54 protein-coding genes and 2 tRNA genes are annotated in these 56,172 nt (G+C 63.1%); 34 read left to right on the top strand and 22 right to left on the bottom strand.

What is annotated here, in order from left to right; translation table 11 throughout:
• The coding region (locus tag ACFDTG_RS05395; RefSeq protein ID WP_375289990.1) for an amidase family protein at window positions 1-269 on the top strand (269 nt) is incomplete at its 5' end.
• A gap of 57 nt (window positions 270-326) precedes the next feature.
• Here the strand turns inward: ACFDTG_RS05395 and tig are convergent.
• Both tig and ACFDTG_RS05385 read right to left on the bottom strand, forming a co-directional pair.
• Entirely contained in the window at window positions 327-1,934 is a 1,608-nt protein-coding gene (gene tig / locus ACFDTG_RS05390) for a trigger factor (protein WP_375289989.1), read from the bottom strand.
• 78 nt (window positions 1,935-2,012) lie between these two features.
• A tRNA-Leu gene (locus ACFDTG_RS05385) sits at window positions 2,013-2,097 on the bottom strand.
• Between the two features lie 154 nt (window positions 2,098-2,251).
• Here ACFDTG_RS05385 and ACFDTG_RS05380 point away from each other — a divergent pair.
• From ACFDTG_RS05380 to ACFDTG_RS05360, 5 genes are read left to right on the top strand one after another with little or no spacing between them, the layout of a single operon-like run.
• On the top strand, window positions 2,252-2,446 hold the full coding sequence (locus ACFDTG_RS05380; protein WP_375289988.1) for a hypothetical protein: 195 nt from the start codon (window positions 2,252-2,254) through the stop codon (window positions 2,444-2,446).
• A gap of 11 nt (window positions 2,447-2,457) precedes the next feature.
• Complete coding sequence (locus tag ACFDTG_RS05375) at window positions 2,458-2,616, top strand: hypothetical protein (RefSeq protein ID WP_375289987.1); 159 nt, start codon at window positions 2,458-2,460, stop codon at window positions 2,614-2,616.
• A 60-nt stretch (window positions 2,617-2,676) separates the two neighbouring features.
• Window positions 2,677-2,994, top strand: a complete 318-nt coding sequence (locus tag ACFDTG_RS05370; protein ID WP_375289986.1) for a DUF3297 family protein — start codon at window positions 2,677-2,679, stop codon at window positions 2,992-2,994.
• A gap of 13 nt (window positions 2,995-3,007) precedes the next feature.
• Window positions 3,008-4,387: a ribosome biogenesis GTPase Der gene (gene der, locus ACFDTG_RS05365; protein WP_375289985.1), complete on the top strand. Its 1,380-nt coding sequence runs from the start codon at window positions 3,008-3,010 to the stop codon at window positions 4,385-4,387.
• The gene (locus ACFDTG_RS05360; protein WP_375289984.1) at window positions 4,384-4,869 is read left to right on the top strand and encodes a DUF2721 domain-containing protein; all 486 of its coding nucleotides are present in this window, start codon (window positions 4,384-4,386) and stop codon (window positions 4,867-4,869) included. Before der ends, ACFDTG_RS05360 begins: the two co-directional genes overlap by 4 nt.
• 43 nt (window positions 4,870-4,912) lie before the next feature.
• Here the strand turns inward: ACFDTG_RS05360 and ACFDTG_RS05355 are convergent, their stop codons facing one another.
• From ACFDTG_RS05355 to ACFDTG_RS05340, 4 genes are all read right to left on the bottom strand, one after another.
• Window positions 4,913-5,893: a GGDEF domain-containing protein gene (locus ACFDTG_RS05355; protein WP_375289983.1), complete on the bottom strand. Its 981-nt coding sequence runs from the start codon at window positions 5,891-5,893 to the stop codon at window positions 4,913-4,915.
• Between the two features lie 212 nt (window positions 5,894-6,105).
• Window positions 6,106-6,600: a bacterioferritin gene (gene bfr, locus ACFDTG_RS05350; protein WP_375289982.1), complete on the bottom strand. Its 495-nt coding sequence runs from the start codon at window positions 6,598-6,600 to the stop codon at window positions 6,106-6,108.
• Window positions 6,601-6,716: 116 nt separating this feature from the next.
• On the bottom strand, window positions 6,717-6,908 hold the full coding sequence (locus ACFDTG_RS05345; protein ID WP_375289981.1) for a bacterioferritin-associated ferredoxin: 192 nt from the start codon (window positions 6,906-6,908) through the stop codon (window positions 6,717-6,719).
• A 31-nt stretch (window positions 6,909-6,939) separates the two neighbouring features.
• Window positions 6,940-8,247, bottom strand: coding sequence for a DUF418 domain-containing protein (locus ACFDTG_RS05340; RefSeq protein ID WP_375289980.1), 1,308 nt, complete (start codon window positions 8,245-8,247; stop codon window positions 6,940-6,942).
• Between the two features lie 167 nt (window positions 8,248-8,414).
• Here ACFDTG_RS05340 and ACFDTG_RS05335 point away from each other — a divergent pair, with 167 nt between their 5' ends.
• The 3 genes from ACFDTG_RS05335 to ACFDTG_RS05325 are packed head-to-tail and all read left to right on the top strand — an operon-like array spanning window position 8,415 to window position 11,007.
• On the top strand, window positions 8,415-9,131 hold the full coding sequence (locus ACFDTG_RS05335; protein ID WP_375289995.1) for an AAA family ATPase: 717 nt from the start codon (window positions 8,415-8,417) through the stop codon (window positions 9,129-9,131).
• Window positions 9,132-9,149: 18 nt separating this feature from the next.
• Entirely contained in the window at window positions 9,150-9,644 is a 495-nt protein-coding gene (locus tag ACFDTG_RS05330) for a hypothetical protein (RefSeq protein ID WP_375289979.1), read from the top strand.
• A 34-nt stretch (window positions 9,645-9,678) separates the two neighbouring features.
• Window positions 9,679-11,007, top strand: coding sequence for an SPOR domain-containing protein (locus ACFDTG_RS05325; RefSeq protein ID WP_375289978.1), 1,329 nt, complete (start codon window positions 9,679-9,681; stop codon window positions 11,005-11,007).
• A 72-nt stretch (window positions 11,008-11,079) separates the two neighbouring features.
• Here the strand turns inward: ACFDTG_RS05325 and ACFDTG_RS05320 are convergent, their stop codons facing one another.
• Together ACFDTG_RS05320 and ACFDTG_RS05315 are read right to left on the bottom strand one after the other, a co-directional pair.
• Window positions 11,080-12,312: a dihydroorotase family protein gene (locus ACFDTG_RS05320; protein WP_375289994.1), complete on the bottom strand. Its 1,233-nt coding sequence runs from the start codon at window positions 12,310-12,312 to the stop codon at window positions 11,080-11,082.
• Window positions 12,309-13,334: an aspartate carbamoyltransferase catalytic subunit gene (locus ACFDTG_RS05315; protein ID WP_375289977.1), complete on the bottom strand. Its 1,026-nt coding sequence runs from the start codon at window positions 13,332-13,334 to the stop codon at window positions 12,309-12,311. Before ACFDTG_RS05315 ends, ACFDTG_RS05320 begins: the two co-directional genes overlap by 4 nt.
• Before the next feature lie 100 nt (window positions 13,335-13,434).
• On the opposite strand from ACFDTG_RS05315, the gene sppA reads away from it, so the two are divergent.
• Window positions 13,435-15,315 carry a signal peptide peptidase SppA gene (gene sppA / locus ACFDTG_RS05310; protein WP_375289976.1) on the top strand — a complete coding sequence of 627 codons (1,881 nt, stop codon included), beginning with the start codon at window positions 13,435-13,437 and terminating at the stop codon, window positions 15,313-15,315.
• 71 nt (window positions 15,316-15,386) lie between these two features.
• Window positions 15,387-15,461: transfer RNA gene (locus ACFDTG_RS05305), tRNA-Val, on the top strand.
• 84 nt (window positions 15,462-15,545) lie between these two features.
• On the opposite strand, the gene ACFDTG_RS05300 is transcribed toward ACFDTG_RS05305, so the two are convergent.
• Window positions 15,546-15,755, bottom strand: a complete 210-nt coding sequence (locus ACFDTG_RS05300; protein WP_375289975.1) for a hypothetical protein — start codon at window positions 15,753-15,755, stop codon at window positions 15,546-15,548.
• A 50-nt stretch (window positions 15,756-15,805) separates the two neighbouring features.
• Window positions 15,806-16,417, bottom strand: a complete 612-nt coding sequence (locus ACFDTG_RS05295; RefSeq protein ID WP_375289974.1) for a TetR/AcrR family transcriptional regulator — start codon at window positions 16,415-16,417, stop codon at window positions 15,806-15,808.
• Between the two features lie 120 nt (window positions 16,418-16,537).
• On the opposite strand from ACFDTG_RS05295, the gene ACFDTG_RS05290 reads away from it, so the two are divergent.
• From ACFDTG_RS05290 to ACFDTG_RS05275, 4 genes are all read left to right on the top strand, one after another.
• The gene (locus ACFDTG_RS05290) at window positions 16,538-18,922 is read left to right on the top strand and encodes a TonB-dependent receptor (protein ID WP_375289973.1); all 2,385 of its coding nucleotides are present in this window, start codon (window positions 16,538-16,540) and stop codon (window positions 18,920-18,922) included.
• A gap of 75 nt (window positions 18,923-18,997) precedes the next feature.
• Window positions 18,998-20,275 (top strand): serine--tRNA ligase, encoded by a 1,278-nt coding sequence (serS, locus tag ACFDTG_RS05285; RefSeq protein ID WP_375289972.1) that lies wholly within the window; start codon window positions 18,998-19,000, stop codon window positions 20,273-20,275.
• On the top strand, window positions 20,272-21,036 hold the full coding sequence (surE, locus tag ACFDTG_RS05280; RefSeq protein WP_375289971.1) for a 5'/3'-nucleotidase SurE: 765 nt from the start codon (window positions 20,272-20,274) through the stop codon (window positions 21,034-21,036). Before serS ends, surE begins: the two co-directional genes overlap by 4 nt.
• 15 nt (window positions 21,037-21,051) lie before the next feature.
• Complete coding sequence (locus ACFDTG_RS05275; RefSeq protein ID WP_375289970.1) at window positions 21,052-22,143, top strand: potassium channel family protein; 1,092 nt, start codon at window positions 21,052-21,054, stop codon at window positions 22,141-22,143.
• A 43-nt stretch (window positions 22,144-22,186) separates the two neighbouring features.
• Here the strand turns inward: ACFDTG_RS05275 and ACFDTG_RS05270 are convergent, their stop codons facing one another.
• Window positions 22,187-22,513: a DUF1761 domain-containing protein gene (locus ACFDTG_RS05270; RefSeq protein ID WP_375289969.1), complete on the bottom strand. Its 327-nt coding sequence runs from the start codon at window positions 22,511-22,513 to the stop codon at window positions 22,187-22,189.
• A 91-nt stretch (window positions 22,514-22,604) separates the two neighbouring features.
• Here ACFDTG_RS05270 and rimO point away from each other — a divergent pair, with 91 nt between their 5' ends.
• On the top strand, window positions 22,605-24,023 hold the full coding sequence (gene rimO / locus ACFDTG_RS05265) for a 30S ribosomal protein S12 methylthiotransferase RimO (protein ID WP_375289968.1): 1,419 nt from the start codon (window positions 22,605-22,607) through the stop codon (window positions 24,021-24,023).
• Between the two features lie 221 nt (window positions 24,024-24,244).
• The gene (locus tag ACFDTG_RS05260; RefSeq protein WP_375289967.1) at window positions 24,245-26,578 is read left to right on the top strand and encodes an EAL domain-containing protein; all 2,334 of its coding nucleotides are present in this window, start codon (window positions 24,245-24,247) and stop codon (window positions 26,576-26,578) included.
• Window positions 26,579-26,620: 42 nt separating this feature from the next.
• Here ACFDTG_RS05260 and ACFDTG_RS05255 read toward each other — a convergent pair whose 3' ends face one another.
• On the bottom strand, window positions 26,621-26,845 hold the full coding sequence (locus ACFDTG_RS05255; RefSeq protein ID WP_375289966.1) for a hypothetical protein: 225 nt from the start codon (window positions 26,843-26,845) through the stop codon (window positions 26,621-26,623).
• Here ACFDTG_RS05255 and ACFDTG_RS05250 point away from each other — a divergent pair.
• The 5 genes from ACFDTG_RS05250 (at window position 26,844) to eda (ending at window position 32,574) form a co-directional block, all read left to right on the top strand.
• Complete coding sequence (locus ACFDTG_RS05250) at window positions 26,844-27,644, top strand: transglutaminase family protein (protein ID WP_375289965.1); 801 nt, start codon at window positions 26,844-26,846, stop codon at window positions 27,642-27,644. The genes ACFDTG_RS05255 and ACFDTG_RS05250 overlap by 2 nt on opposite strands.
• Before the next feature lie 92 nt (window positions 27,645-27,736).
• A complete protein-coding gene (gene zwf / locus ACFDTG_RS05245; protein WP_375289964.1) occupies window positions 27,737-29,179 on the top strand; it encodes a glucose-6-phosphate dehydrogenase in 1,443 nt (480 codons plus the stop codon).
• A complete protein-coding gene (gene edd / locus ACFDTG_RS05240; protein WP_375289963.1) occupies window positions 29,169-30,986 on the top strand; it encodes a phosphogluconate dehydratase in 1,818 nt (605 codons plus the stop codon). The genes zwf and edd overlap by 11 nt, the downstream gene beginning before the upstream one ends.
• Window positions 30,986-31,963 (top strand): glucokinase, encoded by a 978-nt coding sequence (gene glk, locus ACFDTG_RS05235; protein WP_375289993.1) that lies wholly within the window; start codon window positions 30,986-30,988, stop codon window positions 31,961-31,963. Before edd ends, glk begins: the two co-directional genes overlap by 1 nt.
• Window positions 31,960-32,574, top strand: coding sequence for a bifunctional 4-hydroxy-2-oxoglutarate aldolase/2-dehydro-3-deoxy-phosphogluconate aldolase (gene eda, locus ACFDTG_RS05230; protein ID WP_375289962.1), 615 nt, complete (start codon window positions 31,960-31,962; stop codon window positions 32,572-32,574). Before glk ends, eda begins: the two co-directional genes overlap by 4 nt.
• Here eda and tilS read toward each other — a convergent pair.
• The 5 genes from tilS to ACFDTG_RS05205 form a co-directional block, all read right to left on the bottom strand.
• Window positions 32,571-33,575: a tRNA lysidine(34) synthetase TilS gene (tilS, locus tag ACFDTG_RS05225; RefSeq protein ID WP_375289961.1), complete on the bottom strand. Its 1,005-nt coding sequence runs from the start codon at window positions 33,573-33,575 to the stop codon at window positions 32,571-32,573. The genes eda and tilS overlap by 4 nt on opposite strands.
• The gene (locus tag ACFDTG_RS05220; RefSeq protein ID WP_375289960.1) at window positions 33,544-34,485 is read right to left on the bottom strand and encodes a tol-pal system YbgF family protein; all 942 of its coding nucleotides are present in this window, start codon (window positions 34,483-34,485) and stop codon (window positions 33,544-33,546) included. Before ACFDTG_RS05220 ends, tilS begins: the two co-directional genes overlap by 32 nt.
• A gap of 78 nt (window positions 34,486-34,563) precedes the next feature.
• Window positions 34,564-35,382: a helix-turn-helix domain-containing protein gene (locus tag ACFDTG_RS05215; RefSeq protein ID WP_375289959.1), complete on the bottom strand. Its 819-nt coding sequence runs from the start codon at window positions 35,380-35,382 to the stop codon at window positions 34,564-34,566.
• Between the two features lie 121 nt (window positions 35,383-35,503).
• Window positions 35,504-37,765: a phosphoenolpyruvate--protein phosphotransferase gene (ptsP, locus tag ACFDTG_RS05210; protein ID WP_375289958.1), complete on the bottom strand. Its 2,262-nt coding sequence runs from the start codon at window positions 37,763-37,765 to the stop codon at window positions 35,504-35,506.
• A gap of 55 nt (window positions 37,766-37,820) precedes the next feature.
• Entirely contained in the window at window positions 37,821-37,976 is a 156-nt protein-coding gene (locus tag ACFDTG_RS05205; protein WP_375289957.1) for a YdcH family protein, read from the bottom strand.
• 190 nt (window positions 37,977-38,166) lie between these two features.
• Here ACFDTG_RS05205 and ACFDTG_RS05200 point away from each other — a divergent pair, with 190 nt between their 5' ends.
• Both ACFDTG_RS05200 and ACFDTG_RS05195 read left to right on the top strand, forming a co-directional pair.
• On the top strand, window positions 38,167-38,364 hold the full coding sequence (locus ACFDTG_RS05200; protein ID WP_375289992.1) for a YdcH family protein: 198 nt from the start codon (window positions 38,167-38,169) through the stop codon (window positions 38,362-38,364).
• 99 nt (window positions 38,365-38,463) lie between these two features.
• Window positions 38,464-38,916 (top strand): DUF1465 family protein, encoded by a 453-nt coding sequence (locus ACFDTG_RS05195; RefSeq protein WP_375289956.1) that lies wholly within the window; start codon window positions 38,464-38,466, stop codon window positions 38,914-38,916.
• A 27-nt stretch (window positions 38,917-38,943) separates the two neighbouring features.
• Here ACFDTG_RS05195 and glpK read toward each other — a convergent pair whose 3' ends face one another.
• Window positions 38,944-40,407: a glycerol kinase GlpK gene (gene glpK / locus ACFDTG_RS05190; protein WP_375289955.1), complete on the bottom strand. Its 1,464-nt coding sequence runs from the start codon at window positions 40,405-40,407 to the stop codon at window positions 38,944-38,946.
• A gap of 73 nt (window positions 40,408-40,480) precedes the next feature.
• Between glpK and ACFDTG_RS05185 the strand changes: the two genes are divergently transcribed.
• From ACFDTG_RS05185 to ACFDTG_RS05175, 3 genes are all read left to right on the top strand, one after another.
• Entirely contained in the window at window positions 40,481-41,356 is an 876-nt protein-coding gene (locus ACFDTG_RS05185) for an MBL fold metallo-hydrolase (RefSeq protein ID WP_375289991.1), read from the top strand.
• On the top strand, window positions 41,341-42,033 hold the full coding sequence (locus ACFDTG_RS05180; RefSeq protein ID WP_375289954.1) for a DUF4230 domain-containing protein: 693 nt from the start codon (window positions 41,341-41,343) through the stop codon (window positions 42,031-42,033). Before ACFDTG_RS05185 ends, ACFDTG_RS05180 begins: the two co-directional genes overlap by 16 nt.
• 94 nt (window positions 42,034-42,127) lie before the next feature.
• Window positions 42,128-42,910 carry a hypothetical protein gene (locus ACFDTG_RS05175; RefSeq protein WP_375289953.1) on the top strand — a complete coding sequence of 261 codons (783 nt, stop codon included), beginning with the start codon at window positions 42,128-42,130 and terminating at the stop codon, window positions 42,908-42,910.
• A gap of 34 nt (window positions 42,911-42,944) precedes the next feature.
• Here the strand turns inward: ACFDTG_RS05175 and ACFDTG_RS05170 are convergent, their stop codons facing one another.
• Window positions 42,945-44,933: a BCCT family transporter gene (locus ACFDTG_RS05170; RefSeq protein ID WP_375289952.1), complete on the bottom strand. Its 1,989-nt coding sequence runs from the start codon at window positions 44,931-44,933 to the stop codon at window positions 42,945-42,947.
• Window positions 44,934-45,028: 95 nt separating this feature from the next.
• On the opposite strand from ACFDTG_RS05170, the gene nadA reads away from it, so the two are divergent.
• The 3 genes from nadA to ACFDTG_RS05155 are packed head-to-tail and all read left to right on the top strand — an operon-like array spanning window position 45,029 to window position 49,504.
• On the top strand, window positions 45,029-46,015 hold the full coding sequence (gene nadA / locus ACFDTG_RS05165; protein WP_375289951.1) for a quinolinate synthase NadA: 987 nt from the start codon (window positions 45,029-45,031) through the stop codon (window positions 46,013-46,015).
• A gap of 22 nt (window positions 46,016-46,037) precedes the next feature.
• Window positions 46,038-48,161 carry a prolyl oligopeptidase family protein gene (locus ACFDTG_RS05160; protein WP_375289950.1) on the top strand — a complete coding sequence of 708 codons (2,124 nt, stop codon included), beginning with the start codon at window positions 46,038-46,040 and terminating at the stop codon, window positions 48,159-48,161.
• Window positions 48,162-48,184: 23 nt separating this feature from the next.
• Window positions 48,185-49,504 (top strand): DUF2254 domain-containing protein, encoded by a 1,320-nt coding sequence (locus tag ACFDTG_RS05155; RefSeq protein WP_375289949.1) that lies wholly within the window; start codon window positions 48,185-48,187, stop codon window positions 49,502-49,504.
• On the opposite strand, the gene ACFDTG_RS05150 is transcribed toward ACFDTG_RS05155, so the two are convergent.
• Window positions 49,485-50,381: a DMT family transporter gene (locus ACFDTG_RS05150; protein WP_375289948.1), complete on the bottom strand. Its 897-nt coding sequence runs from the start codon at window positions 50,379-50,381 to the stop codon at window positions 49,485-49,487. The two genes, ACFDTG_RS05155 and ACFDTG_RS05150, sit on opposite strands and share 20 nt — an antisense overlap.
• Window positions 50,382-50,435: 54 nt before the next feature.
• Here ACFDTG_RS05150 and ACFDTG_RS05145 point away from each other — a divergent pair, with 54 nt between their 5' ends.
• Complete coding sequence (locus tag ACFDTG_RS05145) at window positions 50,436-51,548, top strand: alkene reductase (RefSeq protein ID WP_375289947.1); 1,113 nt, start codon at window positions 50,436-50,438, stop codon at window positions 51,546-51,548.
• 71 nt (window positions 51,549-51,619) lie between these two features.
• Here the strand turns inward: ACFDTG_RS05145 and ACFDTG_RS05140 are convergent, their stop codons facing one another.
• Window positions 51,620-52,270: a PEPxxWA-CTERM sorting domain-containing protein gene (locus ACFDTG_RS05140; protein ID WP_375289946.1), complete on the bottom strand. Its 651-nt coding sequence runs from the start codon at window positions 52,268-52,270 to the stop codon at window positions 51,620-51,622.
• Between the two features lie 325 nt (window positions 52,271-52,595).
• Between ACFDTG_RS05140 and ACFDTG_RS05135 the strand changes: the two genes are divergently transcribed.
• Window positions 52,596-53,765: an isovaleryl-CoA dehydrogenase gene (locus tag ACFDTG_RS05135; RefSeq protein ID WP_375289945.1), complete on the top strand. Its 1,170-nt coding sequence runs from the start codon at window positions 52,596-52,598 to the stop codon at window positions 53,763-53,765.
• The gene (locus tag ACFDTG_RS05130) at window positions 53,762-54,067 is read left to right on the top strand and encodes an alkylphosphonate utilization protein (RefSeq protein WP_375289944.1); all 306 of its coding nucleotides are present in this window, start codon (window positions 53,762-53,764) and stop codon (window positions 54,065-54,067) included. Before ACFDTG_RS05135 ends, ACFDTG_RS05130 begins: the two co-directional genes overlap by 4 nt.
• Window positions 54,068-54,071: 4 nt before the next feature.
• Here the strand turns inward: ACFDTG_RS05130 and ACFDTG_RS05125 are convergent, their stop codons facing one another.
• Window positions 54,072-55,112, bottom strand: coding sequence for a hypothetical protein (locus tag ACFDTG_RS05125; RefSeq protein ID WP_375289943.1), 1,041 nt, complete (start codon window positions 55,110-55,112; stop codon window positions 54,072-54,074).
• A gap of 65 nt (window positions 55,113-55,177) precedes the next feature.
• Between ACFDTG_RS05125 and ACFDTG_RS05120 the strand changes: the two genes are divergently transcribed.
• On the top strand, window positions 55,178-56,172 hold a 995-nt coding region (locus ACFDTG_RS05120; protein WP_375289942.1), incomplete at its 3' end, for an acyl-CoA carboxylase subunit beta.

The raw sequence follows: 56,172 nt of genomic DNA, 5'->3' as shown, positions 1-56,172 counted from the left end.
CGCCGACCACGGGACCCGCCTGGACCAGCGACCTGATGCATGGTGATAATTACAGTGGTTCGATCGGGGGCGGTTCGCTCGCCGCGATTGCCGGCTATCCGCATCTCACCGTGCCGATGGGCGCGGTAGAGGGTCTGCCCGTGGGCCTCAGCATCATGGGGCCGAAGTGGTCGGACGCCAGGGTACTGGAGGCAGGCGCCGCTTACGAGCGTGCCCGCACTGCCGAACTGCACCAGCCCACCTTCGCGCGCTGGGCGCCGGCCGAATAATACCGCGAAGCCTCAGGCCGGGACGCGCACTCGAGGCGCGCGCCCGGCCCGATATTATTACTTCTTTTCGGTCGCGGCCTTCTTGGCAGCGGGCTTCTTAGCCGGTTCTTTCTTCGCTGCTTCCTTCTTCGCCGGAGCCTTGTTCGGGGCCGGCTTGGCCTCCGCATCGTCGGTCTTCTTGGCGGCGGCTTTCTTGGCCGGAGCCTTTTTCGCGGCAGGCTTCTTGGCCGGTTCGCCCTCGTCCTGCGCTGCGTCCTTAGCGGCAGCCTTCTTGGCCGGAGCCTTCTTCGCCGCTGGCTTCTTGGCGGCAGGCTTATTGGCCGGCGCGCTTTCGCCTTCCTCGGCCTCGATCGAAGCTTCCAGTTCCTCGCGCGTCACTTCGCGATCGGTGATCTCGGCCTTGTCGAAGAGGAAATCGACGACCTTGTCTTCGTAGAGCGGCGCGCGCAGCTGGGCGGCGGCCATCGGCTCCTGCTGAATGAACTGCATGAACCGCTCACGGTCTTCCTGGCGGTACTGCTGCGCAGCCTGCTGGATGAGCATGTTCATTTCCTGGCCGGTGACCTGGACCTTGTTGGCCTGGCCGATCTCGGACAGCAGCAGGCCCAGGCGCACACGGCGGACGGCGATGCGGCGGTAATCGTCCTTCTCCGCCTCGATTTCCTTGCGCGATTCCTCGGGATCGTCGGACTGCGCCACTTCCTGCTCGAGCTGCGCCCAGATCTGCTCGAACTCGGCCTCCACCATCTGTTCGGGGACGTCGAAATCGTGACCTGCGGCAAGGTGGTCGAGAAGCGAACGCTTCATCTGCGTGCGCGTCAGTCCGGCCGTTTCCTGTTCGAGCTGGCCGCGCACCAGCGCGCGCAGCTTGTCCAGGTCCTCGAAGCCCAGGTTCTTGGCGAAATCCTCATCCAGCTTGGTTTCGGTTTCGGTCTTCACCGCTTCGACCTTCACGTCGAACGTGGCTTCCTTGCCGGCCAGATGATCCGCCTGATAATCCTCGGGGAAGTTGACGGTGATGGTCTTCTCATCGCCCGCCTTCACGCCGATCAGCTGATCCTCGAAGCCGGGGATGAACGTGCCCGAACCCAGCACCAGCGCGGCGCCTTCGGCCTTGCCGCCTTCGAATTCCTCACCGTCGAGCTTGCCGACGAAATCGATGATCAGCTGGTCGCCTTCGGCTGCCTTCTTGGTCTTGGCGGCGTCCTTGTAGCTCTTGTTCTGGCCGGCGATGCGCTCGAGCGCCTCGTCCACCTGCTCGTCCGATACGGGCACGGTCAGGCGTTCGAGCTTGATCCCGTCGGTGCTCGGCACCTCGATCTGGGGGAGCACTTCCAGCTCCACGGTCAGTTCGGCATCCTTGCCCTGCTCGTAACCCTCGGCCATTTCGACCTTGGGCTGCATCGCGGGGCGCAGTTCCTTTTCCTTCATCAGGCTATCGACCGATTCGCGGATCGCATCGTTCACCACCTGCGCGTGCATCTGTTCGCCATGCATCTTGCGCACCAGGTTCGCGGGCACCTTGCCCGGTCGGAAGCCGGGCATGCGTACCTGCGGAGCGATCTTCTTGACCTCCGCATCGACCTTCGCCTCGATCTCCTTGGCGGGAATGGTGATGGCGTAGGCGCGCTTCAGGCCCTGATTGGTGGTTTCTTTGGTTTGCATGGAAGGATGAACTCTCGATCGATCGTGATGGCAACGTGCGTTTCGGGCCGCGTCGCGAACCAAACGGTGATGCCGGACTGGTGCGGGCGAAGGGACTCGAACCCCCACATCTTACGATACTGGTACCTAAAACCAGCGCGTCTACCAATTCCGCCACGCCCGCTTGCCGAAACGACAGCCGCGCCGCGTCCCCCTTACCGATTGGCACGGGGCCGCAGCGCGATGGCGGCGGGGTCTCTACTAATGTCCGATGAAAAGGGCAAGCGGGCGGAACATGCCAATTACACGCGGGTTGAACGATCGAAGGATATATCAGCATGACCGACTATGACCACGCCGATGCCCCACCGGATACGCCGCCCGTTATCGATCCGAGCGTAAAGCCCAAATCCGCCGCCGAAATGGAAGCGGAAGGGGAGCGCGAAGGACCGGTGTTGACCGATTCAGACGACGGCGATGATGGCAAGCAACCCGACATTTCATCGTCCGAAACCGCCCTTCCCCCCGACTGATTGGACTTCCCATGGCCGACAACGACACACCCGATAGAGCCCCCGCAGAGATTCCGCCCAGCCCCGCACCGACCGAAGCGCCGGCGCAGGAGCCCCCCGGTTTTGCCCCGCCCTCCCCTTCGACCGATGTGCCCGACGTGGGCCCCAGCGAAATGCCGCCGCCGGATTAAGGCGGCGGTCGCGATGCTGGCCGATTGCGGAAACGTGCGCCTGTGCGTAGGGGGCGCGTCATGACTGAGACCAACGACGCGCCCGATACGGCACCCAGCACCGATGCGACCGCCCAGACACCGCCTGATCGCCTGTCCGTGAACCCGCGCAGTTCGCATTTCGATGCGGACCTTCTCCGCAGGGGCGTGGGGATCAAGTTCAAGGGCCGTGAACGGTCCGATATCGAGGAATATTCGATTTCCGAAGGCTGGGTTCGCGTCCAGGCTGGCAAGACCATGGATCGTAAGGGTCAGCCCCTGACGCTCAAGCTGTCCGGCCCCGTCGAAGCCTGGTTCCAGGACCTGGGCGACGATGCGCCCGTCGCGCGCAAGGAATGATCGGAGCGCACCCGTGAAGCCGGTCGTCATCATAATCGGTCGGCCAAATGTCGGCAAATCCACACTCTTTAACCGGCTGGTCGGCAAGAAGCTGGCGCTGGTGGATGATCAACCCGGCGTGACACGCGATCGGCGCATGGGCGATGCGATCGTGGCCGGCCTCGAATTCACCGCAGTCGATACCGCCGGTTGGGAGGATGAAGATCCCGACAGTCTGCCGGGCCGGATGCGCAAACAAACGGAAGTGAGCCTGGAAGGCGCGGATGCGGCTCTGTTCGTGTTCGATTCGCGGGCCGGACTGACTCCGCTGGACGAAGAGATCGCTCGCTGGCTCCGCGCCCAGGATGTGCCCGTTGTGCTGGTTGCCAACAAGGCGGAGGGCAAGGCAGGCGACGCCGGTATCTTCGAAAGCTTCGGCTTGGGCTTCGGTGAGCCCGTGGGTCTCAGCGCGGAGCATGGCGAGGGGGTCGCCGATTTGTTCGATGCCCTATGGCCGATCATCGGCGCCAAGGCCGAGGCTGCGGAACTCGCAGACGAATTGGGGGAGGACGAGGAGGCACCGGCGGGCCCCCTCAAGCTCGCGATCGTCGGTCGCCCCAATGCGGGCAAATCCACGCTGATCAACCGGCTGCTGGGGGAGGACCGGCTTCTGACTGGTCCGGAGGCAGGGATCACGCGCGATTCAATCGCGATCGACTGGCAATGGACGGACCCCAGGTCGGGCGAGGCGCGCGACATCCGGCTGATCGATACGGCCGGGATGCGCAAGAAGGCGCAGGTTGTCGAAAAGCTGGAGCGACTGAGTGTCGCCGATGCCCGCAGGGCGGTCGATTTCGCCGAAGTCGTCGTGCTTCTGCTCGATGCGACGCGCGGTCTCGAACATCAGGACCTCAAGATCGCCAGCCATGTGCTGGAAGAAGGCCGCGCTCTGATGATCGCGATCAACAAATGGGATGTCGCCGAAGATGCGAGCCGTTTGTTCAACGGTATCAAGGCGGCGCTCGATGAAGGGCTGAGCCAGGTCCGCGGCCTTCCCGTGTTCGCCGTTTCCGCCAAGACGGGAAAGGGGCTCGACACCATGATCGGCGCGGCGTTCGAAATCCGCGAAGCATGGTCCAAGCGCGTCCCCACCGCAGCGCTCAATCGCTGGTTCGACGATGCGCTGGAGGCCAATCCACCGCCCGCGCCCGGCGGCAAGCGGATCAAGCTGCGCTATATCACGCAGGCCGGTACCCGCCCGCCGCGCTTCGTGGTCTTCGGCACCCGGCTGGATGCCTTGCCGGGAAGCTATGAGCGCTATCTTATCAACGGCATTCGCAAGGAGCTCGGGTTCGATGCGGTGCCTGTTCGGGTTACCTTGAAGAGCCCCAAAAACCCCTACGCGAAGAAATGACTGCCGATCTGATCGCCTCCGCTGTTCCCCAGGCCGCGGCCATCGAATTGCTCCAGCGCACGAGCAGCACGCCGCGCGTGATGGAGATGCTGCAATTCAGCCTGGCCCCGGCGTTCCTGCTGGTCGGCATCGGATCGGTGATGAACGTCATGATGAACCGGCTGATCTGGGTCGCCAATCGCATCGAACGCCTGGAGGCACGGAGCGAGGAACGGGGAGACGACCCATGTAGCGACGAATTGAACTGGCTGAACCGCCGTCGCCGCCTGGCGCAGCGCGCGGTGATGTTTTCGACAGCGGCGGCGTCGCTGATCAGTGTATTGATCGCGGCCCTGTTCGTATCGGCCTACATACACCTCAAGATCGGGACGTTGATCGCCGGGCTGTGGGTTGCGACCATGGGGTTGCTGATAGTGGGCCTTGCGTTTTTCTTCGGCGAAACCCGCATTGCTGCCAAGGGGCCTCGCACGCGACAGCGATAACGACGTCCTCGACAGCGGAGGGAAGCGGGTCGGCCACAAACAGTCACGCGGCGCGGGTGGCGGTGTCTCCGAGCATTTCGATCCGGTCGCGGCCATTGCGCTTGGCTTTGTAGAGGGCTTCGTCAGCGCGTCTGATGGCGCTGGAGGTCGATCCGTTGAGGCGGGCGATGCCGGCCGAAAAGGTCGGTGCTTCCGCGACCCGGTCGCCGCGAAGCACGTTCGGGGCCGTCTCGCGCAATTCATCGCGCGCGAGTTCGAGGGCGCGATGCATGGCCCCGCTGTCGATCTCCGGTGCGACGATCAGGAATTCCTCCCCGCCCCACCGCGCCACGGTATGGGGGGCAAGGTGGGTTCTGAGGACATCCGCGACCAGTCGTATGATCTGATCGCCGGTGTCATGGCCGTAGCGATCGTTGAAAGCCTTGAAATGGTCGATATCGACCATTGCCACGCTGCCGTTCGCCCGCGCATCGTCCAGAGCGCCCAGTACCGCGTCGATACCTCTGCGGTTGGGGAGATTCGACAATTCGTCGGTCCCGGCCTCGCTCTTTGCTTCCTCGACCTGCTTGCTCAATTCCTCGATGCGCGATGTGGCGGCGCTCAGTTCCGCCTCCGCGCGTTCGGCGCGTAGCGTCAACCGGCCGACCAGACCGATGATGTCGGCGCTCGTCGGATCGCCGATATCCTTCATCTCACCCGCGAGATAATCTCTGAATTCGCCGGTCGTCCGTGTGGTCCGCCTGGTCTGCTCGAGCGTCTCGTCGAGAATGCGGTCCATCGCCGCGACGGGGGATGCGGAACGGGAAGCCGTTTGCTCCTCCAAACCTGCCATGCGCATCAACGCGGCGATATCGTCGGTCCCGATCCGCATGCCGGATGCCTGGATATCCCGGACCAGGCTCGACAGCACGGGCTCGGTGCCCGTCGCGTACAGCCACGCAAAGCGATAGCATACCGGATCCGCCGGGAGCTTGTTGGCCTTCAGAAAAGCCAAGGCGCGTTTGCCGCTGTCCTTGTTCCACATGTACGCTCTTCTTTCCCCAAACCGCATGCCCGTTCCACCGAACGGGGTCACTCCTGCTCGCGCACCTCACGCTCGCAGCCCCTTCGGTAGGCACAGAAGGTTCACATCTGGATAACGTTAATGCGGAATTCGTCGCTTTTCAGGCACCGCCTCCTTCATGCTCTACCGTGGAAGTAAGCGATTGCATATTCAGACTTCTTAACCGGTAGCCTTCAGGCGCCCTGGTCCTGCTCCCCGGCCGGGCGGCTGTTGAGCTGGACGTAGTTCTCCAGCCCCATGCGCGAAATCATGTCCATCTGGGTCTCGAGGAAATCGACATGCTCTTCTTCGTTATGCAGGATTTCCTCGAAGATCCGCCCCGATGTGAAGTCGCGCACCTCCTGGCAATAGTCGGCGGCCTCACGCAACAGAGGGATGGCTTCCATCTCGAGCGCGAGATCGGCCTTGAGGATCTCCTCGACCGTTTCGCCCACCTTCAGCTTGTGGATGGCCTGAAAATTGGGAAGCGCGTTGAGAAACAGGATACGCTCAGCCAGGCGATCGGCATGCTCCATCTCCTCGATGGATTCCTTGCGCTCGTAATCCGCCAGACGACCCACACCCCAGTCGGCCAGCACGCGGTAGTGCAGCCAGTACTGGTTTATGGCGGTCAGTTCATTGGTAAGCGCCTTGTTCAGGAACTCGACGACCTTGGCGTCACCCTTCATGATCTGTCTCCTTGCTCACCGTCCGTGTTGCCCGCCGAAGCGCAAAACGACAAGGCCCAAGAACAAAAAAACCGCAGAAATCTGCGGTTTTGCAAATGCCAATCAATGTCGCGCAATCAGGCGGCTGCGCGATTGCTGTACCCCATTTCGCGTTCTTCGAAGATCATGTCTTCCGCCTCGTCCAGGCAGCTGCCGCAGTTGGGCCGCTTTCCCAGAAGTGCATAACAAGCCTCGGCATCACCGCCACAGCGGCGCGCCGCGTTCCTCAGTTCGCTCTCGCGGATGGCATTGCAAATGCAGACGTACACGGTGCGACTTCTCCCGTTGACGCGAATCACGTTACTGCGAGTCGTTTTCATTAGCAAGCCCATCGCGTCGGAGCGGGAAGATTCTGCCGTAGGTCAGGCACCGCCACAGCCATTCGAAGGGACCGAACCGGTACCGGTCGAGCCAGGGTTTCGACCATAGCAGCATGACGATCCATGCGATGACGGTGACCACGTAGAGTTCGGCTCGGGTCAGATAGCCGAAGAGGCCGCCCGCCCAGCCGTGGAAAAGAAGCATCATCGCGATGGAGGTGCCGAGATAATTGGTGAAGGCAGCCCGACCGGCGGCACAAATCCGCTGACCCAGCCAGTTCCGGGACCCGGTCGCCGCAACCGTCAGGAGCGCCGCCAGGCCCACGATTGCGAAGAGACGCGGGAGCTGCCCGATCCCAAGAAAGGCGGCCAGCGTGCTGTAATAGCTCAAATCTTGCGCCTTCGCCCAAAGCGCCACCGGAACGCTCAACACAGTGCCGATGATCACACCGGCCCATCCCCAACGCATCAGCGTGGCCCGGTTGATGCCGCCGTCGAAGAGCCCCAAGCGGTAGAGCCCCATGCCGATAAGCATCAGCGGCAGGGTTTCGAACAGATACAAGGAGACGAACGAAAAGGGTTCGGCCGCGTGGCGCGCAAAACCATGAGCGACTATCGCCCCGTAAGCGCCCTCGCGGACCAGCACGACCTCCTGCTCGCCATCGGCCAGCGCATCTTCCCGCCCGGCGATCATCTGCTCGCGCTGTTCGGCCATCACCGGCCTGTCGCCAAAGGAGGTTTCCAACGTTAGATACGGAACGCTCATCATCGCCGCGAGCGCGATGGCGCCAAGGATGAAGCCGGCAACTCCCACGCCTAGTTGTCTTTTCGCCGGCCAACGCAGCAGGGGCAGTGCGACCAGACCGGTGATCGCATAGCCGAACAGGATATCGCCCCGCCAAATCAGGTAGAAGTGCGCAAGGCCGAAAACCGCCAGCCAGAAGAGCCGCCGCACCTGGAGCCGCAGTGTCGCACCCCGCGCCCATGCCCGCTCCATGAACAGATAGAGGCCCGCGCCGAACAGGAGAGAGAAGAGTCCGCGAAACTTGCCGTCGACGAGAAGGAATTGCGCCACCCACATCCACTGGTCGGCCTCGCCATGCGGTGAAGCGAAGGCGTCGGGGTACATGTAAGCGGTCATCGGCTGGCCGAAAGCGACGATATTTGCGGCGAGGATGCCCGTCACCGCCACGCCGCGAATGAAATCGAGGCTCGCGACCCGCGTGCCGGATGCGCCGACCGGTCCGGGCTGGTCCGGCGGCACGCGATCTCCTGGTTCCACAGACATATTGCGCTCCCCGGAGGCAGCATAACAGCGCGATCGGACGGCGAAAGCCCGGATCGGTGCGGTTCGGTATTAACTTAAAATTAGGTCTGGTCTGCGAGATGCCAATCAGACGTCCAACGCGGACGATGGATCGCAAACTTCGGATCGTTTCTCTCAGGGGGACAAGCGTGCGGGTACTCGCATTGGCATCGCAAAAAGGCGGATCGGGCAAGACCACCCTGTCCGGCCACCTCGCCGTACAGGCACAGCGCGCGGGCGCAGGCCCGGTCGTCCTCATCGATATCGACCCACAGGGTTCGCTGGCCGACTGGTGGAACGAGCGTGAAGCGGACTTGCCCGCCTTCGCGCAAACGACCGTCGCGCGCCTCGCCACCGATCTCCAATCCCTGCGCCAGCAGGGCTTCAAGCTCGCCGTCATCGATACGCCGCCCGCGATCACGATGGCGATCCAGTCGGTCATCAGCGTCGCCGAACTGATCGTCGTCCCGACCCGGCCAAGCCCGCACGATCTGCGCGCCGTGGGTGCCACGGTCGATCTGTGCGAACGGGCAGGCAAGCCGCTGGTTTTCGTCGTCAACGCGGCGACGCCCAAGGCCAAGATAACCTCGGAAGCGGCGGTCGCGCTCAGCCAGCACGGCACCGTGGCCCCGATCACCCTGCATCACCGCACGGATTTCGCCGCCTCGATGATCGATGGGCGCACGGTGATGGAAGTCGATCCCGAAGGCCGCAGCGCCGCCGAGGTGACCGCTCTGTGGAGGTACATCAGCGACCGCCTCGAGAGAAACTTCCGCCGCACGGTCTTTGCCGCGCCGAACATCCAGTCCGCCATGCCTGGCGCTTATCGGCCCGCGGGTGGCTTCGGCCGCCGGGTCGCACAGTAAGCCTGGCGGATCGCCGCGATGAGCGACAACGGTTTCGCCTCGCTTTCTTCCAGCCTCCTCGCCCGCAAGGGTGGGGCGAAGCCCGCCATGCGCCCGCAGAACACCGCAGGCATCACGGACGGCAAGGCAGCCGCAGCCAATCTCGAAGATCTCGGCTGGGATGATATGGGCGACGAGGAACCGCGCACTAATGCCCGGGTCCTGCAAATGACCCCCGCCGCGCCGGACAACACCTCCGTGCCATCGAGCCCCGTCAGGGCCACGATTGCGCACATTGCGGCCAAGCTCGAAGCGCCAGCGCTCGCCAGAACGCAAGCGGCGTCGCAGCGCAAGCGCGACAACCGGCGCGCCGCCTTCACCCTGCGCCTCGACCAGGAACGTCATCTCAAGCTGCGCCTCGCCTGCACGGTCCGCGGTTGCAGTGCGCAACAACTCGTCACCGATGCGCTGGACCAGCTGCTGGCTCAGATGCCCGAAATCGAAACGCTCGCCGCGCATGTCCTGCGCGACTGATCTTGAAGAAACACCAGGCCCTAGGAGGGGGACCATGACGATTGCTACCAACAACAAAGGCCGCGTCATCGCTCTCGCGCTGACCACGGCGCTGGCAACCACCACGCTTGCTGGCTGCATCGGCAAGGTCGCTCCGAGCTCCGCGAGCTCCCTGGCCAAGGCCGAAAACGCCATATCGAAGGGCAAGGGCAACAAGGCGGTTGCCTATGCCGAGGCGGCCGTTCTTGCCGATCCACGCAATGCCGAAACGCGCTCCCTGCTCGCGAAAGCCTACATCGAGGCTGGCAGGTTCGGTTCGGCGGCGACTGCGTTCGACGAAGCCATGCAGCTCGGCGATGTTTCGGGCCGCACCATCCTGATGCAAGCGCTGACCCTGTCGGCCGGCGAGCGTTTCAGCGAAGCTCAGACCCTGTTGGACCGTTACGAGCGCAATCTGGACCCAGCCGATTTTGGCCTCGCCATCACGGTGGCGGGCAGGCCGCAGCAGGGCATCCAGGTGCTTTCGAACGTCCTGCGCAGCGGCGTGAACACCATGCAGGTTCGCCAAAACCTGGCCTATGCCTTCGCTCTCAACGGCGACTGGCGTTCGGCCCGGCTGGTGGCACAGCAGGATCTGGCGGCCGATGCGCTGGCCAAGCGGATGGGCCAGTGGGCCGTGCTCGCCCAGCCGCAGATGAACGCTCAGCGGGTCGCCGCGCTGCTTGAGACCACTGTGTCGGCGGATGTCGGCCAGCCGGCCCAATTGGCGCTTGAAAACTTTCCCACCCCTACACAGCTCGCGCTGGCCGCCGTGGACACGGTCGAGAAAGCCCCTGTGCCTCTGGTGGAGGACGATGGCGTGGAGCTTGCCGCCATAGCACCATCCGAACCGGTCGCCGCCATCACGACCTTCGATGTCGAGAAGCCGGCGCCCGTCGCTGTCTCTCGCGTGGCTGCGGCTCCGCGCATCGTCCTTCCCAAGCCGACGCCCGTCAGGGTTTCGGCTGAAGTTCCGGCCAAGCCCGTGGTCGCCCCGCAACCCAAGGCGGCCACGCCAAGCAAGGCGTTCGCCGCCGCGTTCATAGCGAAACCGGGTGACTATATGATTCAGCTCGGCTCCTTCGCGTCGGCAGCGATTGCCGATGATGCGTGGGCGAGGTTGCAGAAGCGCCACCCCGAACTGAAGAGCGCGGACAAATCCGTCACCAAGGCCAAGGTCGATGGGAAGATCTATTACCGCGTTGCCGCTTCCGGCTTCGCCAGGTCTTCGGCGGTCGAAGTTTGCGGCATCGTCAAGAAGCGTGGTGGCGGCTGCTTCGCCTACGCCGGCACGCGAACGCTTCCCGGCGCCATCGCCGATGCGACGCGCGTCGCAACCCGTTGAACGAACGGCACGGATTCCTTCCTCGTGTCGTTCGTAACTGAGCCCCTCCTGCCGATGCAGGGGGGGCTTCCTTTAGCTATCGACCCGTACCCCGCCCTTCCACAACGCCGTCACCCGCCCCTGCATGGGTTGGCCGTCGAATGGGGTATTCCCTGCCGCCGCTTCCATCTTGCGCGAATCCACGATCCATGGACGGTCGGGATCGACGATGGCGATATCCGCCTCCCATCCTTCCTCGAGGGCACCGGCCTTCACCTTTAAAAGCCTCGCCGGGTTCGCCGCCAGTAGCTCGAACACGCGCGGCATCGCGATCACGCTATCGCGGACAAGGCTCAGCGTCGTCGCCAAAAGCACCTCGGCGCCGGCCATTCCCGGCTCGGCATCGGCGAACGGCAAACGCTTGTCCTCGGGTCCGCGCGGATCGTGACCTGAAGAGATCATGTCGATGGTCCCGTCCGCGATCGCTTCCAGCACGGCGCGGCGATCGTCCTCACACCGCAATGGGGGCGAGAGGCGCGCGAAGCTGCGAAAATCCCCGATCGCAAGATCAGACAGGTGGATATGCGCCGGAGTAATTCCTGCCGTGACGCGTTCCCCCTGAGCCTTGACGGCACGCACCAAATCAAGGCCCGCGCGTGTGCTCACTTGGCGAAAATGGATATGCGCCCCTGCCATCCGCGCTATGGCCAGATCGCGCATAATGGCGAGCGATTCCGCCTGCGCAGGTGCGGCCTGCAGCCCCATTCGCGTGGCCATTTCGCCTGCCGTTGCCACGCTTGTCCCGGCAATTCCCGAATCCTCGGCGTGAGCCACCAGCGGAAGGTCCAGCATCGCAGCATATTGCGCCAGCCGGAGCATCACCCCGGAATTGCCAATCCAGCGCCTGCCGGTCGCAACACCCAGGGCTCCCGCCTCTCTCATGAGGGCCAGTTCCGCAAGGTTCTCCCCGTCGAGATTGCGCGTGGCCGCGGCCAGGGGATGGACCCAGAAATCCGGCTTGCCACTCTTAGCGATGTAAGAGACGCGACTCGGCAAATCGAGCAGGGGGCGCTGATCGGGCATCAGCGCCGCCCGCGTGATTCCGCCGAAATGGAAGGCCGGTTTGTCGACAGCGAAGACGCCGTAATCGACGAGGCCCGGTGCGATCAGCTTGCCGCGGGCATCCACGATCTCATCACCATCTTCGGGTTCTAATTCGCCGATTGCCACGATCACTGCATCGGCAAATCGAACGGCGGCTTCACGCACTTCTCCTGCGAGCACCGCCTTGCCGCCGACGATGGTTGTGGGCCGCATCTGCTTCATGACCAGCCTTTCACGCCCCGCCGCGCCCGCGTCAGCACTTCGAGACATGCCATGCGGATGGCGACCCCCATCTCCACCTGCCGCGTGATGATGGATCGGTCGATCATATCGGCGACATCGCTGTCGATCTCCACGCCCCGGTTCATCGGGCCGGGATGCATCACCAGCGCATCGCCCGATGCGTAGCCGAGCCGCCTTTTCGTTAAGCCGTAAAGATGATGATACTCACGCGGAGAGGGGATGAACTGCCCGCTCATCCGCTCGGTCTGCAAGCGCAGCATCATAACGACGTCGGCGCCCTTGAGAGCAGCATCGAAATCGTGATGAACCTCTGCACCCATCGCCTCGATACCTGTGGGCATGAGAGCCGGCGGGGCACACAGGCGAACAGTCGCCCCCAACGCCTGCAGGCACAAGAGATTGGACCGTGCGACCCGGCTGTGCAGGATATCGCCGCAAATCGTAATGGTGAGGCCGGTGAAGTCGTCTGCCGATTGCCCGCGCGCGACCAGAGCCTCGCGCAACGCCAGAGCGTCAAGCAGGGCTTGCGTCGGATGCTCGTGCTGCCCGTCGCCTGCATTCAGAACGGGGCAATCGACCTGATCCGCGATCAATTGGGTGGCACCGCTCGATCCGTGACGGATCACGATGGCGTCGGCGCGCATGGCGTTGAGCGTGATGGCGGTATCGATCAGCGTCTCGCCCTTCTTAACGCTCGATTGGGCGGCATGCATGTTCACGACATCGGCGCCGAGCCGCTTGCCGGCAATCTCGAAGCTCAGCAGGGTGCGGGTGGAATTTTCGAAAAAGGCGTTGATGACCGTCAGGCCCGTAAGGAGATCGCCGTGCTTGGCGGACTGCCGATTGAATTCGACCCACTGCTGCGCCTCGGCCAACAAAAACAGGATCTCATGGCGTTGCAGCCGCCCGATTCCGGTCAGATCGCGATGGGGGAAGGCCTGCCGCCCCACCGGGAAACGGGACGAGGCCGGATTGTCGGACCGGGTTGTCATTGAGGCCATGCCCCTATCGGACGCGGGGGTGGCGCTCAAGCTTTATCGGTTTGCAGCGACCGCGCCGTCCTCTAGGCAGAAAGGCGCAAGACGCGTCGGGAAGTAAAGAATGAAATTCGCAGGTCGGATTTGGCGGCTTTTGGTTGGCATCAAGGACGGGTTGGTTCTCGTCTTCATGCTTGGTTTTTTTGGGCTTCTGTTCGCCGTCCTCACCGCCCGGCCCAGCCCCGCCCAGGTGCGCGGCGGTGCGCTGGTTCTCAATCTCGATGGTTACGTGGTCGAGGAACGCCAGCGGATCGATCCCTTCCAGGCCTTCCTAACCCAACAGGCGCCCATCGCCGAATATCAGGCGCGCGACTTGATCCGCGCGATCGACGCTGCTGCATCGGACGATCGGATCACGGCGGTGGTCCTCGATCTCGATAGCTTCCTTGGCGGGGGGCAGGTGCATCTTACCGCCATCGGCGACGCGCTGGACCGGGTGCGCGCGGCGAAAAAACCCGTGCTGGCCTTCGCGACGGCATATGCCAACGACAGCGTGTTGCTGGCGTCCCATGCCAGCGAAATATGGCTCGATCCGATGGGCGGCGCCATGGTCGCCGGTCCGGGGGGCACGCGGCTTTATTACAAATCGCTGCTCGATCGCCTGAACGTCGACGCCAAGGTTTACCGGGTCGGAACCTATAAGAGCGCGGTGGAGCCGTATCTGGCCGATCAAATGTCCGATGCGGCCAGGGAGAATTACGAGGCACTTTATGGCGCCCTATGGGGGGAGTGGCAGGCCGATGTCGAGAAAGCGCGGCCGCAAGCGCGCATCACAGCCATCGCCAACAGACCGGCCGAATGGGTGGCTAGCGCAGGCGGGGACATTGCCCGCGCGGCGCTTGCGGGCGGCCTCGTCGATAAGCTGGGGAGCAGGGACGATTTCGACGCCAGGGTCGCGAAGATTGTCGGTGCCGATGAATGGAGCAATCGACCGGACACCCCGGTGACGACCGATCTCGACTCCTGGCTCGAGCATATCGGTGAGCCTTCCGGTGGCGCCGAAATCGGCGTCATCACCATTGCCGGTGAAATCGTCGATGGAGATGCCGGGCCAGGCACGGCCGGAGGCCAGCGCATCGCTGACCTTCTGGACGATGCTTTGGGCCAAAACCTTCACGGCTTGGTCGTGCGCGTCGATTCGCCTGGCGGTTCGGTATTGGCCAGCGAGCAGATCCGCCGCGCGATCCTTCGTCATAAGGCTGCCGGCACACCCGTGGCTGTTTCCATGGCGAACGTCGCAGCAAGTGGTGGCTATTGGGTTTCAACGCCCGCGGATCGCATCTTCGCCGAACCGGACACCGTCACCGGTTCGATCGGTATCTTTGCTGTCATCCCGGTTTTCGATCGCGCAGCAAAATCGATAGGCATCAACACAGATGGTGTGCGCACCACCCCCCTTTCCGGGCAGCCGGACATTTTGGGAGGCTTCACGCCGGAAACGGACCAGGTGATTCAGGCTGGAGTGGAAAACGGCTATCGCAAGTTTCTGAGCAGGGTGGCCAGTTCTCGGAACATGACCGTTGCGCAGGTCGACCGGATTGCACAGGGTCGCGTCTGGGACGGCGGTGCCGCGAGGCAGATCGGCCTGGTCGATCAGTACGGCGATATTGACGAGGCGTTGGCCTGGACGGCCCAGAAGGCGGGTCTTGAGCAAGGTTCATGGCACCCGCTCTACCTCGGCTCGTCGGAAACGACATACGAGACAATCCTGCGCCAATTGCTGGTGGACGACAGCCAGGTCGAAGCACGGCGAGATGTCGCTGGGCTGGTATCAGCCCGCCAACGAGCACTTGGCGCGCAACTGGGCGCTGACCTAGAGCGGCTGATGGGCTCCGCCGGCATGCAGGCCTATTGTCTCGAATGCCCCGCGACCGGCGCGAAAACGGCGACGATTCAACAAACTTGGTGGAAAGGCCTGGCGATCCTACTGGGGGCTGCAAACTGATCAGCCCCTTGCGTCGGATTAAATCCGCTCGTAAAGGCGCGCCCCTGTCCGGTTCCCACTAGAGTCGGTGCGGGCGCGTAGCTCAGCGGTAGAGCACACCCTTCACACGGGTGGGGTCACAGGTTCAATCCCTGTCGCGCCCACCAGCTTTTGCTGGTCAGGCACAACAATCATTTCAGCGTTTATCGGTTTGCTTTGCCCAAGGACTGTGGAGCCGCAGGTCGGCACCCTCAGCCTGTTGCCGAGGGCTTATCGGCGTCTTCGGACAACTTCTTTGCCAGGAAACCGCCTGCACCGATCGCGAGCATTGCGGGTAGGCTTATGCGCCGGAGAACAAGCGGCGCCAGCACGCCAAGCGCGGCACCCGTGCCGCCGCCGATGTTGCGCGAACGCTCCGCCACCTTGCCGCCGACGAATGCACCGATAATCTTGCCAAGCATGAATAATCTCCTTTCCGTTTCAATTCACGGGAAGGCGCCCCGGTTCCATCCTATCGCGACAGCCCCCTGCGCAAAAGATCGTTTGCCCTTTGCGATACCTCCGCCGTACCGGGATCGCTGGCGCTCCCCCAGATCGCATAACGCAGCCCGAGAAACACGTTCATCCCCATGATGGCCCAGGCCTCGGCCTCCCCAAGCCCTTCCCGGTATGAGCCCTCCCCGATGCCAGCCTCGAGTCTTTCGCGAATGCGTTTAGCCGTCGTCTGATAGTGCTCGCGATAGCTGTCAGGATCGACGAATTCCGCCTCATCGATGATGCGGTAAATCTCCTTGTGTTTACCCGCGAAGGTCAGGAATGCCTCCAGCGCGGCGTATTCCACGTTCAGGGGCGCCATTTCGGGCTTAATCGCTTCGCCGGCGGCAATTCGCACTGCCTCGCTCATATCCGCGACGAGCGCCCGGAAGATCGCGTCCTTGCTATCGAAATATGTGTAGAAGGTTCCCAGGGCCACGCCGGCGCGCCGCGTGATCGCGCTGATCGATCCTTCGTAAAAGCCGTTGTCGGCAAATTCCGCCGCCGCCGCGTCGAGCAGCTTGCGGCGCGTCCGCTCCCCCCGAGCGGTGCGTGGATGTTTCGCGTTAGCTTGCGCGCGGTGCGCCATGCCTGCCTCCCTTTCCCACAGTCGTAAATAGCTCGTCCGTTTCGCACAACCTTAAACTTGAAAGCTGGTTCAACTTTCACTAAACGGGTTCTCGAGAGGATTACTGGGAGGAGATTACCGATGCTTCTGCGTCATAAAACGTTCGCCGCCGTGCTGTCCGCAGGCGGTGCATGGCTTGCCTACGCTGCGCCCGTCGCTGCACAGGAGCAGGAGCCTGCCGCAACCTCGGCCCCGGGCGTGGCTGATGGCGCCATCGTCGTGACCGCGCGGCGGCGCGAAGAAACGCTTACGGACGTTCCTATCGCCGTGACAGCCTTCACGGGTGAGCAACTCGAGAGATCGGGAGCGCTCGACATTACCGACATCGCGCAAACCACGCCGAACGTGACGCTGGAAGTTTCGCGCGGGACGAACAACACCTTGTCCGCCTTTATTCGCGGGGTGGGTCAACAGGACCCCGTGGCGGGATTTGAAGCGGGTGTGGGCATCTATCTCGACGACGTCTATCTCAACCGACCGCAGGCGGCGGTCCTGGATATCTACGATGTCGAGCGGATCGAGGTTCTACGCGGCCCGCAAGGCACGCTGTATGGCCGCAATACCATCGGTGGCGCCATCAAATACGTGACGCGCCGGCTCGGCGACGTGCCCATGCTGAAGGCGCGCGCCACCTATGGAACCTACAATCAGGCTGAAGGCGTCCTTTCGGCGAGCACTCCGCTCGGCGATTCGGGATTTCGTCTCGGCGGTGCAGTGGCCCGGCTTTCTCGAGGAGGGTTTGGAACCAACCTGACCACCGGTGAAGACAATTACAACAAGGACGTCTGGGCCGGTCGCGGCACCATCGAATTCGAACCCTCGCCCGACGCTTTCTTCCGCCTGAGTGCTGACTACACGCGGGACAAGAGCAACAGCCGAGGGGGCCACCGCCTGATTCCAGGCCTGGTCAATCCGAACCTCTATCCTGTCCTTGACGACGTTTACGACAGCCGCGGTGGCCTGGTATCTCCCACCCAGGATGTCGAAGCATACGGCGGGTCCCTCCTTGCGGAGGTCCACCCTTCCGATTGGCTGACGTTCCGTTCGATTACCGGCTATCGCAAGGACGATAGCGCGACACCGATCGATTTCGACGCCTTGCCTGTCGTCGACCTCGATGTGCCGGCATTCTACAACAACGAACAATTCAGCCAGGAAATTCAGGCGCTGGTCGATACCGGCTCACTCAACGGCCTGATCGGAATCTATTATCTCGACGCATCGGCGCGGACGGTATTCGACGTGCGCCTTCCCGGCACGGTCACGGCACTGACCTTCGGTGACGTCAACACCGATACGGTCGCCATCTTCGGCGATTTTACCTACGACATCACCACCCAGCTCAGCCTTTCGGTTGGCGGTCGCTACACCTGGGACACCCGCGATTCGACGGTTCAGCGCAACATCTTCCTTGGCGCTTCTCCCTTCTTCGGCGGCACCACACCCCCGCTTGTGCGCCAGACCGATTTCCGAGGCAGCGCGGACTTCGAAAAGTTCACGCCGCGCGTTTCCCTGGCCTTCAAGCCGACGCCGGACCACACACTTTACGCCAGCTACTCGCAAGGCTTCAAAGGCGGCGGTTTCGATCCCCGCGGTGTCGGCACCGCGGCCCCGGATTTCAACGGAAACGGTATTGGCGGAGCCGGCGGAGACTACGACGACATTTATCGGTTTCTCTCCTTCGATCCCGAGACCGTCGACAGCTACGAGATCGGCTACAAGGCGTCTCTTCTGGATCGCAGCCTCAATCTGGCACTCGCGGCCTTCCGCGCCGATTATTCCGACATCCAGATTCCCGGTTCGGTCGGCGCTACTGTCGGAGGTATCCAGACTTTCATCGGGATCACGACCAACGCCGCCAAGGCGCGCTTCAACGGCGTGGAGGGCGAATTCAACTGGACCGTCGCGCGCGATCTGACGGGTGCCAACGATCGTCTGACGTTGGCCGGAACAGTCGGCTACATCGATGCCAAGTTCCTCAATTACATCGATGCGCGCGGTATCGACGTGGCGGATAACCGCGAAATCCAGAATACTCCCGAATGGACGGCAAGCGGAACTATCGGTTATTCGATACCTGTCGGCGACGGCGCGATCGATATCAGCGGCACGGCGGCTTATCGCAGCTCCAGCCAGCAATTCGAATTGCCGACACCGCTCCTCGATCAGCCCGGCTTCACACTGTTCGATGCGAACGTCGTGTGGACCATCAACGACATGTTCTCGCTCGGGGTGCACGGTCGCAATCTGTTCGACAAACAATACATCGTTGCAGGCTACAACTTCCTGAACCAGGATCCCGACAGCGGCGCATTTGAAGGACGGTGTGGACCAGGAGGTACATCGCCCGGCCGTGTTCCCTGCAATCAGCCGGGATTCGACCCGACCCTGGGCGCGGAGGGGACGCTGACCGCATATTACGGCAACCCGCGCCAAGTCTTCGTCACGGCGACGTTCAAGTATTGATTACTCGCAGGGGCGGCGCTTCGGACCGCCCCTTCCCTCTGGCCATCGCGCGCCCCTGCAGGCATAGGCGGCGCCATGCACGATATTGCCTTCATCCGCTCGCACCCGGCCGAATTCGACGTCGGCCTGGCGCGTCGCGGGGCAGAACCCGCTGCCGACCGCATCCTGGCCCTCGACGCCCGCCGCCGCGAGGCACAAACCGCACTCCAGACCGCGCAGAACCGCCGCAACGAAGCATCCAAGCTGATTGGCCAGGCCATGGGCAAGGGCGATCGGGAGACCGCGGAGGCGCTCAAGGCCGAGGTCGCCCAGATCAAGCAGGACATGCCGCAGCACGAGGAGGCCGACCGCGCCGCCGGTGCCGAGCTCGAAGACCTGCTCGCGCGCCTGCCGAACATCCCCGCCGACGACGTGCCCGACGGCGAAAACGAGGATGACAATGTCGAGGTCTCACGCTGGGGCACCCCGCGCGATTTCGATTTCGGCCCCAAAGAGCACGCGGACCTCGGCCCGGCCCTGGGCATGGATTTTGAGACCGGCGCCGCATTGTCAGGCGCACGCTTTACCTTCCTGCGCGGCGGCATGGCCCGCCTGCATCGCGCACTCGGCCAGTTCATGCTCGATCAGCAGACGGGAGAGAACGGCTACACCGAATGCAACCCGCCGGTGCTGGTCAATGATGGCGCCATGTACGGCACTGACAAGCTACCCAAGTTCGCGGAAGATAGCTTTCGGACGACCGATGGGCGCTGGCTGATCCCGACGTCGGAAGTCAGCCTCACCGCTTCGGTGGCTGGCCAGATCCTCGGCGATCTGGCGGAGCCCCTCCGCCTTACCGCACATACGCTCTGCTTCCGTTCGGAAGCTGGGGCGGCCGGCCGGGACACGCGAGGTTTCATTCGCCAGCATCAGTTCGAGAAGGTCGAACTCGTCAGCATCTGCGCGCCCGAGGACAGCGATCCCGAGCATCAGCGGATGGTCGGCTGCGCCGAGGGCATCCTGAAAGCGCTGGAATTGCCTTATCGCAAGCTGCTTCTCTGCACTGGCGACATGGGTTTCGGGGCGCGCAAGACCTATGACCTGGAGGTCTGGTTGCCCGGACAGGGCGCCTATCGCGAGATATCCAGCTGTTCCAACACGGGCGACTTCCAGGCGCGCCGGATGAATACGCGCTATCGCCCAGAGGGCGAAAAGAAAACCCGCTTCGTCCATACTCTCAACGGTTCCGGCCTCGCGGTTGGGCGCACGCTGGTGGCCGTGATCGAAAACTATCAGATGGCCGATGGCAGCGTGGCGATACCGCCTGCGCTTTCCCCGTACATGGGCGGCATCGACAAACTGGAACCAGCATGAAAATCCTTTTGACGAACGACGATGGCATCCACGCTCCGGGGCTCGCGGTGCTCGAGGCGATCGCGCGCGAATTTTCCGACGACATCTGGATCTGCGCCCCCGACGAGGAACAGTCTGGAATGGGCCACGCGCTCACGCTAACCCGCCCGGTCCGGCTGCGCCGCCATGGCGATCGGCGCTTCAGCGTGACCGGGACGCCGACCGATTCGGTGACGATGGGCATGCGCAAGGTTATGGATGGCAAACCGGACCTGATCCTATCCGGCGTAAACCGGGGCGCCAATCTGGGGGACGACGTGACGTACTCCGGCACGGTTTCTGCGGCCATAGAAGGGGCGCTGGCGGGTGTACGTTCGATAGCCCTCAGTCAGGTCACGAGCCGCGAAGGAGAGGCGGGCGCTGACACCTTCGATGCGGCGCGCAGTTGGGGGGCAGAAGTCCTTGCGCCCCTGCTCGAAGCGCCGCTGCCGACGCGCACACTCATCAACGTCAATTTCCCTGCCGGATCCGCGGGCGAAGTGCGTGGGATCCGCGCCGTCCGCCAGGGTTTCCATGATTACGCCAGAGGCACCGTGGTCGAAGGGCGCGATCCGCGCGGGTTCAAATATTACTGGTTCGGGCTGGAAGCGATCGAGCATACCCTCGATCATGGGACAGATCTGGAGGCGATTTCCGAAAACTTCATCTCGGTGACACCCCTTCAGCTCGACCTTACCCACCATGCCTCGCTCGGCGACCTTGCCGAACGTTACGAAGGCTGAGTAGAACCTGCGAAGATGGCGAGCGACGGCGAAACCTTTGCCACAGGGCGCGCGGATCGCGGGCCCCGCGTGCGCGAATTTCAGCCGCTGCGCCGAGCGGTAAAACTGCCGGTCTGGGGCGATTTGGGCATTCGCCTGGCGCTTGTCTTCGCGCTCATCATGGTGGTGGTGCTGATCCACTGGTTCGACAAGGCCGGGCTTGTCGACCATCACGATGGCGATATCAGCTTTCTCGATGTCGTCTATTTCACGATGATCTCGGTGACGACGACCGGCTTCGGGGACATCGCGCCGGTGACCGACCGCTCCCGGCTGGTCGAGGCCCTGATCGTCACCCCGATCCGGTTCGCCGTGGTGTTCATTTTCGTGGGCACCGCATACCAGTTCATCATTCGCAGAAGCTGGGAGAAATGGCGCATGGCGCGCATCCAGGAAAAGCTGAAAGACCATATCGTTGTGTTGGGCTACGGGGTCTCCGGGTCGCAGGCCGTCGCCGAACTCATCGAGCGCGGGACCGAGCCCCATTGCATCGTGGTCATCGATCCCATGGAGGAACGGCTCGAGCTTGCGGAGAAGATGGGGTGCAATGTCCTCGCTGGGGACGCCACCCGCGACGATACGCTGGAAGCGGTAAAAATATCCAAGGCTTCCAATGTGTTGGTGTCGGCCGGACGGGATGACACCTCGATCCTGCTGGTGCTGACCGTACGGCACCTCGCGCCCCATGTTCCAATAAGCGTGGTGGTTCGTGCGGCGGACAACGAGTTCCTGGCGACGCAGGCGGGGGCAAACAACGTTATCAATCCGGTTCGGTTTACCGGACTATTGCTGGCTGGATCGGCACGCGGCGCGCATATTTCGGACTATCTTGCCGATCTTGCCTCGGTTTCCGGCCGCGTTCAGCTGGTCGAGCGCCTTGTTACCCGCGAGGAGTACGGTCGCACGCTGGACGATCTCGCTACCGGCGGACGCGGGTTACGCGTTTACAGGGACGGCAAGGAACTGGGCTTCTGGGAGCAGGCCTGCAAAAAGCTGGAGCCGGGCGACATCGTGGTGGAGATCATCCCCACCAATGGGGACAGGTCCGGAAAAACTGTCCAGAAATGAGGTGATCGCCCGCTTGCTCGTCACCACGAATGCAGGGGCCACATCACGCCATCAACCAGAATACGGCACCGATCGACAAGAAGGCGGCACAAAAATAGCCCCAGTCAAAAAGCGCTGCCCGTAGCGGCGTGTCGCGCCGCGCCGCGGTGACCACGAGGGCCGGGCCTATAAAGGTCAGCGCCAGCCCCCCGCTCATCATGAAGTACAGCCACGGCTTCGCGGAGAGCGTGGCCGACCCCACCCGCGCGAACATATGCCCCACCATCGCCACGCTCGCGAACAGCAACACAGCGGCGAGAAAATGGACGGCGAGCGGCGGCCGCGGAGTCGCGCGGCGGCCATAGAAGGCAACGCCGAGCGACGCAGCCACAAGCCAGCCGATGACGACGGCGCTCCAGTTTACAGGTCCCACGCGCGGCTTCTAGCGCTGCGGCGCGTTCAGGTGTAGGGGGCGCGCCGAAATGTCCCACACCACCACCTCGATCCCCGACCAGAAGAAAGTCGGCATGGTCTCGCTCGGCTGCCCCAAGGCGCTGGTCGATTCAGAACGTATCCTCACCCGCCTGCGCGCCGACGGCTATGCGATGAGCCCCGACTACGCCGGCGCCGACGTGGTGCTGGTCAACACCTGCGGCTTTCTCGACAGCGCCAAGGAGGAAAGCCTGGAAGCGATCGGCGAGGCGATGGCCGAGAATGGCCGTGTCATCGTGACCGGCTGCATGGGCGAAGAAGCGGAGACGATCCGCGCGCGCTTCCCGCAGGTTCTGGCCGTGACGGGTGCGCATCAGTACGAAGCCGTGGTGGAGGCGGTTCACGAGGCCGCCCCACCGGCGCAGGGGCCGTTTGTCGACCTGATCCCTCAGCCCGGTGCGCTCAAGCACCGAAGCGGTAGCGCGGGCGAATACGTCAAACTGACGCCGCGCCATTACAGCTATCTGAAGATTTCCGAAGGCTGCAATCATTCCTGCGCCTTCTGCATCATCCCTCAGCTGCGCGGAAAGCTGGCCAGCCGCAGGATCGACGCGGTCCTGCGAGAGGCGGAAAAGCTGGTGGCCGCGGGCACGAAAGAATTGTTGGTCATCAGCCAGGATACCAGTGCCTATGGCGTGGACACCCGGCACGAGCCGCGTATGTGGCAAGGCCACGAGGTCCGCGCCCACATGACCGATCTGGCGCGCGAGCTGGGCCAGCTCGACATCGGTGGAGGCGTGCCGCCCTGGGTCCGCCTGCATTATGTCTACCCCTATCCGCATGTCGATCAGGTCATCCCGCTGATGGCGGAAGGTTTGCTGACCCCCTATCTCGACATACCGTTCCAGCACGCCAGCCGATCGGTGCTGCGCGCGATGAAGCGTCCGGCCAACGAGGCCAAGGTGCTCGAACGGCTGAAGCGCTGGCGCGACATCTGTCCCGACATCGCCATCCGCTCCAGCTTCGTGGTAGGCTTCCCGGGCGAGACCGAGGACGACTTCCGCTATCTGCTCGATTGGCTGGAAGAAGCCCGGCTGGACCGGGTCGGGGGGTTTCGTTTCGAGCCGGTGGAGGGCGCGCAGGCCAACGATCTGCCCGATCCGGTGCCCGAGGCGGTCAAGGAAGAGCGCTACGCCCGGCTGATGGAAGTCACGGAACGTATCTCCGCCGAAAAGCTGGCGGCCAAGGTTGGCAGCACAATCCCCGTGATCATCGACGAGGTGGGCGAGCCGGATGCCGATGGTGACAGGGGCGCGACCGGCAGGAGCCAGGCCGATGCGCCAGAGATCGATGGCCAGGTGTTGCTCAGAAACATCACTTCGTCGCTCCAGCCGGGCGACATCGTAACCGTTTTCATCGAGGACGCCGACGCGCACGATCTTTTCGGAGTCCAGCCCGAGCACCGCTGAATCGGCCCGGTGCCGCCCGCAGATTGCGAGCAGGCATTTGTCCACAATGGATATTTCTTTTCCACTGCTATCTGGGTGGAAGCATTAGGCGCAATTACGAAGGCCGTGTTAACCGGGGGATCTGGCGGAAATCTGCCGAATCTTGCTTCGCTAACAAGCAGCATTAGGAAAAAATTAATCCTCCCCCTATAGTTCGCCTGTTGATGAACAGGGCGGGCACCTTGACACTCGATGGACCGATTACCCGGGCGGTAACCGGAACCGTCGGTTCGAACGCGGCACGCCTGCGTCATGTCGGCTGGGCGACTCTTATTGCACTCGTACTAGCAGCTTCCCAATTCCTGCATCCAATCGACATGGCGATATGGACCCTGCAGTCGCGGACTGCGCAGAAGGCGGTTAGCGGCGATATTGTATTCTTGGAGGTCGATCCCAGCGTTACGGATGCTGATCTGCCGTCCAAACGACGCGAACTCACCAATGTGTTGGAGAGTCTCCGCCAGAACGGTGCGGAGAAAACCTACATCGACCTAATCTTTGATGGTCAACCTACGTCCCCAGCCGATTGGGAACTCGTACGAGCGGCTGCACAGCTGGGCAGAAATCTCGCGTTCGTTAACCGAATTGATGTGGCACTGGGTGGCAGTCACAAAGAAGTTCGAACTTCTTCGTGGCTGACTGGCCAAAATGATATCGTGTTGGCACCCAACAGTTCGAAATGGCCGAATACCATTTTTGATATGCCGACTGCGTTTAAAACGGCAACCGGCACTACTTCGACATTGGCCGCCGATTTGGCAGGAACGCCCACAACGGCACAATTTGTTCCGATCGACTACGCATTCTTGCGGTCCACCGTTCCAGCGGTTCAAACGGATGATTTTCTCGCTTTGGACCCCGAAGATCAACGCCTGATGGTAGAGGGGAAACGCGTAATAATTTCTGCGCTTCGGGGCGCGACTACCGATGACCTTTCCGTGCCCACACAGCATGCCGCACCCCCGAGCTATGTTTCGATCTATGCGGCGGAAACAATCAAAAGGGGCGGCCTTTTTCTTGCCCCCGCCCTCCCGATCACGGCGCTCGTGGCCCTCACGCTGGGTCTGGTTGGCTTGCTTCCGTCTGCTCGCGGTCGCTTGGCGGGATATGGAATTGTCACGGGATCGCTACTTGCGGCAATGTTCGCATCGAGCGCTTTGGAATTGCGGGTCGAGGCGTCCTATCCGATCCTCCTCATCGCCGTCTTCGTGATCGTGCGGTCTCGTGCGAGGTGGGCGGCTCGCGCTGCGGAACTCGACCCTGATACGGGATTGCCGACTCTGCGCGCATTATCGAGACAACTGCGGAGCAAATCGGGCCTTCGGGGCCATGTCGTCGTTGCTAAGCTGCATAGCTACGAAAACATTCTCAAGACTTTAAACACTGCGCAGCGCGCGACCTATATCCAGAAGCTGTGTGAGCGACTCAGGATCGGTGACAGCAAGCTGACTGTCTATGTCGATGGGCAACATCTTGCTTGGCTTATCAAGGAAGACGAAGAAGCGAAGCTCGTCGATCATCTGGAGGGTCTGCGGGCGATCTTCGCCGCGCCGGTGCCGGTCGACCAAAACAGTATCGACGTAGGGATTACGTTCGGCGCCGCCAGGATCAAGCCCGGCAGCCCGGAACGTTGCCTTGCTGCTGCACTGGCGGCTTCGGAAGAAACCACCGAGGCGTTCGATCCGGTCAAGGTCGCAAGTGACGCCGCGTCCGACGATTCGCTTTGGGATCTCTCGCTTCGCGCACGCATCGACGCGGCCATGGAAGCTGGTGAAGTCTTCTGCGTCTATCAGCCAAAAATGAACCTCGGCACGCGAACCCCCATCGGGGTGGAGGCGCTGGTCCGCTGGGACGACCCCGAACGTGGATCGATTCCCCCGCTCCATTTCGTGATGCAGTGCGAAAAGGCGGGCCGCATCGAATATCTTACCAGGTACGTACTCCAGTCTGCTTGTTCGGCAGCCAATCTGCTGCATTTCCGTGGACATCGCATCACCATGTCGGTGAATATTTCTGCGACCCTGCTTTCGGACATGCGCATCGTTGGGATCGTCCGGAACGTGTTGCAGGCAACGGGACTGGATCCCAACTTCCTGATGCTGGAAATCACTGAGACCTCAAGAATTCGCGATTTGCAGGTGGCGCGCAAGGTGATGAAAGCGTTGAAGTCGCTGGGGACCAGCCTTTCCATGGACGATTTCGGCGTGGGGGCCGCGAATTTCGAAGCGTTGCAGGCGCTTCCCTTCGACGAGATCAAGATCGACCGGCAATTCGTCTCCCGCGCTTTGACCAGCCCGAAGTCGCGCGCGATCACCGCCAGCATTGTGAGCCTGGGTGCAGATGCTCGAATCAGTGTGGTTGCCGAGGGCGCAGAAACCGAAGCGGACTTGCAGATGCTGCGCGAAATTGGCTGCCGCCATGTCCAAGGCTATGCTTTTGCACGGCCCATGCCGCTGACCAACCTTCTGACATTCATGGAAAAGGCCGAATCGGGCACCTCTTCCGCGATAATTTAGGCTTGACTACCGCAAATGGTTAAGGAAGTATTACTCCTGGCATTAGACAGGAGGGTCGGCCATGGCTTTTTGGGTTTGGTTGTTCAACGGCTGAAAAATCAGCAATTTTGACAACATATCAAAACAAGCGGGGGCTGTGGGAAACTGCAGCCCTCTTTGTTTTTCGCGTTCGTTAGAAAAAGCAGTGGTTTGCACCGTATTGGGGTCTCGTCGGCTACGTTTTGCGCTTCCGGAAACAATGCGCGCGTGCGCCCGTTTGCCGGGCATGACCATCGACATCGAAACACGTTTCCGCTTCCGCGCGGACAATCCCACCGACGTCCTGCTTCAATTCGAAGCCGCAAGGGTTCCCGAACAGACGCTCGATAACCTCTCCACCACGATGTCCGACAGTCCGCATATCGCCCGCGTGGCTGCGCAGGACACTATCGGGGAGCGGTTGTGGGTGCGAGTCGAGGGCGAATTCGACGTACATCACACCGCTTCGGCAACAATCAACCGGATGCTTACCGAACTCGAACCGCTAGACCGGCTGGACCTGCACGATCTGCCGGGCGAAGCGGTCCCTTATCTCTTCGACAGCCGCTATTGTGCGGGGGACCGGTTTCAGAGCTTCGTCTCAAGCGAATTCGGGAATGCTTCGGGCGGGGCCAAGGTCATCGCCATGCGCGACTGGATCGCCGACCATTTCGCCTACACCCCCGGATCGAGCACACCCACTACCACGGCGCTAGACAGCTTCGTCGAACGGCAGGGCATATGCCGCGATTACGCGCATGTCATGATTACCTTCGCGCGAGCGGCCGGCATCCCCGCCCGCTTCGTGAGCTGCTATGCGCCCGACGTGACTCCGCAGGACTTCCACGCCGTGGCGGAAGTCTTCCTCGCCGACCCCTCCACTCCGGGGGGCGGCGCCTGGTATCTGGTCGATGCCACCGAAATGGCCGACCCCGCCGAGGTGGTAAAGATCGGCGTCGGGCGCGATGCGGCAGACGTCAGCTTCCTCACCAGTTTTGGGCCGACCGAATTCCTCGACAAGACCGTGAGCGTGACACGCAGCGGCTGATGTATAGCTATGCGTCGACAAACAGGGACTGGAACCTGCGCTATAGCGCTGTTACGCGACATTTCCTTGTTTGACCGGAGTGCTGTGCGTCCATGAATTTTACCGCCGATCGCCTGATCCTGTTCGGTGCCACCGGGGATCTGGCGCAGCGCATGCTCCTGCCCTCGCTCTGCGCGCTGGATAATGATGGCCTGCTGCCGCAGGACCTGCGGATCGTCGGGACCGCACGCTCCGAGCTCGACGACAACGGTTATCGGCAATTCGCGCGCAAGGCGCTGGAAACCTATATGCCCACGGACCGGCGCGGGAAGATGGCCGAATTCCTGAACCGGCTGACCTACCAGCCCCTCGATGCGACGACGCTGGAGGGTTATCGCGAACTTGCCGCCAAGGCGGACGGCGGGAAGACGGGTACGGCGATTTTCCTTTCGACCGCGCCAAGCCTGTTCGAACCCACCATAACCGGGCTGCGGCACGCGGGGCTTACCGAAGGCAATGCGCGCATCGGGCTTGAAAAGCCCCTCGGCACCAATCTGGCGACAAGCTGCGAGATCAACGATGCCGTGGCCAGCGCCTTTCCCGAAAGCCGCATATTCCGGATCGATCACTATCTGGGCAAGGAAACGGTCCAGAATTTGCTCGCGCTCCGTTTCGCAAACATTCTCTTCGAACCGATCTGGAACGCGAACTACATCGAACACGTGCAGATCACGGTCGCCGAAACGGTCGGGTTGGAATCGCGGGTAGGCTATTACGACGGGTCCGGCGCGCTGCGGGACATGGTGCAAAACCACATGCTTCAGCTGTTGGCGCTCGTCTGCATGGAGCCGCCCACCAGCTTCGACGCGACCGCGGTGCGCGACGAAAAGGTCAAGGTCCTGCGCGCTCTCCGCAAGACGGAGGTAACCGAAACGGTTACCGGCCAGTACCGCGCCGGTGCGATCGACGGCAAGGCCGTGCCCGGTTACGACGAGGAACTGGGCAAGGATAGCGACACCGAAACTTTCGTGGCCCTGCGCGCGCATGTCGACAACTGGCGCTGGAAAAGCGTGCCCTTCTACCTGCGCACCGGCAAGCGCCTGCCCAAGCGGATAACCGAGATCGTGGTGCAATTCCGCGACGTGCCTTATTCCATCTTCGCTAACCGCGGCGCGCATACCAAGCCCAACCGGCTGGTGATCGGCATCCAGCCCCGTGAGAATATCCAGCTTTCGCTGATGGCCAAGATGCCGGGGCTCGACCGGGAGGGCATTCGCCTGCGCCGCGTGCCGCTCGACATCGCGATGCCCGACGCCTTTACAGGCACGCATCGCCGCATCGCCTACGAGCGGCTGCTGCTGGATCTGATCGAAGGGGACCAGACTTTGTTCGTGCGGCGTGACGAGGTGGAGGCGCAGTGGGAATGGATCGATGCGATCCGTGCCGGCTGGGCCGAAGCAAGCCGCGCGCCGCGCACCTACACCGCGGGCAGCTGGGGCCCGACGGCCGCCATCGCGCTCGCCGAACGAGATGGGGTAAGCTGGCATGACGATTAAGCCGCTCAACGATGTTATCCACCGCGTCACCCGAAGGGTGATCGAAAACTCGCGCGATGGGCGCGCGCGCTATCTGGAGCTGATGGAGCGAGAGTTGGAACGCACGCCCGCGCGCCGCGATGTCGCCTGTTCCAATCTCGCCCATGCCTATGCGGGTGCGGAGGAGGACCAGCAGGCGCTTAAGACCTATGTCGGGCCCAATCTAGCCATCGTGACTGCATACAACGATATGCTGTCCGCGCATCAGCCCTATGGCCGATACCCCGAACGCATGAAGATCTGGGCGCGCGAGGTTGGCGCCACCGCACAGGTCGCCGGCGGCACCCCGGCAATGTGCGACGGCGTTACGCAGGGACAGGACGGCATGGAGCTGTCGCTGTTCAGCCGCGACACCATCGCGCTCGCCACCGCGGTCGCGCTCAGCCACCAGATGTATGACGGGATGGCGCTCCTGGGCATATGCGACAAGATCGTGCCGGGCCTCGTCATCGGTGCCCTGCGCTTCGGCCATCTGCCCGCGATCTTCGTGCCCTCCGGTCCGATGCCCAGCGGGATTCCCAACAAGCAGAAGCAGGCCGTCCGCCAACTTTACGCCGAAGGAAAGGCGGACCGCGCGCAGCTGCTCGAAAGCGAGATCGCCAGCTATCATTCGCCCGGCACCTGCACATTCTACGGCACCGCCAACTCAAACCAGATGATGATGGAGATGATGGGGCTGCACGTGCCCGGCGCGGCCTTCGTCCCACCCGGCGTTTCGCTTCGGCAGGAGGTGACGCGCGCCGCCGTTCATCGCCTTGCCGCGATGCGCCCCGGTGGCGACGATTATCGCCCCATGGCGCGCGTGGTGGATGAAAAGGCCATCGTGAACGCGGCCATCGGCCTTCTCGCCACGGGTGGATCCACCAATCACGCGATCCACATTCCGGCGATGGCGCGCGCGGCGGGCATCGCATTTGACTGGAACGATCTGGCCGAACTGTCCTCCGCCGTCCCGCTGGTCGCGCGCGTCTACCCCAACGGATCGGGCGACGTGAACCAGTTCCACGCGGCGGGCGGCATGGGCTATGTCATCGGCACGCTTCTGGACGAGGGGCTGGCGCATGGCGACATCCTCACCGTGTGGGCCGAGGGGTTCGAAACCTATTCCCGCGAACCCAAGATGACCGGAGACGAACTGACCTGGCATGATCCGGGGGAAAGTGGGGATGCGGAGATGCTGCGCCCCGCCGCCAAACCGTTTCAGGCCGATGGCGGCATGCGTCTCCTCACCGGCAATCTCGGCCGCGCCTGCTTCAAGAGTTCGGCGGTGAATCCGGAACGCTATACGGTCGAAGCGCCGGCGCGCGTGTTCCAGACCCAGCACGATGTCGCGCAGGCCTTTGCCAAGGGCGAACTGGATCGCGACGTGGTGGTGGTGGTCCGCTTCCAAGGGCCCCGCGCCAACGGCATGCCGGAATTGCACAAGCTTACCCCGCCGCTGGGCGTATTGCAGGATCGCGGATATCGCGTGGCGCTGGTAACTGACGGGCGCATGTCCGGAGCCAGCGGCAAGGTACCCGCCGCCATTCACTGCACGCCTGAGGCGCTGGGGGGCGGGCCGCTGGCCCGACTGCGCGATGGCGACATGGTGAAGGTGTGCGCGGTGACGGGAGAGCTTTCGACAACCGCCGATCTGGCAAGCCGCGACGTGACGCCCGATCCCAGAGCGGACATGGGCGTCGGCCGCGAGTTGTTTGCCATGTTCCGCCATCTGGCCGACAGCGCGGAACGCGGCGGATCGGCGATGCTGAGCGAGGCCGGACTGTGATTGACATCGTATCTGTCGATATCGGCGGCACCCATGCCCGCTTTGCCATCGCCTCCGTATCCGAGGACGGGTCCATCACGCTGGGCGATCCGGAGACTCTTCACACCAAGGACCACGCCAGCTTCCAGACAGCGTGGGAGGACTTCCGTGAGCGCCAGGGTGGCAGCCTGCCACCGCGCGCGAGCCTGTCGGTGGCCGGGCCTGTCGGAGGAGAGGTGATCCGTTTCACCAACAATCCCTGGATCATCCGGCCCGCCTTGATGGAATCGAAGCTGGGCGTCGGAAACTGGACCATCGTCAACGATTTCGCCGCCGTGGCCCATGCGGTTGCGCGCGCGCCAGACGATCAGTTCGTCCATATTGCCGGCCCCGATCAGCCGCTGGCGGAGGAAGGAACCATCAGCGTGCTGGGCCCCGGTACCGGACTCGGCGTCGCGCATTTGTGGCGCAAGGGCGCCGAATACCGCGTGACCGCCACCGAAGGCGGGCACATCGATTTCGCCCCGCTCGACAGCATAGAGGATGCGATCCTCGCGCGGCTGCGCAAGCTGCACAATCGCGTATCGATAGAGCGCGTGGTATCCGGCCCCGCGATCGGCCCGATCCGCCAGACGCTGGCGGCAATGGAAGGGCGCGCGGTAGCGGAAGAAGACGATGTCACTTTGTGGACGCGCGCGATGGAAGATGGCGATAGTCTGGCCGCCGCCGCGCTAGACCGGTTCTGCCTGTCATTGGGTAGCGTGGCGGGCGACATCGCGCTGGCGCAGGGCGGATTCGGCGGCGTCGTGATCGCGGGCGGCCTGGGTTACCGGCTGCGCGATCACCTGCCCCGGTCCGGCTTTGCCGAACGGTTCCGCGCCAAGGGGCGCTTCGGGGCGCTGATGGCCGGGATTCCGGTGAAGCTTATCGTCCACCCCCAGCCCGGCCTGTTCGGCGCGGCCGCAGCCTTTGTGGCGGAACACGGAGTAACCGAATGACCACTATCGCCGACATCATGACCAGCGCCCCGGTGATCCCGGTGATCGTCGTCGACGATTTGTCACAGGCGGAACCGCTGGCCAGGGCGCTGGTGGCGGGCGGGCTGCGGGTGCTTGAAGTGACGCTACGTACACCGGTGGCGCTCGACGCCATCCGCGCGATGAAGGCCGTGGACGGCGCAATCGTGGGCGCCGGCACCGTCGCCAACGAAGCGGATCTGGATGCGGCGCTGAATGCGGGTAGCGAATTCATTGTCTCGCCAGGCCTCACCGAACCGCTGGGTAAGGCCGCGCTGCGCGAAGGCGTTCCCTTCCTTCCCGGCATCGCCAATGCGGGCGACATCATGCGCGGGATGGATCTGGGCCTCACGCATTTCAAGTTCTTCCCGGCGATGGCGGCGGGCGGTCTGCCTGCGCTCAAGGCGCTGGCGGCACCCTTCGGGCAATGCCGCTTCTGCCCCACGGGCGGGATAAGCCCCGACAACGCAGCGGAATGGCTCGCTTTCGATCCCGTCCTCTGCGTGGGCGGAAGCTGGGTCGCGCCCAAAGGACCTGTCGATGCGGCGAAGGTAGAGGCGCTGGCGCGCGACGCTGCGAAGCTCAGGGTCTAGCCGGAGCGAGGCGGCTCCGGCGCGAACAGCCATTCGTCGCCGTCCGGGCGGGCAAGGATACCGCCCAGAGAGGCGTTGGACCCGGCGCGCAGGCGGGCCACCAGATTGGCGGCTTCGCTGCGGCTGGCCTTGCCACCTAGCTTCTCGACGATGCGAAGCGTGATTTCGACCGCCTCGAAATCCGACAAGCCCAGGCGGTATCGGGCGCCCCCGCCCTCATGCGTGACCCGCTCGCGATACGCACGGGCGATCTGCTCGCCGATATAGTGCTCCGCCTCGCCGAGATGCGCGGCGCTGCGCGCCAGCCCCTCGGGATCGATCCAGTCGGCCCCGGCTAGGGCATGGCGGATCCGCACCCGATCGAATCGGGCATCGTGGTTCGATGGATCACGGACGGGCACGATGCCCACCCCGGCGACGACCGACTCCAATTCCCCTCGGCGCCAACCCAGCAGGGGGCGCAGCAGGGGGTGAGGGGTTTGCGGCACCTCGCCTCGCGCCCTCACCCCTGCGAGACCCGCGATCCCGCTACCCCGGTTCATCCGCATCAGCAGCGTTTCGGCCTGATCGTCGAGATGATGCGCGGTGGCGAGCGCCGCCAGCCCGCGCTCCTCCAGCCAGAATGCCAGTGCCGCATAGCGCGCGCGACGGGCCTCGCTCTGGAGGTTACCGGGCGCGACCTCAACAGCCAAGATGCGGTGCGGCACCCCGATCCGGGCGCAGATGTCGGAGACGAATGCAGCCTCGTCTGCGCTTTCCGGACGCAGGCCGTGATCGACGCTGGCCGCTTCCACCCGGCCTGGCAGCGCCTCTGTGGCCAGCACCAGCAGGGCAAGGCTATCGGGCCCGCCCGAAACCGCGATGCCGAGCCGCGCTCCGCCGCCGTCTCCCTCGGGCCACAGGCCGGAGAGGTCGGCGGCGAAGCGCGCGATCAGTTCAGGCGGGGGCGCCGTATCAATCGGCAGTCTCTCAGCCGCATTTCGCCTTGCCACGATCGGCATCGAACTGGCTCTTCAGTCGCCCGGTAGCGAGCGCGGGGTATGTCTCGGCAAACTCGGCCAGCGCGATACAGGCGCGTTTTGTATCCTTCAGCGCCACCATGCTTTCGGCCAGGAACAGTAGGCTGTCGCCCGCGCGTGCACCGTTCTTGTCTTCCTGGTAATTCTTGAGGAACCAGGCCGCGGCCTCGCGCGCCTTGCCATCGTCGAGATAGGCACGGCCGAGCAAGTTTCGGCCATAGCTGATCATCGAATGGCTCGGATATTTCTCGACATAGCTGGTGAGCTGCTGCGCCGCTTCTGGGTAGAGCTTGGCCTCCCACAGGCGGAAGCCGTAGGTATATTCGTCCTCGCCAGCATTGCCGGTGTCGGGCTTGGTCACCGCCTGGACGGCAGCCAGACGTTCGGGGCTGGGCCCCGCTGTAGCCTTCGCCGGGGTGGGTTTGGCTGGAGATGAGGACGCAGACGCGGCGGGGAGTTCGCCGCGGGGGGGCGCCGTCGCGCTGCCCGAGGGTGTCGTGCTCGCCGGTGCCGCGGTGCGAGCGGCTTCAAGTCCTTCCACCCGGTCCTGAAGCAGGCGCAGCGTGTTGGCATTTTCCTCATTCGCGGCGGTGAGACGCTGCAATTGCCCTTCCAGCGCATCAAGCCGGGCGAGAACGTCGGTCAGGGCGGTGGTGCTGGGCACGCCGATGGCGGGAGAGGTGGACTGGGCTGGGCTGCTGATTTCGGGTTCGAAATACTTGCCGTCCGCACCGGGGAATACCCTGCGCTGAAGCGCGCGCACTTCTGCCTCCACCTTCCTGAGCCGCACTTCCGCATCGCTTTGCGCAGCGGCCGGAAGCGGCGCCAGCAGGCCGGCGGCGATGGCCCCCGTCAGCGCCATCCGGCGTATTGTCAGCCCTTGGGTCAGCACTCGATTACTCCTCAGCGAATTCATTGCCGGCGAGTGACCTAGCCACGCCAAGCTGTCGAGAGCGTGAAGGCGGTTTTCCTACGCGGCGGGTGTGGCGGACGTGATTGGTGCCGTGCCCCGCGACAGCAGAGCCTCGGGCGTAATCGACACGTCCTTGATGATCGTGTCTTCTTCAGAAAGCTTGGGAACTTGCCGTCCGCCCACCGTGATCGCCAATGCATAGGGGCGCCCGGTCCAGACCTGCGGGTTTTGGGCGTCGGATGGCACAGTGTAGCTTTCCCCCTTCGCCATCTGCGCTTCGTAAAGCCGTTCGCCCGCGCCGTCGTAGAACTTGACCCAGGTGCCATCCATCAGGCTGGTGAAGACGACCGGCCCGCTGGGAGCGTCGGTGGCGGCGTGCGCGGGGCCGCGCGGCTGAGTGTTCGCTGCCACGGCCTGCGGCGTCTCTTCGGTAAGTGGCGGCGGGCCCAGGCCGGGCGAGAAATAGGTGCGATAGAAGGTGAAAGCCCCTGCCACGAGCAGGATTACCGCTACCACCGAGAACCAGGCAAGCCCGCGCGAAGGCACGCGGGCGGGATCGCCGGGTTCGAAACGGTCGGGCCGGGCCGGTCGGCCCGGTTCTTCCTCGGCCAGATCGGCGCGTACCTGATCAAGCACCGCGCGTTCGTCCAGCCCGACCTCCCGGGCATAGGTTCGGCTGAATCCGATCGCATAGGTGCGGCTGGGCAATTCCCCGAATTGGCCCGCCTCGATCGCTTCCAGATGACGCAGCGGAATGCGCGTCTTGGCGGCGATCGCCTCCAGCTCCAGCCCCCTCTCTTCGCGCGCGCTACGCAGCATCGCCCCGGCGCGGCGCCCCGCGTCGGGATGCGTTTCGGTTTCCGAACCCTCGTTCATTGGACCCCTTGGTTATTCGTGTACTGCGCCAGTCAGTCGAAAGCCGACCGCCAAGTCAACATATCATATAGTAAAAATCGGGCATACGCGAGACCGGGCGCACCGGCCATGCGACGAGAGTTCACTCGATCTCGATGCCGCGCTCGTCCGCCCAGTCGCCAAGCGCCGTGCGGAAGTTAGGGGGCGGGTTCGCAAGCCAGCCCTGCATCGCGCCTGTGATCTCGGCCAGATCGACCTTGCGGATCAATTCCTTGATCGGCCCGACCGCGGCGGGCGTGATCGACAGACGGCGATAGCCGATGCCCAGCAGAGCCAGCGCCTCAAGCCGGCGACCGCCCATCTCCCCGCAGACGTTGAGATCGATCGACTGACCCACCAGCGCTTTCGCCACGCGGTCGAGGAAGCGGAGAACCGGCGTGCTCAACCAGTCGTAGCGCTCGGCCAGCTTGGGATTTGCCCTGTCGGCAGCGAACAGGAACTGGGTAAGATCATTGGTGCCGACCGAAAGGAAAGACACGCGCGGAACCATCTGTTCCAGCACCTCCGCCAGAGCGGGCACTTCCAGCATGGCGCCGTAACGGATCGCCTCGGGAAGCAGTTTCTTGCGCGATTTGAGGAAGGCGATCTGATCGTCGAACACCTGCCGTGCGGCATCGAATTCCCATGGCTCGCTGACCATCGGAAACATCACGTTGAGCGTGCGCCCGGCGCTCGCTTCCAGCAAGGCGCGCGCCTGAGCCTTGAGCAGCGCCTCACGCTCCAGCGCCAGCCGCAACGCGCGCCAGCCCATGGCGGGGTTCTCCTCGCGGTCCAGCGCATCACTCTGGAGATAAGGCACTGCCTTGTCGCCGCCGATGTCCACCGTGCGGAAGATCACCGGCTTGCCCTCGGCCGCGTCCAGCACATCGCGATAGAGACGCATCTGGCGCTCGCGCTGGGGCAGCGTGGCCGAAACCAGAAACTGGAACTCGGTCCGGAACAGGCCGACACCGTCCGCGCCAGTCATGGCCAGCATGCTCATGTCGTCGCGCAGTCCGGCGTTGATGTTGACCGTGATGCGCGTACCGCAACGCGTGAAAGGTTCGACCTCGCGCATCTGCGCATAGGCTTGCTGGCGCTCGCGGCTCTTGGCGAAGCGCGCGTCGAACACCTCGCCCATCGACTGGCTCGGCCGCAGCGTGACCGAACCCTTGTCCCCATCGAGCAGGATTTCGTCACCCTCCGAGACTTGCGCCATCACATTGGGCACCCGGCCCACCACCGGAATGCCCATCGCGCGCGCGACGATCACGACATGGGCCGTCAGCGACCCTTCCTGCATGACGACGCCCTTCAGCCGACGGCGGTCGTATTCCAGCAGTTCCGCTGGGCCCAGATTGCGCGCGATCAGGATGCTATCGCCTCTCAGCCCCTGCGTGGCGGCAGTACCAAGCTGCCCGGATACGATCCGCAGCAATCTGTTCGACAAGTCTTCCAGATCGTGCATGCGATCGGCCAGAAGGGGATCGTCGATCTCCCGCATTCGCATGCGCGTGCGCTGCTGAACACGCTCGATCGCGGCCTCGGCGGTGAGGCCGCTGTCGATGGCCTCGTTGATACGGCGCCCCCAACCCTCGTCGTAAGCGAACATCTTGTAGGTTTCGAGAACCTCTGCATGTTCGCCGCCGTTGCGGAACTCGGGCTGGCTACCCAATGCGTCGATCTGGTCGCGCATCTTGTCGAAGGCGCGGTACACCCGCTGCCTCTCCGCCTCGATGTCGTCGGCGACGACGTGATCGATCGTGATCCGCGGCTGGTGGAATACGGCGGTCCCAGTGGCGAGGCCCTTCACCAGAGTGAGGCCCTCCAGCATGCGGGGGCCGGTCTCCGCCTCCCGCCCGTATTCCTCGTCCACGAGCCCGTTGTGGGCAATGAGTTCCGACAGCACCATTGCCGTGGTCTGCAGCGCCTCTATCTCCACGTCCTCGTAACGGCGCGGGTCGGCATGCTGTACGGCCAACGCACCGATCGCGCGTTCGCGATAGATGATCGGAACGCCCGCAAAGGAGTGGAACTTGTCTTCGCCGGTTTCCGGGCGATAGGCGAAATCGGGATGCGCCGCGGCTTCCGCCAGATTGAGGGTTTCGATATGTGCGGCGATAGTGCCCACAAGCCCTTCGCCCACGGCCAGGCGAGTGACGTGAACGGCATCTGGGTTCAGGCCGCGCGTGGCGAACAGTTCCAGCGCGCCCTCACGCAGGAGATAGATCGAGCACACCTCGCTATCGAGCGTCTCGCCAATGATCTCCACCACCTGGTCGAGCTTGCGTTGCGCATTCGCCCGCGAAGCCATGGCCTCGTGAAGACGATTCAGGATCATTCGGGCGCTGGAGGCGGCAGTCATGCTCCGTGCGCTAGAACAACCGGCCCCCTCGCGAAAGGGGGCCAGTATCGGCCCGTCACAGGCGGGCTATTTCTTCCTTGAGACGAAGCTTCTGTTTCTTGATGTCGCGAATCATCGCAGCGTCGGGCGCGGGGCGGGCCATTTCCCGCTGAAGGCGGTGGTCCAATCCGGCGTGTTTGGACTGCAGCGCGTCGACATGGGATGAAAGCATAAGCGCATTCTCCTTTCCAACAAGGGGTGCGACCCTCGGGATGGGCGACTCGCCGGGGCGGTCGAGCCGCTTGGGGCAACATACAACCATACCCTAAACGCTTTGCGAACCCCGGATGGACCACTATGGCGCGGCGCGCGGCGAAAACGCGACGAACGGATTCGGGACAACAAGGATCGGGGCGAGGCCGGTGAACGAACAGGAACTGATCAGGCGCCTGGAAAACCTGCGTATCGAGCATCGCGACCTGGATGCCGCAATCGCCGCGCTGACGGCGTCCGGCACGGGCGACCAGTTGCAGCTCATGCGGCTGAAAAAACGCAAGCTCGCAATCCGCGACCAGATCTTCATGATCGAGGACAATCTGCTGCCCGATATCATCGCGTAAGGGGCCATGCCCCCGGAACCGTAAGAGGATGTCCACTGTTGGCACGCTAAGGAATGCGATCTGGCTAGATCGAGCCCGGCGGAATAGGCAAGCGGCGACATGAATACGCACAGAATTCGGCGCCAGGTCGTCGAAGAACTCTACGAGGAAACCCTGCTGCTCGCCGACGAGGCGCGCGCGACATTCGACATGCGTAGCCGCGAAACCGTGGAGCCGGGAACGGAACCGGCGCGGATCGCCCTTTCGATCGAAGGGCTGCGCACGACCACGCGGCTGATGAACCTGCTGGCATGGCTGCTCAACCAGCGCGCTTTTTTCGCTGGGGAGCTAACCCCCGCACAAGTCCGCATGAGCGGCAAGCTATCGCAGGACCGCCCCAGCGACCCGGTGCAAATGGATCGGCTGCAACCCGTGGTCCGCGCGCTCGTGCGCGAAAGCGAGCGGCTGTACGCGCGGGCCGAACGCCTCGATACGCAATTGCAGCGCGAGGGTGACGAAGGGCCGGCCAAGACGCTGCAAAGCCGCCTCGCCAGCACTTTCGAACAGCAATAGCTCGCGAGCGGCACACCGCCCCCACGATCAGGCGGCGGCCAGCGCCTTGCGCCAGCGGGCCAGGCGTTCGTCCCGGTCGCTGCGGTCCACACGTGGTTCGAACTGGCGGGTTTCGCCGCGCATGGACTGCGCCGCATCCTCCAGCGTCGAATGAATTCCGGCACCCACCGCAGCGCAAAGTGCAGCGCCCAAAGCCGTGGTCTCCACGAAGGCCGGTCGTTCCACCGTCACCCCGAGACAATCGGCGAGATCCTGTGCCATCCAGTCGTTGGCGCTCATGCCGCCGTCGATCCGAAGCGTCTGCCAGGGGGTGCCATCGGCTGAGAACGCCTCGGCGAGATCGTGTGTCTGATGCGCCATCGCCTCGAGCGCGGCGCGCGCGATCTGCGCGCGACCGGTGGAAAAGCTCAGTCCACTGATTACGCCGCGCGCGTCCGGCCGCCAGTGCGGGGCACCCAGCCCCGCCAGCGCGGGTACGATGATGACCCCGCCGCTGTTGGGAATGGAGCGGGCCAGCGCCTCGGTTTCGGATGCGCTGGAAATGATGCCCAGGCTGTCACGCAGCCATTGCACCAGGCTTCCGGCCACAAAGACGGATCCTTCGAGCGCATAGCGGCGCTCCCCGTCGCGCTGCGTCAACACCGTGCCGAGCAGACGGTGGTCCGACGTGGGCACCGCCCCGCCCTGATTGGTCAGTACGAAGGCGCCGGTTCCGTAGGTGGCCTTGGTTTCCCCCGGGGAGAGGCACGCCTGCCCCACCGTCGCCGACTGCTGATCGCCGATCATGCCGCAGATCGGAATTGCGCGACCCAGCCAGTCCGGATCGCTCTGGGACAGCGGCCCGTGGGTATCGACGACCTGCGGCAGCGCGGCGCGCGGAATCCCGAACAGATCGCACAGTCCTTCGTCGAACTGCGCCCCTTTTAATGGCAGCAGGAGCGTGCGGCTGGCGTTGCTGGCATCGCTGACATGCACGCCGCCCGAAAGCTTGAAGGTCAGCCAGCTTTCGACCGTACCCAGAGCCAGCCGACCGCCCTGTGCGGCCGCGCGAACCTGCCCGTCATTGTCCAGCAGCCAGCGCATCTTGGTAGCGGAGAAATAGGGATCAAGCAGAAGTCCGGTCGCGGAGCGCACCGCGTCTTCGTGCCCCGCATCCTTCAGCGCGGCGCACATGGCGGCCGTCCGGCGATCCTGCCACACTATGGCGCGGGCGAGAGGCTGCCCGTTGGCGCGGTCCCATGCGACCACCGTCTCTCGCTGGTTGGTGATGCCTATGGCGGCGATGCCGGGCGCGGCGTGGCCTGCGACCTCGCGCGCGCAGGCCAGCGTGCGCTCCCAGATCTCGGCCACGTCGTGCTCCACCCAACCGGGGCGCGGATAATGCTGCGTCAGTTCGCGCTGCGCCACCTTGTGAAGCTTGCCGTCCGCACCGAACAGCATGGCGCGGGTGGAGGTGGTTCCCGCATCGATGACAAGGATGGTGTCGGCCAAGTGCTCTCCCCTTTCGTTGGCCCTTCGCGGGCGGCGGGGTGACATGGCGCAGCGGCGTGGCCATATGCAAGCCATGGTAGCCGCCCCCCCCAAGCCCTGGCCGACCGGAACGGCCGAGCAGATCGAGCCGCTGGTCCGCCGGGTGCTGGCGCCCAATCCGTCGCCTTTCACCTATACGGGCACGCAAACCTATATCGTTAGCGCGGGCGAAGGCTGCGCCGTAATCGATCCGGGCCCGGCAGAGCCCGAACATCTGGAAGCGCTGAAGGCCGCGATCGGCGACGAAGACGTCGTCGCCATCATGTGCACGCATACCCACCGCGACCATTCGCCCGCATCCCGCCCACTCGCCGAAAGCACGGGTGCGCCAATCGTGGGCTGCGCGCCGCTCGCTTTCGACACGGCCGGACCGCGCGCGGACGAGGGGTTCGATCCCGACTATGCTCCGGACCGCGTCCTTGCCGATGGGGAGGCGATGACGGGGCCGGGATGGACCCTCACCGCGGTCGCAACGCCGGGTCACGTATCCAATCATCTCTGCTTCGCGCTGGAGGAAAGCGGCGCGCTGTTCACCGGCGATCACGTGATGGGCTGGTCCACCAGCGTGGTCGTTCCACCCGATGGCAGCATGAGCGATTACTTGCGCAGCCTGGAGCGGCTCCACACGCGCGAAGACGACCGCATATATTATCCGGCACATGGGCCAGCGGTCGAAAAGCCGCGCCAGCTGGTGCGCGGCATGATCGGGCACCGCAAGCAGCGCGAGAACCAGATCCGCCGCCTGCTGGCAGAATCACCGGCCTCTGTCGAAGAACTGGTGGCGAAGATGTACGTGAAGCTGGACCCAAGGCTGATCAAGGCAGCGGGGCTTTCCGTCCTTGCGCATCTGATCGATCTGGAGGACCGCGGGGAGGTAACTCAGGAGAATAACCGATGGCGGACAAGCTGACCCGCACCGAGGAAGCCGAACTGCAGGAACGCCCGAAGCGTGACACGCCGCTGGCACGCATCCAGGCGGTTCCGTGGCTGATCGTCATCGTCCTGCTCGCCGCCACGGCCTGGCTGGCTTGGCGCGCGTTCATTTACAAGGAAGAAGGCGATCCGGTGGGCAGCGCCATGCTGGCCTTCGAGAAGCAGAATTCCCTCACGGTGTTTTCCAGCAGGTTCGAGGTGGTTGCTGAAAGCACCAACACCCAAGGCGTACTGGGAATCGATATCCTCAAGAGCAGGCAGGCCGCGATCATCCCGGCCACTGTCGAATACCGGCTCGACCTTTCTACCATGGACCGCGACCGCTTCGCCTGGGATGCGGGTACCGAGACACTCTCGGTAACGCTGCCCAGCCTGCGCATCTCACGTCCCAATCTTGATGAGGCAGATGCTCGCACCTTCACCGAAGGCAATTTCGTGACCGGGAACGCGGCTGAAGCGCTCGCGCGCAACAATTCCCGCCAGGCGGAGCAGAAGGCCAACGCCTTCGCCAAGAACCCCGAAGTGCTGGCGCTGGCGCGGCAGGCAGCCAAGGAAGCCGTACGACAGAACCTCGCCATCCCGATGCAGGTCGCAGGCTATGGCGATGTCACCGTGAACGTCGCATTCGACGGAGAGACGACAGGGCCCGCCTAATCGCACTCCCAGCCGATTTGGCGCGATGATACAAGACCGCGTGTCGACACTCGAGTAACACTCGACCCGTCGATGGAGTTGGGGAGTAAAATCGATGGCTACTTTGCCGGCGGGGGCACCTCCGCGCAGCGCGGAACAATCGGAACGGCGCTTCTATTTCGTCATGACGCTGGCGATGTCGCTTATCATCGTTGCGGGCTTCACGCTGAACCTGGCCATGGGGCGGTCCACCTTCGCGGCGCCCGCAGCCTATCACGCGCACGCCCTCGTCTTCATGGGCTGGCTCGCCCTGTCCCTCGTACAGGGTTGGACCATCGTAACAGGACGCCGGGAGCTGCACATTCGGCTTGGCAAGCTGGGCTATCTGTGGGTTCCCGCCATGGTGGCGATGGGGATCACGATCATGATCCTGGTCGCCCGCAGAACGGGTGGGCCGTTCTTCTTCGCTCAAAACGAATTCCTGGTCAGCAACATCGCATTGCTGCTGTGTTTCGGCGCGCTGGCGATGTGGAGCCTTGCGACGCGCCGCCACATGGGCTGGCACCGCCGCCTGATGCTCGTGGGTTTCAGCATCCTGACCGGCCCCGGCGTCGGGCGGCTTCTGCCGATGCCTTTGCTGATCCCGAACGCCTGGACAATCTCGTTCCTGACGACGCTGATTTTTCCCGCCATCCTGATGGCGGCGGATATGAAGCGTCTCGGCCGCGTGCACCCTGCCCTGCTGTGGGGGACGGGCGCCTATATCGCCACCTTCGTCATCTCGATGATGCTGGCCTACACCCCCGTGGGCTATACGTTAACGGAGTGGGTCCTCGCCGGAACGCCCGGCGCGGAGCGGCCGATGACAGCGTTCATCCCGCCGGGCTTCACGATGTAGCTCGGCTCCGGATAGTGCGGCGAGCAGGAGACCATCAGCTGTCGAGCCGGCGCGAATTGCGGAAATGGGTGTAGCGATCGACGATATCGTGGATGATCTGTTCTTTTGAAAGGCCGGTAATGTCGATTGTGCGCCCTCCTTCCGAACTGCGCACCATGGCGCGGAAATGCTGCTGGTCTTTCTCGCTTGCACGCTTGGATTCGGCCCAGGCGAAGCTGGGATTGCGGAACCCGCGCGCTTCGATTTCATAGCTGAAGGTCCCGTATTCGCCGCGCGGCAGAATGAGGCGAAGGCAATCGTCGGTGCGTTCGATTTCCGGCGACAGGCTGTGCCGCCGCATTTCGCCCGCCGCCTCGTCAATGGCGGGCCACGCCCGCTCGTCCAAGAAGCGTGCGATTGCTTTGCGGTCGAAGGAGTTGGTCGCCAGCTTCAACCGCGTCTTCCAGCTCACATCGGGATCGGGATGCGCCGATGGCATCGTTCCGAAATCGGCGGGCGTCCCCAGCTTTTCCATCTGGAGGCCCCGCAGTAGCGCATAGCAGATGAAGATCATTACCACCGCGAAGGGTAGCGCGCTGGTGATTGCCGCGGTCTGAAGCGCCTGAAGCCCCCCCGCCAGCAGCAGTACGGAAGCGACCACGCCCGCGCAGATCGCCCAGAAAATCCGCTGGAAGACCGGCGGGTTTTCGGCCGCGCCGGACGTTATCATGTCTATGACCAGCGCCCCCGAATCGGCCGACGTGACGAAGAAAGTCACGATCAGCAGGGTGGCCAGCGCGGAGGTGATGGTGGACCACGGGAGCTGTGCCAGCATCGCGAACAGCGCCACCGGCATATCGTCGGCCACGATCTGCACGATGGGGGCAGTACCCGACTGATCGAGCGAAATGGCGGTATTGCCGAACACCGTCATCCAAAGGAAGGTGAAAAGGACGGGAACGGTCAGCACGCCGACCACGAACTGCCGGATCGTGCGCCCGCGCGAAATGCGCGCGATAAACATGCCTACGAAGGGGGACCAGGCGATCCACCAGCCCCAGTAGAACAGCGTCCAGTCCGCAATCCACGGATTGGGCTCATAAGCATAGAGCCGGAACGTTCGCGGCACGACCGCCCCCAGATACGCACCGACATTCTGCACGAAGGCCTGGAGCAGGAACAGCGTGGGCCCCGCGGCAAGCACGAAGCCGAGCAACAGCAGGGCGAAGATGATATTGAGTTCCGACAATCGCTTCACACCGCGATCGAGGCCCAGGAACACCGAGAGCGTCGCAAGCGCGGTGATCCCGGCGATCAGCATGACCTGGATGCCCGCACCCGTCGGCAGCCCGATCAGATAGGCCAGCCCCGCATTGACCTGGAGCACGCCGAGGCCGAGCGAGGTCGCGACGCCGAACATGGTCCCGAGCACCGCGAAGATGTCGATTGCGTTGCCGATCGGTCCATAGATCCGGCGCCCGAGCAATGGGAACAGCGCCGAACGGATGGTGAGCGGAAGACCCCGGCGAAACGAAAAATAGGCCAGCGCCAGTCCCAACACCGCGTAGATCGCCCAGGCATGCACGCCCCAGTGGAAGAAGGTGAGGACCATGGCCTGGCGGGCAGCCTCCACCGTGCCCCCTTCCCCCATGGGCGGATCGGCGAAATGCTGGATCGGTTCGGCCACTCCGAAGAAGACCAGGCCGATCCCCATCCCTGCGCTGAACAGCATCGCGAACCAAGATAGATGGCTATATTCGGGCTCGCTGGCATCGGGACCAAGCTTCACATCGCCATAGCGACTGAACATGAGAAACAGAACGAAACCCAGGAAAATGGCCACGGCGGCGATGTAGAACCAGCCGAAATCGGCCACGATCAGCGCTTGCACCTGCTGGAACAGGCGGTCCGCCGCCTTGGGAAACACGGCGCCCAGCAGGGAAAACAGGATGATCAGGCCAGCCGAACCGAAGAAGACGGGGCGATTGGCAACCAGTCCGCGCGCGCTTGCGTAATCGGCTTCCTTTAGTACGGGATCATCCATGGTCCGCGCCAGTCGCATGAACCGGCGCAGGGAACAACCGGCACTGTTCGTGGACCGCATTGGCGCTATAGGCGTTGACAGGCCGAGGAGCGACAATGACCGACCAGTTCACAATACCCGCCGGCGAAGACCTGCTCGCCGAGATCGACCGCCTTCGCAAGGAGCGCAACGCGGTGATCCTGGCGCATTATTACCAGAAGCCCCAAATTCAGGACCTGGCCGATTTCGTCGGCGACAGCCTCGAACTGAGCCGCAAGGCAGCGGAGACCGAAGCGGAAGTAATCGCATTCTGCGGGGTCAAGTTCATGGCCGATACCGCCAAGATCCTGAGCCCCGAAAAGATCGTGGTCCTGCCCGACATGGACGCGGGCTGCTCCCTCGAGGACAGCTGCCCGCCCGAGAAGTTCAAGGCATTTCGCGAAAAGCATCCCGATCACATCGCGCTGACCTACATCAACTGTTCGACCGAGGTGAAGGCGCTGTCCGATTTCATCGTCACCAGTTCGAGCGCCGAAACCATCATCAGCCAGATTCCGGAGGATCAGCCGATCATTTTCGGGCCGGATCGCCATCTGGGCGGTTATCTGTCGCGCAAGTTCAACCGCGACATGCTTTTGTGGCCGGGCGTGTGCATCGTGCATGAAGCCTTTAGCGAAACAGAGCTCTTGAAGCTGAAAGCGCAGCATCCGGGCGCCCCCGTCGTGGCGCATCCCGAATGCCCGCCGACGATTATCGACCATGCGGACTACGTCGGATCGACCAGCGGCATCCTGCAATATTCCAAGACCTTCGAAGGCGATACGCTGATCATCGCCACCGAACCGCATATCATTCACCAGATGGAGAAGGCGGTACCGGAGAAAAACTTCATCGGTGCGCCGGGCGCGGACGGGAACTGCGCCTGCAACATCTGCCCCTACATGGCGCTAAACACGCTACCCAAGCTCTACCTCGCCCTTCGCGATCTGGAACCACGGATCGAGATTGAGGAAGGCCTGCGCATCAAGGCCAAGCAAAGCCTCGACAGGATGCTGGAAATGGCCAGCGGAACGATCGGCAAGGGCGATCTGGGCAAAGTCTGAAATAAATATGGGAGGAAAACATATGGTCGCGCGTTTTGCGCTCGCCTTCGCAACGCTCAGCCTGGCCGCTCCGATCGCGGCACAGGATACCGATGCGGACGATCCGTACATCTGGCTGGAAGAGATCAAGGGCGAGAAGGCTCTCGCCAAGGTTGATGCCTGGAACGCCGAGACCGAGGCCGTGCTCACAAAGGCACCCGAATATCCGCTAGCCAAGGCGTGGGCCCGGCAAATTCTGGACGATGATCGGCAGATCGCGATGCCGACTGCCATCTACGGCGACCAGGTTACCAATCTCTGGCGCGATGCCAAGAACCCGCGCGGGATCTGGCGGATCGCCAGCCTCGACAGTTACATGAAGGGCGCGCCCGAATGGCGCACCCTGATCGACGTCGATGCGCTTGGCCGGAAGGAAAATCAGAGCTGGGTTTGGCACGGCGCGAACTGCCTCGCGCCTGAATACACGCGCTGCCTCGTATCGGTCAGCCCGGGCGGCACCGACGCGGACGTGGTTCGGGAATTCGATATCGGAACCGGGGCGTTCGTCGAGGGCGGCTTCACCCTGCCCGCGGCCAAGTCCAACGTCGCCTGGTACGACAAGGACACCCTGTTCGTCGGCACCGAGGAGGGCGAAGGATCGCTGACCGATTCGGGCTACCCAAGGCTGGTGAAGCTGTGGAAGCGCGGCACGCCCTTCAGCGCTGCCAGGCAGATCGCCGAGGGACAGAAGGCAGACGTCAGCATCAGCGGCTTCTCGACGCTGGACGGCGACACGCGCTGGCGCTTCGTCAACCGTAGCCCCAGTTTCTGGACCAACAACCTGTCCTTGGTCCGAAGCGACGGCTCCACCGTTGCCCTGCCCATGCCTGAAGATGCCGAGTTTCAAGGCGTTCTGGACGGCTTCGCCATCGCCAAGCTGAACTCCCCGCTCAAGGTTCGATCGGGCACCGCTCAGCCCGGAACGCTCGTCGCCTTCGCATTGCAGGATGTGATGGACGGCAAGGCCGTGACGTCTTTCACGCTGTTCGTGCCCAGCGCCTCGCAGGCGGTGGAAGAGGTCGCGAGTTCGGAAAGCAAGCTGTGGGTAAAGGTGCTCGACGATGTTTCGGGCAAGCTGATCGAACTCACCCCGGGCCCATCTGGATGGTCGAAGAGGGAGATGGCCCTTCCCCCCAACAGCACGATCCAGATTGCGCAAACCAGCACCAAGGGTGACACCGCCTTCGTGACGGTGGAAAGCATGCTTACCCCGCCCACGCTCTACGCTGTCCCCAGCATGGGAGAGCCCGTGGCGATCGCCAGCGAGCCGGCTCAGTTCGATGCATCGAAGTTCACGGTCGAACAGAAATTCGCCACGTCCAGGGACGGCACAAAGGTCCCATATTACCTCGCCCGCCCCAAGGGTGCGGAAGGACCGCTGCCCACACTCATCCATGCCTATGGCGGGTTCCGCAACGCGCAGACGCCCAAGTATCTGACGGCCGAACCCTATCGCAGCGGGCCGCTGGGCCTGTTCTGGCTGGAAGAAGGAAACGCCTATGTCCTTGCCAACATTCGTGGCGGCGGGGAATACGGTCCACGCTGGCACGAGGATGCGCTGAGGGAAAAGCGCCAGAAAAGCTTTGACGATTTTCACGCCGTGGCCGATGATCTGGTCGCAGCCAACATGGCCCAGCCCGGCCGCATAGCTGCCTCCGGCCGCTCCAATGGCGGCGTGCTCGTCGGCGCGGTGGCGAACCAGCGGCCCGACCTTTATGGCGCGATCATTTCGGGCAGCCCGCTAATCGACATGCGCCGCTATAACAAGCTGCTGGCAGGCGCGTCCTGGATGGCCGAATACGGCAATCCCGATATGCCGGCCGACTGGGCGTTCATGAAGGCATGGTCGCCCTATCAGAACATGCGCAACGTCCCGAACTATCCAGCGACCTTCTATTATCTATCGACGCTGGATGATCGGGTTCATCCGGGCCACGCGCGCAAGGCGGCGGCCAAATTGGAAGACTTCGGACAAACCTTCTACTATCACGAATATCGCGAGGGCGGACATTCGGTGGGTTCCGATCATGCGGAAGATGCCAAGCGGGCGGCCTTGCTGCTGGCTTTCCTCAACCGCGAGATTGGCCAAGGCGCCGACGAACAGTGACAACGCGCTGACGGAGGGCGACCATGAATGCCGATATCCGCTGGCTATGGTCGCGGCTGAATTCCAATTACTGGTTCTATCCCGCGCTGTTTGCTCTGATTGGCGTGTCGTTGGCGGTCACGCTGGTCTGGCTAGACCGTAACGGATTCGCAGAATCCTTGAATAGCATCGGGTGGCTGCAGCCTGCCCGTCCACAGTCGGCATCGAACATGCTGCAGGTGATCGCGGGTTCCACCATCGGCGTCGCTTCAACCGTTTTCTCGATCACTATTGCAGCAGTTGCCTATGCCAGCGGCAATTACGGCCCCCGTCTCCTGACCAACTTCATGGAAGACAAGGGCAATCAGCTGAGCCTTGCGACTTTCATCGGTACCTTCGTCTACGCCATAACGGTCTTGCGCACCGTCCGCGCAGAGGACGAGGTTGCATTCGCCGCATTCAACGCCGGATCGACAAGTCAGCCTGGCTTCGTGCCACAGCTGTCGCTTCTCGTCGCCTATCTGCTGATGGCCCTTTCGGTGGCAGTGCTGGTGTATTTCCTCAACCATGTCCCTTCCTCGATCCGCATCAATTCGGTGCTGCAGGGCATCGGAGGGCGCCTGTTGCGTGATATTCGCGACAACTATCCGGAAGACGGATCGGGTCGCGAACTGGAACCTGGTCCGGATGGCGAGGCCATCACCATAGACCGAACCGGCTATGTCCAGATCATCGATTTCGAAGAACTGGCGCAGCTGTCCGAGAAGAATGATTGCAACATAGCACTCGAGGTGCGGACCGGCGATTTCGTGCATCCGGGCATGCCGGTGGCGCGTGTGTGCGGTGGTGACGCGGACGAGCACGTCAGGCAGGCGGCTGCGGAAGCCTTCGCCATCGGCGCCACCCGCACGCCCACGCAGGATCCCCAGTTCCTGATCGACGAACTGGTGGAGATCGGCCTGCGGGCGCTCAGCCCCGGCATCAACGACCCCTTCACTGCGATTACCACGTTACATTGGCTAGGGGCCGCAACTTCGGAACTGGGTCGCCGGGACTTGCGCCGGCGGATCGAGGATCATCCGGAAAATTCGCAGGTCTATCCCCTGCCGGATACGTTTCAGCATTTTCTGGAACGCGGCTTCGGCGCTATGCGCAGTGCCGCCGCCACCAATCCGCAGGCCGCGCTGGTGATGTTCGACACCTTGCGCGCCGCCGCCACGCTGATCCAGGCGAAACAGCGGATCGCCCTTTTGCGCGATCAAGGCCAGAAACTTCGGGAACAGGCCCGACTGGCGCTGTCCGGCCCGGATCTTGCCGCCGTGGAAGAGCGCTACCTCACGTTCCTCAAGGCTTTTCGCGCCTGACCCGTGCAATCACCAATGCCATGCCGATCAGAGCCATGCCGAGGATGTCGAGCGGGGACAGCAATTCACCAAAGGCCAGCCATCCGGTAAAAGCGGCCAGCGCCGGCTGAGTGAGCAGGGCCATCCCGATAACGAGCGGCGGAAAGTGCTTCAAAGCGAAAACCAGCAGGCCCTGCCCCACCACCTGGCTGCTGATGGCCAGCGCCACCACCGGGGCAAACCCGGCAGCACTTGGCCATACCGGCTCCCCGGCCCCAAGCGCGATTGCGAGGAGGACAGGTGCGCCCGCGCAACACACCAGCAACAGGACACTCCATTGCCCTACGCTTGCCCGCGCCCTTTGCGCCGGCAGCAAATACCCAACGTAGAATACCCCCGCGAGCAGGCAGAACAGATCGCCCCTTAGCGTCCTGACCGAGATATCCAGGCTCTGGCCGAACAGGATCGCCGCGCCTGCCAGTGCCGCCAATATCGCCGATGCCTCCGCCACAGTGGGTCGGCGGCGCAGGGCAACGATTCCCACCACCATAAGGATCAGGCTGCCCGAATTCCCGAACAGCGTGGCGTTGCCGAGCCGGGTCCGCTCTATACCGATGTGCCAGCTCGCCAGATCCAGTGCGAACGCGATCCCGGCTGCAAGTACCAGCAAAACGATGGGTCGGCTCAGCCTTGCGCCCACCCGTTCGCGCCATGCCAGCACCGCGAAAAGCGGAAGCGGGAGAAGCAGGCGCCAGAATCCCGCCGCCACGGGCCCCGTGTCGGTAAGGCGCACCAGCCAGGGGCCCAATGCCAGCGCCGCATTCCCGCCGATCAATGCCAAGAGCGGCAGAAGCCCGCCATCGGCTTGTTCTTTGCTCTCACCGGTTGCGATTGCCATGCAGCGCACCTAGCTGGGTTTCGAAACGAAACCAGCCGAAAGGATGCGCCGATCATGCATGATTCCCTGTTTGAGCCGATCACCATGGGAGCGATCGAGGCAAGAAATCGCATCTTCATGGCGCCGCTCACCCGCGGTCGAGCAACCCAGCCGGGCGTCGTACCGAACGACATGATGACCACCTATTATCGTCAGCGCGCGAGCGCGGGGCTGATCATCAGCGAAGCGACCGGCATCAGTGTGGAAGGATCTGGCTGGCCATCCGCCCCAGGTATCTGGACCGAAGAGCAGGTCGCGGGCTGGCAGAAAGTCACCCAGGCGGTACACGAGGAAGGTGGACAGATCGTGCTTCAGCTATGGCACATGGGGCGCATCGTGCATCCGGTCTTCCTCGGTGGCGAAAAGCCCGTGTCGGCTAGCGCGACCAAGGCGCCGGGGCAGGCCCACACCCCCCAGGGCAAGCTGGATTATGTCGAGGCGCGCGCTCTCGAAACCGATGAGGTAGCCCGGGTCGTGGAGGATTACCGGCACGCCGCGGCCAATGCTCTGGCCGCCGGCTTCGACGGCGTGCAACTCCATGGTGCGAATGGCTACCTCATCGACCAGTTTTTGCGCGACAGCACCAATCTGCGCGAAGATCGTTACGGCGGCAGCGCGGAAAACCGCAGCCGCATCCTGCGCGAGGTCCTCGAAGCGTTGATCGATGTGTGGACCGCAGACCGGGTCGGCGTAAGGCTCAGCCCCAATGGCGAGACCCAGGGTGCCGATGATAGTGATCCGGCGACCACTTTCGGGGCAGCCGCTAAAGTGGTCGAGGATCTGGGCCTCGCCTTCCTCGAACTTCGCCAGCCCGGGCCCGAGGGAACTTTCGGCCGGACTGACGTACCCAAGCAGGACAAGCTTATTCGCTCGATCTACTCCGGATCGCTTATCCTCAATTCGGACTATTCCGCCGAGGAAGCCGCCGCCGATGTCGAGAGTGGACGATGCGATGCGGTCAGCTTCGGCAGACCGTTCATCTCCAATCCAGACCTCCCCGCCCGCATCGCCAAGGGCGCGGAGTTTGCTCCGAACGTGGACGTACCGGCCACCTGGTACTTCCCCGGCGAGCATGGCTATATCGATTATCCGACACTCGAAGAGGCGGAGGCCGAAGCGGCAGAATAAATCTGCTGGCTTATAAAAAGGGCCTCCGAACTGCTGATTCGGAGGCCCCTTTTGTCATTTTTCGTCGAGGCTTACGCAGCCATAGCTTTTCCTAGACGACGCTTTGCCGCGCCCTTGGCACGCAGACTGCCACCGATGGCGCCGAAGCCGACGATCAGCATGGCCCAGGTCCCGGGTTCAGGAACGGCACCCATTCCGGCGGCCATGATCTCGCCGGATGCGACCGGGAGCGTAGCCAGATAGCCGTTGGTGCCGTCTACCTCTCCATCCGTCCCCGCGCCCGGACCCTGCGGCACCGTCAGCCCATGGATGACGACTTCGCGAAGCTCGAACGGAGTGAGATCGTCTTCATCGTAATCGGCGTTAAAGATCGAGCTGTCCGAAAGATCGTAGGTCATGGAGTAAGTCGACACCCCGGCTGCGTTCGAACCGATGTCGCCAAGGGGCAGCAGGACATCGCCATAGATCTGCGCGCCCTCTCCCAACTCGATAAATCCATCGCCGTCGGTATCCTGAGCGGAAGTCGGCGTCGTCGAGTCCGCAGGCTGACCATTGGCAAACAACCCATGAATGTGAGCTACATGTCCGCCATTGGGATCGAGCCCGAATACATTGAAGGACACAGACAATGCGCGCGCATCGGGATCGTAATCCAGGTTAGCAGTGCCAGTAACTCCGCTTCCGTTCAGAGAAGTGAAGTCGACGATATATGTCGCTGCCATCGCAGGCGCGCCAGCTCCCGCTAAGAGCAGCGCCATGGCCGGGGCGCGTAGCCCCCGGATCATTGTTGATGAAGTCTGCATTCTTTAGTCCTTCCTCTTTTCCTCACTCCGAGACGACGGCGTGCGGCCCATTCCCAACCTGTTAACCAAGAGATAGAAATCATTGTTCTTCCGAGATTTTTCAGTTTCGCTCCGATCACTGTAGCTAATCAGGCAGGGCGTGGCTCAGCAGGGGCAGTACGCAAGGGGCCGGACTGGACGCGCGTCGATTGCGACTTTGTGGTCGCCCCGCTATCGGCAGATCAAATTTTTCCAGGAGAGTAAGATGCGGGCAACTCCCGACTTCGACTTCCAGCTTGGCGAGAGCGCCGAGATGATCCGAGACAGCGTCGCGCGTTTCGCCGACGAGCAGATTGCGCCGCTTGCCGAGAAGATCGACCGCGAAGACTGGTTTCCGAAGGCCGAGCTGTGGCCGGCAATGGGCGCGCTGGGCCTGCACGGCATTACCGTGCCCGAGGCTGACGGCGGCTTGGGCCTCGGCTATCTCGAGCATGTCGTGGCGGTCGAGGAAATCAGCCGCGCGAGTGCCAGCGTCGGCCTAAGCTACGGCGCGCATTCTAACCTCTGCGTCAACCAGATCGCGCGCTGGGGCAACGAGGCGCAGAAGGCGAAGTACCTGCCCAGGCTTATAAGCGGCGAGCATGTCGGCAGCCTGGCAATGAGCGAGGCGAGCGCGGGATCCGACGTCGTCTCGATGAAGGCCAAGGCCGAGAAGGTCGACGGGGGATACGTCCTCAACGGCACCAAGTTCTGGATTACCAACGCACCCTATGCGGACACGCTTGTGGTATATGCCAAGACCGATCCGCAGGCGGCGAGCCGCGGCATCACAACCTTCCTGATCGAGAAGGATTTCGAAGGTTTTTCGATCGGTCAGAAGATCGAGAAGGTCGGTATGCGCGGCTCGCCCACCGCGGAACTGGTTTTCGACGACTGCTTCGTGCCGGACGATAATGTTATGGGCCCTGAAAACGGCGGCGTAGGCGTGCTGATGAGCGGACTCGACTACGAGCGCGTGGTGCTGTCCGGATTGCAACTGGGCGTGATGCAGGCCTGCCTCGACACCGTGATCCCCTATCTCCGAGAACGAACCCAGTTCGGTAAGCCCATCGGCAGCTTCCAGTTGATGCAGGCAAAGGTCGCCGACATGTATGTCGCGCTGCAATCCGCACGTGCCTACACCTACGCAGTGGCCAAGAACTGCGACGCGGAAAATACCACCCGCTTCGATGCCGCCGGGGCCATCCTGCTGGCTTCCGAAAATGCGTTTCGCGTGGCTGCCGAGAGCGTCCAGGCCCTGGGCGGCGCAGGCTACACGCTGGATTGGCCCGTCGAACGCTACATGCGCGATGCCAAGCTGCTCGATATCGGCGCGGGCACCAACGAAATCCGCCGGATGCTTATCGGGCGTGAGCTGATCGGGGCGGCGGGATGAGCGCAGACGAAGACTACGTCTACGACGAGGACAGCGGCGAGTGGATAACTGCGCCCGAACTGGCCGCGAAGCAGGCTGCGGCCGACGCGGTCGAAGTTCGCGATGCGGTAGGAAACCTGTTGCAGGACGGCGATCAGGTAACGCTGATCAAGGACCTCGATGTGAAGGGCGCGGGCCAGACGCTAAAGCAGGGCACACTGATAAAGTCGATCCGCCTGACCGGCGACGCCCAGGAAATCGACTGCAAATATTCCGGCATCAAGGGGCTCGTCCTGCGCGCCGAGTTCGTGAAAAGACGCTAACGCGCTAGAACACCAAGCAGCCGCCGTCGCGCACTCCGCTCACGCTGCCCACGCCCAGAACTATCTTTGCCCGGCGAGAAAAGGTGAGCGCCTGCCATCGGCCCGCATTGCCGGTTGCGGTGCGGCTGCGCAGGAAGGTTATGTTCAGAAGTTCATACTGCTCCGGATCGATCTGGCCGGTGTACATAAGGCAACGCCATTGCGCGACGTTCCATGCATAGTCGCGGCCGATTCCATCCTGATCTATCGTTTGTGAAATGGCATCGTACCAGCTGAAGATCGCATCGAGGCGCTGCCAGTATTCCTCGCGCGGCATCGCTTCGAGCTTTCGGCGAAGGCGAGCGATATCTTCGCTCGACGGCAGGCCGCCCTGCTGAACGCGTGTGTCGATGGCCCAGCGAATCTTGCGCGTAGTGATCGGGCCTTGCGGAAAGACCCGGACAAGGTCGCCGCGCACATCTTCGAGCAAGGCAAGATAATGGTCGAGCTGCACCTGCAGCATCCGGTTGCTTTCGAACAGGGAGGTCAGCTCGCCCATGATGACAGGGTTGAGCTTTCCATCCTCTCCGTGCGCGACGAGAATGCCCGCGCGGCAGGACTGGCGGACCGGCACGGCCAGGCAGTCTTTCGAGAAGAGGAGCTTGCCATAGACCGGCGCCAGTTTCGCGATCTCCCGCTTCGCCTCGCGTTTCGATCCGAACGACCTGCGCCATTCTTCCAGCACCGGCTGCAGGCTCCCGGTTCCATAGTTCCACTGGGCCATTCCCACCGAGATCAGCTGGCTGTCGAAATTGCCCACCGGCATCGCCCAGCAGCCCATGGTTTCGGGGATCGATGTCTCCCGCATCCGCTCGAAGATCGCAGCCCGGTCGAGGCCAATCTCCGCAAGATCCGCGGCGATGGCCGGGTCGATCGTCAGTGATGGATCGTCACCGACCCGTCGGCACGGCGGCGGCACCGGCGGTGCGTAAGCCCCATCCTGGGCAAAAACCGGTTGCGAAACGGGGAGAAGCAGCAGGAGGGCTGCGATAAGGCGTAACAGCATCGTTTCCCTTGTGGCTGCTTGGCGTTGCGATGCAAGACCGTTAGGGCGGCCGCCAAGGAGAGACGATGACTGCACCTGTTCTCAAATCCCAGCTCGACCGGGACGCACCCGACGCCAAAGCGCGGTTCGAGCACAACAAGGCGCTCGCCACCGAGTTGCGCGAAAAAGTCGCCGAAGCGAGCCTGGGAGGATCGGAGCGCCACCGCGAGCGACACGTCTCTCGAGGCAAGCTGCTTCCCCGTGAGCGGGTCGAGCGGTTGCTCGATCCCGGCTCGCCTTTTCTCGAGATCGGGCAGCTCGCAGCGAACGGCATGTATGAAGGCGACGTCAACGGCGCCTCGATGATCTGCGGGATCGGGCGGGTCTCGGGAAGGCAGGTGATGATCGTATGCAACGATCCGACCGTGAAGGGTGGCTCCTACTACCCCATGACGGTGAAGAAGCATTTGCGCGCACAGGAGATAGCGCAGGACAACCGCCTGCCCTGCATCTACCTGGTCGATAGCGGCGGTGCCAACCTGCCCTACCAGGCAGAGGTTTTTCCGGACAAGGAGCACTTCGGACGCATCTTCTTCAACCAGGCCAATATGAGCGCACTGGGCATCCCGCAGATCGCCTGCGTCATGGGAAGCTGCACCGCCGGCGGCGCCTATGTGCCCGCCATGTCGGACGAAACCGTCATCGTGCGCAACCAGGGCACGATCTTCCTCGCCGGGCCGCCCCTGGTGAAGGCCGCTACGGGGGAGGAAATCAGTGCCGAGGACCTTGGCGGCGGCGACCTGCATGTGAAGAAATCCGGCGTCGTCGATCATCTCGCCGAAAATGACGAGCATGCGCTGACCATCGTTCGCGATATCGTGAGCCATTTGGGCGAAAATTATGCCGCCGCGAAGGATGTCGCGCTCAAGAGTCCGCGCGCGCCGAAGTTCGATGCCGAGGATCTTTATGCCCTGATCCCCGAAGATGACCGCGCACCCTACGACGTGCATGAGGTGAACGCTCGCATCGTGGACGGCAGCGAATTCCACGAGGTCAAGCAGCAGTATGGCAGATCGGAAGA

The sequence above is a fragment of the Qipengyuania sp. genome, assembly GCF_042095715.1.
Taxonomy (GTDB): Bacteria; Pseudomonadota; Alphaproteobacteria; order Sphingomonadales; family Sphingomonadaceae; genus Qipengyuania.
The sequence above is the reverse complement of the archived record's forward strand: the minus strand, read 5'-3'. Positions and strand labels throughout refer to the sequence as shown.

Coding starts and splice junctions, on each gene's coding strand:
- tig (WP_375289989.1), bottom strand. CDS start 1,934: ATGCAAACCAAAGAAACCACCAATCAGGGCCTGAAGCGCGCCTACGCC.
- ACFDTG_RS05380 (WP_375289988.1), top strand. CDS start 2,252: ATGACCGACTATGACCACGCCGATGCCCCACCGGATACGCCGCCCGTT.
- ACFDTG_RS05375 (WP_375289987.1), top strand. CDS start 2,458: ATGGCCGACAACGACACACCCGATAGAGCCCCCGCAGAGATTCCGCCC.
- ACFDTG_RS05370 (WP_375289986.1), top strand. CDS start 2,677: ATGACTGAGACCAACGACGCGCCCGATACGGCACCCAGCACCGATGCG.
- ACFDTG_RS05360 (WP_375289984.1), top strand. CDS start 4,384: ATGACTGCCGATCTGATCGCCTCCGCTGTTCCCCAGGCCGCGGCCATC.
- ACFDTG_RS05355 (WP_375289983.1), bottom strand. CDS start 5,893: ATGTGGAACAAGGACAGCGGCAAACGCGCCTTGGCTTTTCTGAAGGCC.
- bfr (WP_375289982.1), bottom strand. CDS start 6,600: ATGAAGGGTGACGCCAAGGTCGTCGAGTTCCTGAACAAGGCGCTTACC.
- ACFDTG_RS05340 (WP_375289980.1), bottom strand. CDS start 8,247: ATGTCTGTGGAACCAGGAGATCGCGTGCCGCCGGACCAGCCCGGACCG.
- ACFDTG_RS05330 (WP_375289979.1), top strand. CDS start 9,150: ATGAGCGACAACGGTTTCGCCTCGCTTTCTTCCAGCCTCCTCGCCCGC.
- ACFDTG_RS05325 (WP_375289978.1), top strand. CDS start 9,679: ATGACGATTGCTACCAACAACAAAGGCCGCGTCATCGCTCTCGCGCTG.
- ACFDTG_RS05320 (WP_375289994.1), bottom strand. CDS start 12,312: ATGAAGCAGATGCGGCCCACAACCATCGTCGGCGGCAAGGCGGTGCTC.
- ACFDTG_RS05315 (WP_375289977.1), bottom strand. CDS start 13,334: ATGGCCTCAATGACAACCCGGTCCGACAATCCGGCCTCGTCCCGTTTC.
- sppA (WP_375289976.1), top strand. CDS start 13,435: ATGAAATTCGCAGGTCGGATTTGGCGGCTTTTGGTTGGCATCAAGGAC.
- ACFDTG_RS05300 (WP_375289975.1), bottom strand. CDS start 15,755: ATGCTTGGCAAGATTATCGGTGCATTCGTCGGCGGCAAGGTGGCGGAG.
- ACFDTG_RS05295 (WP_375289974.1), bottom strand. CDS start 16,417: ATGGCGCACCGCGCGCAAGCTAACGCGAAACATCCACGCACCGCTCGG.
- ACFDTG_RS05290 (WP_375289973.1), top strand. CDS start 16,538: ATGCTTCTGCGTCATAAAACGTTCGCCGCCGTGCTGTCCGCAGGCGGT.
- serS (WP_375289972.1), top strand. CDS start 18,998: ATGCACGATATTGCCTTCATCCGCTCGCACCCGGCCGAATTCGACGTC.
- surE (WP_375289971.1), top strand. CDS start 20,272: ATGAAAATCCTTTTGACGAACGACGATGGCATCCACGCTCCGGGGCTC.
- ACFDTG_RS05275 (WP_375289970.1), top strand. CDS start 21,052: ATGGCGAGCGACGGCGAAACCTTTGCCACAGGGCGCGCGGATCGCGGG.
- rimO (WP_375289968.1), top strand. CDS start 22,605: ATGTCCCACACCACCACCTCGATCCCCGACCAGAAGAAAGTCGGCATG.
- ACFDTG_RS05250 (WP_375289965.1), top strand. CDS start 26,844: ATGACCATCGACATCGAAACACGTTTCCGCTTCCGCGCGGACAATCCC.
- ACFDTG_RS05255 (WP_375289966.1), bottom strand. CDS start 26,845: ATGCCCGGCAAACGGGCGCACGCGCGCATTGTTTCCGGAAGCGCAAAA.
- zwf (WP_375289964.1), top strand. CDS start 27,737: ATGAATTTTACCGCCGATCGCCTGATCCTGTTCGGTGCCACCGGGGAT.
- edd (WP_375289963.1), top strand. CDS start 29,169: ATGACGATTAAGCCGCTCAACGATGTTATCCACCGCGTCACCCGAAGG.
- eda (WP_375289962.1), top strand. CDS start 31,960: ATGACCACTATCGCCGACATCATGACCAGCGCCCCGGTGATCCCGGTG.
- tilS (WP_375289961.1), bottom strand. CDS start 33,575: ATGCCGATCGTGGCAAGGCGAAATGCGGCTGAGAGACTGCCGATTGAT.
- ACFDTG_RS05215 (WP_375289959.1), bottom strand. CDS start 35,382: ATGAACGAGGGTTCGGAAACCGAAACGCATCCCGACGCGGGGCGCCGC.
- ptsP (WP_375289958.1), bottom strand. CDS start 37,765: ATGACTGCCGCCTCCAGCGCCCGAATGATCCTGAATCGTCTTCACGAG.
- ACFDTG_RS05205 (WP_375289957.1), bottom strand. CDS start 37,976: ATGCTTTCATCCCATGTCGACGCGCTGCAGTCCAAACACGCCGGATTG.
- ACFDTG_RS05195 (WP_375289956.1), top strand. CDS start 38,464: ATGAATACGCACAGAATTCGGCGCCAGGTCGTCGAAGAACTCTACGAG.
- ACFDTG_RS05185 (WP_375289991.1), top strand. CDS start 40,481: ATGGTAGCCGCCCCCCCCAAGCCCTGGCCGACCGGAACGGCCGAGCAG.
- ACFDTG_RS05180 (WP_375289954.1), top strand. CDS start 41,341: ATGGCGGACAAGCTGACCCGCACCGAGGAAGCCGAACTGCAGGAACGC.
- ACFDTG_RS05175 (WP_375289953.1), top strand. CDS start 42,128: ATGGCTACTTTGCCGGCGGGGGCACCTCCGCGCAGCGCGGAACAATCG.
- ACFDTG_RS05170 (WP_375289952.1), bottom strand. CDS start 44,933: ATGGATGATCCCGTACTAAAGGAAGCCGATTACGCAAGCGCGCGCGGA.
- nadA (WP_375289951.1), top strand. CDS start 45,029: ATGACCGACCAGTTCACAATACCCGCCGGCGAAGACCTGCTCGCCGAG.
- ACFDTG_RS05160 (WP_375289950.1), top strand. CDS start 46,038: ATGGTCGCGCGTTTTGCGCTCGCCTTCGCAACGCTCAGCCTGGCCGCT.
- ACFDTG_RS05155 (WP_375289949.1), top strand. CDS start 48,185: ATGAATGCCGATATCCGCTGGCTATGGTCGCGGCTGAATTCCAATTAC.
- ACFDTG_RS05150 (WP_375289948.1), bottom strand. CDS start 50,381: ATGGCAATCGCAACCGGTGAGAGCAAAGAACAAGCCGATGGCGGGCTT.
- ACFDTG_RS05145 (WP_375289947.1), top strand. CDS start 50,436: ATGCATGATTCCCTGTTTGAGCCGATCACCATGGGAGCGATCGAGGCA.
- ACFDTG_RS05140 (WP_375289946.1), bottom strand. CDS start 52,270: ATGGCAGCGACATATATCGTCGACTTCACTTCTCTGAACGGAAGCGGA.
- ACFDTG_RS05135 (WP_375289945.1), top strand. CDS start 52,596: ATGCGGGCAACTCCCGACTTCGACTTCCAGCTTGGCGAGAGCGCCGAG.
- ACFDTG_RS05130 (WP_375289944.1), top strand. CDS start 53,762: ATGAGCGCAGACGAAGACTACGTCTACGACGAGGACAGCGGCGAGTGG.
- ACFDTG_RS05125 (WP_375289943.1), bottom strand. CDS start 55,112: ATGCTGTTACGCCTTATCGCAGCCCTCCTGCTGCTTCTCCCCGTTTCG.